Annotated in this window: 57 protein-coding genes and 3 pseudogenes (2 of these 60 cut by a window edge); 36 read left to right on the forward strand and 24 right to left on the reverse strand. The window is 72.4% G+C overall.

Features of this window, described 5'->3' with window-relative positions; all coding sequences use genetic code 11:
* The 4 genes in view from ACIQAK_RS19005 to ACIQAK_RS19020 are tightly spaced (at most 22 nt apart) and all read left to right on the forward strand, a layout consistent with a single transcriptional unit that may run on beyond the window.
* Positions 1-215, forward strand: partial view of a DUF6084 family protein gene (locus tag ACIQAK_RS19005; protein WP_366389118.1) — the 3' portion only. Its footprint begins 445 nt before the window's first position; only the last 215 of its 660 coding nucleotides appear in the window; the start codon falls outside the window, past its left edge; it ends in the stop codon at positions 213-215.
* A gap of 1 nt (position 216) precedes the next feature.
* On the forward strand, positions 217-1668 hold the full coding sequence (locus tag ACIQAK_RS19010; RefSeq protein ID WP_366389117.1) for a hypothetical protein: 1452 nt from the start codon (positions 217-219) through the stop codon (positions 1666-1668).
* Positions 1665-2219: a hydrogenase maturation protease gene (locus ACIQAK_RS19015; protein ID WP_366389116.1), complete on the forward strand. Its 555-nt coding sequence runs from the start codon at positions 1665-1667 to the stop codon at positions 2217-2219. Before ACIQAK_RS19010 ends, ACIQAK_RS19015 begins: the two co-directional genes overlap by 4 nt.
* Positions 2220-2241: 22 nt before the next feature.
* Entirely contained in the window at positions 2242-2346 is a 105-nt protein-coding gene (locus tag ACIQAK_RS19020; RefSeq protein WP_401366534.1) for a DUF6893 family small protein, read from the forward strand.
* On the opposite strand, the gene ACIQAK_RS19025 is transcribed toward ACIQAK_RS19020, so the two are convergent.
* On the reverse strand, positions 2322-2726 hold the full coding sequence (locus ACIQAK_RS19025) for a helix-turn-helix transcriptional regulator (protein WP_366389115.1): 405 nt from the start codon (positions 2724-2726) through the stop codon (positions 2322-2324). The genes ACIQAK_RS19020 and ACIQAK_RS19025 overlap by 25 nt on opposite strands.
* Before the next feature lie 73 nt (positions 2727-2799).
* Between ACIQAK_RS19025 and ACIQAK_RS19030 the strand changes: the two genes are divergently transcribed.
* The 13 genes from ACIQAK_RS19030 (at position 2800) to ACIQAK_RS19090 (ending at position 15445) form a co-directional block, all read left to right on the forward strand.
* Positions 2800-3222, forward strand: coding sequence for a hydrogenase maturation nickel metallochaperone HypA (locus tag ACIQAK_RS19030; protein WP_366389114.1), 423 nt, complete (start codon positions 2800-2802; stop codon positions 3220-3222).
* Positions 3206-3979 (forward strand): hydrogenase nickel incorporation protein HypB, encoded by a 774-nt coding sequence (hypB, locus tag ACIQAK_RS19035; RefSeq protein ID WP_366389113.1) that lies wholly within the window; start codon positions 3206-3208, stop codon positions 3977-3979. Before ACIQAK_RS19030 ends, hypB begins: the two co-directional genes overlap by 17 nt.
* On the forward strand, positions 3976-6363 hold the full coding sequence (gene hypF, locus ACIQAK_RS19040) for a carbamoyltransferase HypF (protein WP_366389112.1): 2388 nt from the start codon (positions 3976-3978) through the stop codon (positions 6361-6363). The genes hypB and hypF overlap by 4 nt, the downstream gene beginning before the upstream one ends.
* A gap of 14 nt (positions 6364-6377) precedes the next feature.
* On the forward strand, positions 6378-6707 hold the full coding sequence (locus tag ACIQAK_RS19045; RefSeq protein WP_366389111.1) for a HypC/HybG/HupF family hydrogenase formation chaperone: 330 nt from the start codon (positions 6378-6380) through the stop codon (positions 6705-6707).
* Entirely contained in the window at positions 6704-7900 is a 1197-nt protein-coding gene (hypD, locus tag ACIQAK_RS19050) for a hydrogenase formation protein HypD (protein WP_366389110.1), read from the forward strand. Before ACIQAK_RS19045 ends, hypD begins: the two co-directional genes overlap by 4 nt.
* A 103-nt stretch (positions 7901-8003) precedes the next feature.
* Complete coding sequence (hypE, locus tag ACIQAK_RS19055) at positions 8004-8993, forward strand: hydrogenase expression/formation protein HypE (protein ID WP_366389350.1); 990 nt, start codon at positions 8004-8006, stop codon at positions 8991-8993.
* Between the two features lie 152 nt (positions 8994-9145).
* On the forward strand, positions 9146-10027 hold the full coding sequence (locus ACIQAK_RS19060) for a siderophore-interacting protein (protein ID WP_366389109.1): 882 nt from the start codon (positions 9146-9148) through the stop codon (positions 10025-10027).
* 112 nt (positions 10028-10139) lie between these two features.
* Positions 10140-10358, forward strand: a complete 219-nt coding sequence (locus ACIQAK_RS19065; RefSeq protein ID WP_366389108.1) for an MbtH family protein — start codon at positions 10140-10142, stop codon at positions 10356-10358.
* A gap of 91 nt (positions 10359-10449) precedes the next feature.
* A complete protein-coding gene (locus ACIQAK_RS19070; RefSeq protein ID WP_366389107.1) occupies positions 10450-10875 on the forward strand; it encodes a DUF4190 domain-containing protein in 426 nt (141 codons plus the stop codon).
* Between the two features lie 140 nt (positions 10876-11015).
* Positions 11016-11093, forward strand: coding sequence for a 50S ribosomal protein bL37 (locus tag ACIQAK_RS19075; RefSeq protein WP_370454205.1), 78 nt, complete (start codon positions 11016-11018; stop codon positions 11091-11093).
* A gap of 138 nt (positions 11094-11231) precedes the next feature.
* Positions 11232-12380, forward strand: a complete 1149-nt coding sequence (locus tag ACIQAK_RS19080; protein ID WP_366389106.1) for an AI-2E family transporter — start codon at positions 11232-11234, stop codon at positions 12378-12380.
* A gap of 361 nt (positions 12381-12741) precedes the next feature.
* The gene (locus ACIQAK_RS19085) at positions 12742-13662 is read left to right on the forward strand and encodes a diiron oxygenase (RefSeq protein ID WP_366389105.1); all 921 of its coding nucleotides are present in this window, start codon (positions 12742-12744) and stop codon (positions 13660-13662) included.
* Between the two features lie 133 nt (positions 13663-13795).
* A complete protein-coding gene (locus tag ACIQAK_RS19090; RefSeq protein WP_366389104.1) occupies positions 13796-15445 on the forward strand; it encodes an FAD-dependent oxidoreductase in 1650 nt (549 codons plus the stop codon).
* Between the two features lie 174 nt (positions 15446-15619).
* Here the strand turns inward: ACIQAK_RS19090 and ACIQAK_RS19095 are convergent, their stop codons facing one another.
* A complete protein-coding gene (locus ACIQAK_RS19095) occupies positions 15620-16063 on the reverse strand; it encodes an SRPBCC family protein (RefSeq protein ID WP_366389103.1) in 444 nt (147 codons plus the stop codon).
* A 140-nt stretch (positions 16064-16203) separates the two neighbouring features.
* Here ACIQAK_RS19095 and ACIQAK_RS19100 point away from each other — a divergent pair, with 140 nt between their 5' ends.
* The 6 genes and pseudogenes from ACIQAK_RS19100 to ACIQAK_RS19125 all read left to right on the forward strand — a co-directional run bounded on the left by ACIQAK_RS19100 (position 16204) and on the right by ACIQAK_RS19125 (position 22332).
* Entirely contained in the window at positions 16204-16359 is a 156-nt protein-coding gene (locus ACIQAK_RS19100) for a DUF6131 family protein (protein WP_366389102.1), read from the forward strand.
* A gap of 153 nt (positions 16360-16512) precedes the next feature.
* Positions 16513-17970: a WGR domain-containing protein gene (locus tag ACIQAK_RS19105; protein ID WP_366389101.1), complete on the forward strand. Its 1458-nt coding sequence runs from the start codon at positions 16513-16515 to the stop codon at positions 17968-17970.
* A gap of 296 nt (positions 17971-18266) precedes the next feature.
* On the forward strand, positions 18267-20399 hold the full coding sequence (locus tag ACIQAK_RS19110; protein ID WP_366389100.1) for a glycoside hydrolase family 6 protein: 2133 nt from the start codon (positions 18267-18269) through the stop codon (positions 20397-20399).
* A gap of 147 nt (positions 20400-20546) precedes the next feature.
* A pseudogene (locus ACIQAK_RS19115) lies at positions 20547-21073 on the forward strand (LLM class F420-dependent oxidoreductase); the annotation flags it as partial.
* 133 nt (positions 21074-21206) lie between these two features.
* On the forward strand, positions 21207-21878 hold the full coding sequence (locus ACIQAK_RS19120; RefSeq protein ID WP_366389099.1) for a DUF5701 family protein: 672 nt from the start codon (positions 21207-21209) through the stop codon (positions 21876-21878).
* A 22-nt stretch (positions 21879-21900) separates the two neighbouring features.
* On the forward strand, positions 21901-22332 hold the full coding sequence (locus ACIQAK_RS19125; protein ID WP_401848460.1) for a hypothetical protein: 432 nt from the start codon (positions 21901-21903) through the stop codon (positions 22330-22332).
* A 53-nt stretch (positions 22333-22385) separates the two neighbouring features.
* Here ACIQAK_RS19125 and ACIQAK_RS19130 read toward each other — a convergent pair whose 3' ends face one another.
* From ACIQAK_RS19130 to ACIQAK_RS19155, 6 genes are all read right to left on the reverse strand, one after another.
* Positions 22386-23567 (reverse strand): acyl-CoA dehydrogenase family protein, encoded by a 1182-nt coding sequence (locus ACIQAK_RS19130; RefSeq protein WP_366389097.1) that lies wholly within the window; start codon positions 23565-23567, stop codon positions 22386-22388.
* Between the two features lie 98 nt (positions 23568-23665).
* Positions 23666-23824, reverse strand: coding sequence for a hypothetical protein (locus ACIQAK_RS19135; RefSeq protein WP_366389096.1), 159 nt, complete (start codon positions 23822-23824; stop codon positions 23666-23668).
* 607 nt (positions 23825-24431) lie between these two features.
* On the reverse strand, positions 24432-24722 hold the full coding sequence (locus ACIQAK_RS19140; RefSeq protein WP_366389095.1) for a hypothetical protein: 291 nt from the start codon (positions 24720-24722) through the stop codon (positions 24432-24434).
* A 171-nt stretch (positions 24723-24893) separates the two neighbouring features.
* Positions 24894-25496 (reverse strand): N-acetylmuramoyl-L-alanine amidase, encoded by a 603-nt coding sequence (locus tag ACIQAK_RS19145; protein ID WP_366389094.1) that lies wholly within the window; start codon positions 25494-25496, stop codon positions 24894-24896.
* Between the two features lie 126 nt (positions 25497-25622).
* Positions 25623-26963 (reverse strand): SWF or SNF family helicase, encoded by a 1341-nt coding sequence (locus ACIQAK_RS19150; RefSeq protein ID WP_366389093.1) that lies wholly within the window; start codon positions 26961-26963, stop codon positions 25623-25625.
* Complete coding sequence (locus ACIQAK_RS19155; protein ID WP_366389092.1) at positions 26960-29863, reverse strand: DEAD/DEAH box helicase; 2904 nt, start codon at positions 29861-29863, stop codon at positions 26960-26962. Before ACIQAK_RS19155 ends, ACIQAK_RS19150 begins: the two co-directional genes overlap by 4 nt.
* 257 nt (positions 29864-30120) lie before the next feature.
* On the opposite strand from ACIQAK_RS19155, the gene ACIQAK_RS19160 reads away from it, so the two are divergent.
* Both ACIQAK_RS19160 and ACIQAK_RS19165 read left to right on the forward strand, forming a co-directional pair.
* On the forward strand, positions 30121-31182 hold the full coding sequence (locus tag ACIQAK_RS19160; protein WP_366389091.1) for an acyl-CoA desaturase: 1062 nt from the start codon (positions 30121-30123) through the stop codon (positions 31180-31182).
* Positions 31183-31297: 115 nt separating this feature from the next.
* The gene (locus ACIQAK_RS19165; RefSeq protein WP_366389090.1) at positions 31298-31480 is read left to right on the forward strand and encodes a hypothetical protein; all 183 of its coding nucleotides are present in this window, start codon (positions 31298-31300) and stop codon (positions 31478-31480) included.
* A gap of 51 nt (positions 31481-31531) precedes the next feature.
* Here ACIQAK_RS19165 and ACIQAK_RS19170 read toward each other — a convergent pair whose 3' ends face one another.
* Positions 31532-32398, reverse strand: coding sequence for a hypothetical protein (locus ACIQAK_RS19170; protein WP_366389089.1), 867 nt, complete (start codon positions 32396-32398; stop codon positions 31532-31534).
* A gap of 232 nt (positions 32399-32630) precedes the next feature.
* Between ACIQAK_RS19170 and ACIQAK_RS19175 the strand changes: the two genes are divergently transcribed.
* On the forward strand, positions 32631-33542 hold the full coding sequence (locus ACIQAK_RS19175) for an oxygenase MpaB family protein (RefSeq protein WP_366389088.1): 912 nt from the start codon (positions 32631-32633) through the stop codon (positions 33540-33542).
* 42 nt (positions 33543-33584) lie between these two features.
* Here ACIQAK_RS19175 and ACIQAK_RS19180 read toward each other — a convergent pair whose 3' ends face one another.
* Complete coding sequence (locus ACIQAK_RS19180) at positions 33585-34184, reverse strand: methyltransferase domain-containing protein (RefSeq protein ID WP_366389087.1); 600 nt, start codon at positions 34182-34184, stop codon at positions 33585-33587.
* 88 nt (positions 34185-34272) lie between these two features.
* On the opposite strand from ACIQAK_RS19180, the pseudogene ACIQAK_RS19185 reads away from it, so the two are divergent.
* Positions 34273-34792 (forward strand): annotated as a pseudogene (locus tag ACIQAK_RS19185) (GTP-binding protein); the annotation flags it as partial.
* Positions 34793-34820: 28 nt separating this feature from the next.
* Here ACIQAK_RS19185 and ACIQAK_RS19190 read toward each other — a convergent pair.
* The gene (locus tag ACIQAK_RS19190; protein WP_366389086.1) at positions 34821-35249 is read right to left on the reverse strand and encodes a PPOX class F420-dependent oxidoreductase; all 429 of its coding nucleotides are present in this window, start codon (positions 35247-35249) and stop codon (positions 34821-34823) included.
* Positions 35250-35390: 141 nt separating this feature from the next.
* Here ACIQAK_RS19190 and ACIQAK_RS19195 point away from each other — a divergent pair, with 141 nt between their 5' ends.
* The 3 genes from ACIQAK_RS19195 to ACIQAK_RS19205 all read left to right on the forward strand — a co-directional run bounded on the left by ACIQAK_RS19195 (position 35391) and on the right by ACIQAK_RS19205 (position 37559).
* On the forward strand, positions 35391-35804 hold the full coding sequence (locus ACIQAK_RS19195) for a roadblock/LC7 domain-containing protein (protein WP_366389085.1): 414 nt from the start codon (positions 35391-35393) through the stop codon (positions 35802-35804).
* A 179-nt stretch (positions 35805-35983) separates the two neighbouring features.
* Positions 35984-37030, forward strand: a complete 1047-nt coding sequence (locus ACIQAK_RS19200; protein WP_366389084.1) for a DUF6397 family protein — start codon at positions 35984-35986, stop codon at positions 37028-37030.
* Between the two features lie 40 nt (positions 37031-37070).
* Entirely contained in the window at positions 37071-37559 is a 489-nt protein-coding gene (locus ACIQAK_RS19205) for a GNAT family N-acetyltransferase (protein WP_366389083.1), read from the forward strand.
* 103 nt (positions 37560-37662) lie between these two features.
* On the opposite strand, the gene ACIQAK_RS19210 is transcribed toward ACIQAK_RS19205, so the two are convergent.
* On the reverse strand, positions 37663-39816 hold the full coding sequence (locus tag ACIQAK_RS19210; protein ID WP_366389082.1) for a SpoIIE family protein phosphatase: 2154 nt from the start codon (positions 39814-39816) through the stop codon (positions 37663-37665).
* Positions 39817-40101: 285 nt separating this feature from the next.
* Here ACIQAK_RS19210 and ACIQAK_RS19215 point away from each other — a divergent pair, with 285 nt between their 5' ends.
* The gene (locus tag ACIQAK_RS19215; RefSeq protein ID WP_366389081.1) at positions 40102-41181 is read left to right on the forward strand and encodes an enoyl-CoA hydratase/isomerase family protein; all 1080 of its coding nucleotides are present in this window, start codon (positions 40102-40104) and stop codon (positions 41179-41181) included.
* A gap of 23 nt (positions 41182-41204) precedes the next feature.
* On the opposite strand, the gene ACIQAK_RS19220 is transcribed toward ACIQAK_RS19215, so the two are convergent.
* The 7 genes from ACIQAK_RS19220 to ACIQAK_RS19250 all read right to left on the reverse strand — a co-directional run bounded on the left by ACIQAK_RS19220 (position 41205) and on the right by ACIQAK_RS19250 (position 45116).
* Complete coding sequence (locus ACIQAK_RS19220; protein ID WP_366389080.1) at positions 41205-41432, reverse strand: hypothetical protein; 228 nt, start codon at positions 41430-41432, stop codon at positions 41205-41207.
* A 74-nt stretch (positions 41433-41506) separates the two neighbouring features.
* Positions 41507-41992 (reverse strand): hypothetical protein, encoded by a 486-nt coding sequence (locus tag ACIQAK_RS19225; RefSeq protein ID WP_366389079.1) that lies wholly within the window; start codon positions 41990-41992, stop codon positions 41507-41509.
* Positions 41993-42090: 98 nt separating this feature from the next.
* On the reverse strand, positions 42091-42606 hold the full coding sequence (locus ACIQAK_RS19230; RefSeq protein ID WP_366389078.1) for an SRPBCC family protein: 516 nt from the start codon (positions 42604-42606) through the stop codon (positions 42091-42093).
* A gap of 156 nt (positions 42607-42762) precedes the next feature.
* Positions 42763-43356 (reverse strand): hypothetical protein, encoded by a 594-nt coding sequence (locus ACIQAK_RS19235; RefSeq protein WP_366389077.1) that lies wholly within the window; start codon positions 43354-43356, stop codon positions 42763-42765.
* Entirely contained in the window at positions 43347-44363 is a 1017-nt protein-coding gene (locus tag ACIQAK_RS19240; RefSeq protein WP_366389076.1) for a DUF6286 domain-containing protein, read from the reverse strand. Before ACIQAK_RS19240 ends, ACIQAK_RS19235 begins: the two co-directional genes overlap by 10 nt.
* Entirely contained in the window at positions 44360-44587 is a 228-nt protein-coding gene (locus ACIQAK_RS19245) for a hypothetical protein (RefSeq protein ID WP_366389075.1), read from the reverse strand. The genes ACIQAK_RS19240 and ACIQAK_RS19245 overlap by 4 nt, the downstream gene beginning before the upstream one ends.
* 4 nt (positions 44588-44591) lie before the next feature.
* On the reverse strand, positions 44592-45116 hold the full coding sequence (locus tag ACIQAK_RS19250) for an Asp23/Gls24 family envelope stress response protein (RefSeq protein WP_366389074.1): 525 nt from the start codon (positions 45114-45116) through the stop codon (positions 44592-44594).
* Between the two features lie 272 nt (positions 45117-45388).
* On the opposite strand from ACIQAK_RS19250, the gene ACIQAK_RS19255 reads away from it, so the two are divergent.
* From ACIQAK_RS19255 to ACIQAK_RS19265, 3 genes are read left to right on the forward strand one after another with little or no spacing between them, the layout of a single operon-like run.
* Complete coding sequence (locus ACIQAK_RS19255) at positions 45389-45955, forward strand: sigma-70 family RNA polymerase sigma factor (RefSeq protein ID WP_366389349.1); 567 nt, start codon at positions 45389-45391, stop codon at positions 45953-45955.
* Positions 45952-46770: a hypothetical protein gene (locus ACIQAK_RS19260; protein ID WP_401848473.1), complete on the forward strand. Its 819-nt coding sequence runs from the start codon at positions 45952-45954 to the stop codon at positions 46768-46770. Before ACIQAK_RS19255 ends, ACIQAK_RS19260 begins: the two co-directional genes overlap by 4 nt.
* A complete protein-coding gene (locus ACIQAK_RS19265; protein WP_366389073.1) occupies positions 46767-47108 on the forward strand; it encodes an Asp23/Gls24 family envelope stress response protein in 342 nt (113 codons plus the stop codon). The genes ACIQAK_RS19260 and ACIQAK_RS19265 overlap by 4 nt, the downstream gene beginning before the upstream one ends.
* Positions 47109-47350: 242 nt before the next feature.
* Here the strand turns inward: ACIQAK_RS19265 and ACIQAK_RS19270 are convergent.
* Positions 47351-48022 (reverse strand): annotated as a pseudogene (locus tag ACIQAK_RS19270) (NADPH-dependent F420 reductase); the annotation flags it as partial.
* Positions 48023-48227: 205 nt separating this feature from the next.
* Here ACIQAK_RS19270 and ctaD point away from each other — a divergent pair.
* Positions 48228-49958, forward strand: a complete 1731-nt coding sequence (gene ctaD / locus ACIQAK_RS19275) for a cytochrome c oxidase subunit I (protein ID WP_366389072.1) — start codon at positions 48228-48230, stop codon at positions 49956-49958.
* Positions 49959-50002: 44 nt separating this feature from the next.
* Entirely contained in the window at positions 50003-50344 is a 342-nt protein-coding gene (locus ACIQAK_RS19280) for a hypothetical protein (RefSeq protein ID WP_366389071.1), read from the forward strand.
* Between the two features lie 58 nt (positions 50345-50402).
* Here ACIQAK_RS19280 and ACIQAK_RS19285 read toward each other — a convergent pair whose 3' ends face one another.
* From ACIQAK_RS19285 to ACIQAK_RS19300, 4 genes are all read right to left on the reverse strand, one after another.
* On the reverse strand, positions 50403-50777 hold the full coding sequence (locus tag ACIQAK_RS19285) for a VOC family protein (protein ID WP_366389070.1): 375 nt from the start codon (positions 50775-50777) through the stop codon (positions 50403-50405).
* Between the two features lie 122 nt (positions 50778-50899).
* A complete protein-coding gene (locus tag ACIQAK_RS19290; RefSeq protein WP_366389069.1) occupies positions 50900-52501 on the reverse strand; it encodes a sigma-70 family RNA polymerase sigma factor in 1602 nt (533 codons plus the stop codon).
* 230 nt (positions 52502-52731) lie between these two features.
* Positions 52732-52926 carry an antitoxin gene (locus tag ACIQAK_RS19295; protein ID WP_366389068.1) on the reverse strand — a complete coding sequence of 65 codons (195 nt, stop codon included), beginning with the start codon at positions 52924-52926 and terminating at the stop codon, positions 52732-52734.
* Positions 52927-53209: 283 nt separating this feature from the next.
* A protein-coding gene (locus tag ACIQAK_RS19300) for an MASE1 domain-containing protein (protein ID WP_366389348.1) crosses the window boundary here: on the reverse strand, positions 53210-54179 show its 3' portion. 26 nt of this gene lie beyond the right edge of the window; only the last 970 of its 996 coding nucleotides appear in the window; its start codon lies off the right edge, out of view — the gene reads right to left on this strand; the stop codon is at positions 53210-53212.

Below are 54179 nucleotides of genomic sequence, written 5' to 3' on the forward strand. Positions count from 1 at the left end.
AGGAGACGTCCTGCCTGATGCCCGTGGACGTCTGGCGGGCGCTGATCGAGTCCTACTTCCCCAACACGGGCTGGCTGCGCCTGCGCAAGGACTGCCTGGAGTCCCTGCGCCGCTACCGCTCGGCGCGCGCCCTGCCCTCGTGGGAGCAGGTCCTGGAGGAACTGCTCGCCACCGCCGGAGCGAGTGAGGCCACCGAAGCGAAGGGGGCGGAGTGAGATGACGACCCAGGCCCGCCGTGGTTCACCGGCCCCGCCGGCCCCGCCGGAGAGCTACGACGACGTTCTCGGCCGGGCCCGCGCGGTCGCCGACGCCGTGCTGTTCGAGGGGTACGTCCTCTACCCGTACCGCGCCTCGTCCGCGAAGAACCGGATGCGCTGGCAGTTCGGCGTCCTCGTGCCGCCCGCCTGCACGGCCCACGGAGGCGAGTACGCGGAGCAGCGCACCGACACCCTCCTCGAACCCCGCACCGCCGACCGGCTCCACGCCGAGCTGCGCTTCCTGCACGTACGGCGGCGGACCGTCGAACGGCTCGACGCCGACGGCACGTACACCGAGGTGCCCGAACTGGAGCTGCCCGACCGGGTCCTGGTCCCGTGGGACGAGGGCCACGAGGAGCGCGTCCTGCTCCACGTGCCCCTCGCCGAACTGGCGGGGGAGCAGGCCCACGCCCGTACCGTCACCTTCGACCTGCCGCCGGCCGTCGAGTACGAACCCGTGCTGGACGACCGGGGCAGGCCCCTGGGACGGCTCGTACGGCGGCGGGCGCGGCTGACCGGCGAAGTCCACCCGAGGGCCCGACAGCTCCCCGGCCCCTACCGGGTGACACGCCTCTCCGTCACCGTGCGGAACACCACCGACGCCCCGGCCGGCGACCGGACGGCGGCCCTCCCGCACAGCATGGTCGGCGCCCACCTGCTGCTGGCCGTCCAGGGAGGCAGGTTCCTCTCCATGACGGACCCGCCCGAGTGGGCCCGCCCCGCCGTCGCCGAGCTGCGCAACGAGCACACCTGGCCCGTCCTCGCAGGACCGGCGGACCGCGAGGACCTGGTGCTCTCCTCGCCGATCATCCTGGAGGACCACCCCGCCCTCGCGGACGAGAGCCCCGGCCCGCTCTACGACGCCACCGAGATCGACGAGATCCTCTCGCTGCGCACCGCCGCGCTCACCGAGCGGGAGAAGCGCGAGGCGCGCGGCACCGACGACCGCGCCGCCGAGGTCATCGACCTGGTGGACGCCATGCCGGAGGCGGTACGGGAGCGGCTGCACGGGGCGATCCGCGGGCTGCGCGAGGCCACGGGGGAGGAGCAGGCCCCCGGCCGGCCGACTGCCGGACCGACCCTTCCCGAAGGCCCCGGGCACCCCTGGTGGGACCCGCAGCAGGACCCCGAGGCGGCCGACGCCCCCTCCACCGTCTCCATCGACGGCGAGGCCGTGGGCGAGGGCAGCCGGGTCCTCCTCTCCCCGGGCGCCCGCCGCACGGACGCCCAGGACACGTTCCTGCGGGGCTGCCGGGCCACGGTCGAAGCGGTCGTCGCGGACCTGGACGGGGAACTGCACCTGGCCGTCGTCCTGGACGACGACCCGGGCACCGACATCCGCCGCCAGCAGGGCCGCTTCCTCTACTTCAAACCGGACGAGGTGGCGCCGCTGCGGGAGGAGGAGCCATGACCGGTACGGGAACAGCCGGGCGCACCCTCGTCGCCGGGGTCGGCAACATCTTCCTCCAGGACGACGGCTTCGGGGTGGAGACGGTCCGCAAGCTCGGCGGCCTCGACCCGTCCCGCCTGCCGCCCGGGACCGAGCTGATGGACGCCGGCATCCGCGGGGTGCACCTCGCCTACCGGCTCCTGGAGGGCTACCGCACCCTCGTCCTCGTCGACCTGGTGAGCCGGGGCGGTCCGCCCGGCACGCTGTACACCGTCGACGTGGGGCCCCGGCCCCCGGACGCCCACCACCGGCCCGGCCCGCTGGACACCCATGCCATGGACCCCGCCACCGTGCTCGGCCTGCTGCACGACCTGCACGCCGGCGCGGGCGGCACGCTCCCCGGCGAGGTGTACGTCGTCGGCTGCGAACCCCGGGACACGGGGGAGGGGATCGGGCTCAGCCCGCCCGTCGGCCGGGCGGTGGACGCGGCGGTGGGCGTGGTGCTCGACCTGCTGGACCGGCACGCCGCCCCCGTACCGCCGAGAACCACCCCCGTACCGCAGAAGAACTGAGAACACGACATGGGAGGCCAGGATGCACTGGATGTGGATCGGCGTCGCCGCGGGCCTCGCGGCCCTCTACGGAGTCGCCAGGAGCGTGCCCGACGTCCGGCGCTACCTGCGCATGCGCCGGATGTAGTCCCCGTGCCCCACGTGGTGCGGCGGCTCGTCCCCGCCCCCGATGTCCTCCAGCTGCACATAGCGCTTGAGGAAGAGATGGAGGGTGCTGTGCAGTTCTCCCAGCCGGACGAACCACAGGGCCAGGTTCATGGCGCCCTGCGGAGTGATGGCGTACACGCGGCGGGCGGGTCCGGAGGCGGAGGTGCACCACTGCGAGGTGACCTCGCCGCACTTCTCCATGGACCGCAGCAGCCGGTAGACATGGGCCGACTCGGCTTCCTCCCAGCCGAACGCGCCCAGGCGCTGCACCAGCTCGTAGCCGTGGCCCCGGCGTTCCGCCAGGAGCAGGAGCAGGACCGGGGTGAGCAGCGCTCGCCGTTCGACCTCGTGACCGGGCATGGTCCTCCCAGGGTAGCCAGGCCGGCCCCGCCCGCCCACTCGGACGGGTACGGCCACCGGGCGGGCGAGAGCCATGCATGAGCTGTCCATCGCCGTGGCCGTCGTCGACCAGGTGGAGAGCGCCGTCCGCGAGCACGGCGCCGGGACCGCCCGGGTCCGGTCGCTGACCCTGCGGGTCGGGGAGCTGTCCGGGGTGGTGCCGCGGGCGCTGGACTTCTCCTTCGGCGTGGCGGCCGAGGGCACTGTGCTGGCGGACGCCCGGCTGCTGATCGAGACTGTTGAGGGAAGGGCCCACTGCGAGGGCTGCGGCCGGGCCACCGCGACCGGGATGCCCCCGGACCTGTGGTGCGGCGCCTGCTCACGGGCGATGAGTCTGACCGGCGGGCGCGAACTGGAGATCGCCCGGGTGGTCCTGGACGACGTCCTCCAGGAACAGGGCGACGGGGACCGGCGGGAAGAAGACGTACCGGAGGCGAGCCATGTGCCGCACCGTTGACCTGCATCAGGCCGTGCTGGCCAAGAACGACACCAACGCGGTGGAGCTGCGCCGCACCCTGGACGATCGCGGCGTCACGGCCGTCAACCTCATGTCGAGCCCCGGCAGTGGCAAGACGGCGCTGCTGGAGGCGCTGCTGACCCGGGCCGTCGCCGGCGGCACCCCGGCCGCCGCCGTCACCGCCGACCTCGCCACCGAGAACGACGCGCTGCGGCTGGCCCGCTCGGGAGCGCCCGTGCGGCAGATCCTCACCGACGGGCTCTGCCACCTGGAGGCCGGCATGCTCGGCACCGAGCTGGCGGGGTGGCTCCCGGACGGCACCCGGCTGCTGTTCGTCGAGAACGTGGGCAATCTCGTCTGCCCCGCCTCCTACGACCTCGGCGAGACCCTGCGCATCGCGCTCGCGTCGGTGACCGAGGGCGAGGACAAGCCGGTGAAATACCCGGCGGCCTTCGGCCTCGCGCACCTGGTGGTGATCACCAAGACGGACCTCGCGGAGGCGGTGGAGTTCCGGCGGGAGGCATTCCTCGGCGGGGTCCAGCAGGTCAACCCGGGCGTTCCCGTGATCGGGACGTCCGCCAGGACCGGCGAGGGCGTCGACGACATCCTCGCCCACGTCCTGCGCGCGGCGGACGGCCAGGAGGCGCATACGCCGGTCCTCGCGCAGCAGCACGCCAAGCACCTGCACCATCACCACGACGACACTCCGTCCGCCGAGCGCCCCCACACCCCGACTCCGACCGGAACCCCGCGATGACCAGGGCGGACCCGCCGCCCCCGCCCACGGCGACGCCTCAGGACCGGGTCCGCCGCCACCTCACCGTGCGCGGCGCGGTCCAGGGCGTCGGGTTCCGCCCGTTCGTCTACACCCTGGCCGACGAGTACGGCCTCACCGGCTGGGTCACCAACGACGCCGACGGCGTCCGTACCGAGGTCGAGGGCCCGGTGGGCGCGGTCGACGCCTTCACCGGTGCGATCGGGACCCGCGCCCCGCCGCTCGCCGTCGTCGAATCGGTCGAGCCGCGCACGGTCCCCGTCCTCAACGACGGTCCCGGCTTCACCATCCGCCCCTCGGCCTCCGGCACCGGCCGCACCCTGATCCCGCCGGACACCGCGACCTGCGACGCCTGCCTCGCCGAACTCGCGGACCCGGCCGACCGGCGCCACCGGCACCCGTTCATCACATGCACCCACTGCGGCCCCCGGTTCACCGTGGTCACCGGCCTGCCCTACGACCGGCCCCGCACCACCATGGCCGGCTTCCCGATGTGCCCCGACTGCGCCCGGGAGTACGCCGACCCCGCCGACCGCCGCTTCCACGCCCAGCCGATCGCCTGCCCCTCCTGCGGCCCCGGCCTCACCCTCCGGCAGGGCCCCGAGGACCCGGGGGCGCTGCACGGGAGCCGGGCGCTCGCGGAGGCCCGCCGACTGCTGGCGGAGGGCGCGGTGGTCGCGGTGAAGGGGATCGGCGGCTACCACCTGGCGTGCGACGCGGGCGACCCCGCCGCCGTACGCACCCTGCGCAAGCGCAAGAACCGGGGCGGCAAGCCCTTCGCCGTCCTCGCGGACTCCCTGGCGACCGTCCACCGCCTGGCCAGGGTGGACGAGGCCGAACGCGAACTCCTCACCGGCCCCCGTAAACCGGTCGTCCTGCTGCGCCGCCACGCCTCGCCGTCCGCCGAGGTGGCGCCCGGTGTCGCGCCCGGCAGCCCCGATCTCGGCGTGATGCTCCCGTACACCCCGCTGCACCGCCTCCTCCTCGGCCTGCCCGGTGACCCGCCCGGACCGCCCGTCCTCGTCATGACCAGCGGGAACCGCTCCGGCGAACCGATCGTCACCGACGACGCCGAGGCGCTGGCCCGGCTCGAAGGCCTGGCCGACGCCTGGCTCCAGCACGACCGGCCCATCCATGTGCCCTGCGACGACTCGGTGGTCCGGATCTGCGCCGGGGCCGAGCTCCCGGTCCGCCGCTCGCGCGGCTACGCCCCACTGCCGCTGGCCCTGCCGCTGCCCGTCCTGCCAGCCCTCGCGGTGGGCGGCGACCTGAAGAACACCTTCTGCGCCGCCGACGACCGCTACGCCTGGCTCTCCGCCCACGTCGGGGACATGGACGACCTCTCCACCCTGACCGCCTTCGAGAAGGCCACCGGACATCTCACCGCCCTCACCACCGTCACCCCGCGCCTGCTGATCGCCGACCGCCACCCCGGCTACCGCTCCACCCGGTGGGCCCGCCGCACCGCCGAGGCGCGCGGCCTCCCGCTGCGCCAGGTCCAGCACCACCACGCCCATGTCGCCTCCACGATGGCCGAACACGGGCTCGACGGCACCGCTCCCGTCATCGGTGTCGCCTTCGACGGCACCGGGTACGGCGATGACGGGGCCGTCTGGGGCGGCGAGGTGCTCATCGCGGACTACGACGGTTTCCAGCGATTCGCCCACCTCCGGTACGTACCCCTGCCCGGCGGTGACGCGGCCGTCCGCAACCCGTACCGGATGGCGCTGTCCCACCTGCGCGCCGCGGGACTGCCGTGGTCGGACGAGCTGCCGTGCACCGCCATCGCCCCGCCCGGCGAACGACGGCTCCTTCAGCGCCAGTTGGAGCGCGGCCTGAACTGCGTCCCCACCTCCAGCATGGGCCGCCTCTTCGACGCGGTGTCCTCGCTCGCGGGCGTCTGCCACCGGGTGGAGTACGAGGCGGAGGCCGCCATGCGCCTGGAGAACGCGGCGCTGGGCGCCCGGGACGACTGCGGCGACGACGGGCGCGGTGGCGCGTACGGGTTCATCCTGGGAGCAGAGCCGGGCGGGCCGGAGCTGCCCCTGATCGCCGACCCGTCACCGGTCCTGGCCGCCGCCGCTGCGGACGTCCTGGCCGGTGCGCCGGCCCCGGCCGTGGCCCGCCGCTTCCACCGGGCGGTGACCGGCCTCGTCCGTGACGTGTGCGCGGCGGCCCGGCAGCGTACGGGCATCGCCACCGTGGCCCTGACCGGAGGTGTCTTCTGCAACGCCCTGCTGACGGAGGGCTGTTCGGCCGGCCTCGCCGAGGACGGCTTCACCGTACTGCGACACCGCAAGGTGCCCCCCAACGACGGCGGGCTCGCCCTGGGACAGCTGATGGTCGCCGCCCGGACGAAGGAGTGAGGGAGGAGAGCGCCATGTGTCTGGCCGTACCCGGCCGAGTGCTGGAGATCGAGGAACGCGACGCCACGCGAATGGCCAAGGTCGACTTCGGCGGCGTCGTCAAGGACGTCTGCCTGGAGTACGTCCCCGACATGCGGGTGGGGGACTACGCCATCGTCCATGTCGGATTCGCCCTGCAACGGCTCGACGAGGAGTCGGCGCGCCAGACCCTGGAACTCTTCGAGAACCTCGGCGTCCTGGAGGAGGAGTTCGGCGACCACTGGGGCAAGGCGGCCAAGGACGCGGGCGCCCGGCGCCCGGCCGGAACCGAACTCGACGCAGGAGAGAAGGAGGCGCGGTCATGAGATACCTCGACGAGTTCAGCGACCCGGTCCTCGCCCAGCGGCTCTTCGACGAGATCCGGGCGCTCACCACCAGGCCCTGGTCCCTCATGGAGGTCTGCGGCGGACAGACGCACTCCATCATCCGCCACGGCATCGACCAGCTGCTGCCCGACGAGATCCGGCTGATCCACGGCCCCGGCTGCCCGGTCTGCGTGACCCCGCTGGAGATCATCGACAAGGCCCTGGAGATCGCCTCCCGCCCCGATGTGGTCTTCTGCTCGTTCGGCGACATGCTCCGTGTCCCGGGCAGCGGCCGCGACCTGTTCCAGGTCAAGAGCGAGGGCGCCGACGTGCGGGTGGTCTACTCGCCGCTGGACGCCCTGCGCGTCGCCCAGGAGAACCCGGAGAAACAGGTCGTCTTCTTCGGCATCGGCTTCGAGACCACCGCCCCGCCCAACGCGATGACGGTCTACCAGGCGAAGAAGCTCGCCATCCCCAACTTCAGCCTGCTGGTCTCCCACGTACGGGTACCTCCGGCGATCGACGCGATCATGAACTCACCGGACTGCCAGGTCCAGGCGTTCCTCGCCGCCGGGCACGTCTGTACGGTCATGGGCACCACGGAGTACCCGGAACTCGCTGCTCGGCACAGGGTCCCCATCGTGGTCACCGGCTTCGAGCCGCTGGACATCCTCGAAGGCATCCGGCGGGCGGTACGGCAGTTGGAGGCGGGCCGGCACACCGTCGAGAACGCCTACCCGCGCGCCGTCAACGAGCAGGGCAGCCCGGCCGCCCAGGCGATGCTGGCCGACGTCTTCGAGGTCACCGACCGCTCCTGGCGCGGCATCGGGATGATCCCGCGGAGCGGCTGGCGGCTGTCGCCGAAGTACCGGGAGTACGACGCCGAGCACCGCTTCTCCGTCACCGGCATCAAGACCGAGGAGTCCACGGTCTGCCGCAGCGGTGAAGTCCTCCAGGGCCTCATCAAACCGCACGAGTGCGCCGCGTTCGGCAAGGAGTGCACCCCACGCAACCCGCTGGGCGCCACCATGGTCTCCAGTGAGGGCGCGTGCGCCGCGTACTACCTGTACCGGCGGCTGGAGGCGCCGAAGGAGACCCCCGAGGCCGCGACGAACGGGGCCCGGAAGAACGCCCCGACGAAGAACGCTCCGACCAAGACCGCCCCGGCCAAGGAGGCGAGCTCCGTTGGCTGACATCGCCCCCGCCCCCGCCTCCTCCTCGGCGCCCGCCCCCGCCCCCGCCGACTTCTCCGGCTGGACCTGCCCCGCGCCCCTGCGCGACCACGAACGCATCGTCATGGGCCACGGCGGCGGCGGAACGCTCTCCGCCGAACTGGTGGAACACCTCTTCGCCCCCGCCTTCGGCAGCGACGTCCTCGCCGAACTGGGCGACTCCGCCCACCTGACGATGGGCGGCGCCCGGCTGGCCTTCTCCACCGACTCCTTCGTCGTCCGGCCGCTGTTCTTCCCCGGCGGGTCCATCGGCGACCTCGCCGTCAACGGGACGGTCAACGACCTGGCCATGGCCGGAGCGGTCCCCGCCTACCTCTCCTGCGGCTTCATCCTGGAGGAGGGCATCGAGATCTCCGTCGTCGGCCGGGTCGCCCAGGCGCTGGGCGACGCCGCGCGCACCGCCGGCGTGACCGTGGCGACCGGCGACACGAAGGTCGTCGACGCCGGGCACGGAGACGGGATCTTCATCAACACCGCCGGGATCGGGCTGGTCCCCGACGGCGTCGACATCCGCCCGCAGCGGGCCGCCCCCGGGGACGCGGTCCTGGTCAGCGGTGAGATCGGCGTCCACGGCGTCGCCATCATGAGCGTGCGCGAGGGGCTGGAGTTCGGCGTCGAGATCCAGAGCGACACCGTCTCCCTGGCCGGTATGGTCGCCGACATGCTGGCCGTCTGCCAGGACCTCCACGTCCTGCGCGACCCCACCCGCGGTGGCCTGGCCACCTCGCTGAACGAGATCGCCGGAGCCGCCGGTGTGGGCATCACGCTCGACGAGCGCTCCCTCCCGGTGCCCGACACCGTCGCCAACGCCTGCTCCTTCCTCGGCCTGGACCCCCTGTACGTCGCCAACGAGGGCAAGCTCGCCGCGTTCGTCCCGCCGGACCACGCCGACACCGTTCTGGAGGCGATGCGCGCCCACCCGCTCGGCAAGCAGTCGGTGCGCATCGGGACCTGCGTGGCGGACCACCCCGGCATGGTCGTGGCGGCCACCGGCCTCGGCGGCACCCGGGTGGTGGACATGCCCCTGGGCGAGCAACTGCCGCGGATCTGCTGACAACTGCCGTCCGGGCGAGGAGGCGGCGCGTCCCCTCGCCCGGACGGCTGCGATCCCTGGGCGGTATCGAACACAGCGCCACTGAAGGTTAGGCTGTCCTAAGTCGAATCGGAGCCGTTCGGGCCGATCACGCGTACGAAGGGGCAGTGTCCATGACGATCCACCGAGCCGTCGTCGCCCGAGTCCAGCCGCTCACCGCGACCATGACCCGGGTCACGCTGCACGGCGAAGGGCTCGCGGGCTTCGAGTCCACGGGGGTCGGCGACGAGTACATACGCCTCTTCTTCCCGCACGGCCCCGACCGCGGTGACATCTCCCTGCCCGTCACGACGGAGAAGGGCTGGGAGACTCCCGAGGGCCGGCCGGTCGCCCCGATGCGTACGTACACGGTGCGGGCGGTGCGCCCGGAGAGCCGCGAGATCGACATCGACTTCGTGCTGCACGACCACGGCGTGGCCTCGACCTGGGTGGCCGACGCGCGGCCCGGGGACGTGCTCGGCGTGAACGACCCGACCGGCCTCTACAGCCCCCCGGACGACCTCGCCTGGCAGGTGCTGATCGCCGACCAGACGGGCCTGCCCGCCGTGGCCCGTCTGCTGGAGAACACCCCGCACGGCGTCGCCACCCGCGTGGTCGTCGAACTGCCGGGGACCGAGGCCGTCCAGCCGCTGCCCGACACCAAGGTGACCTGGACCTACGGCGGCAACGGGCACGGAGCCAGTCGGCTGGCCGAGCTGGTGAGCGCCGCGATCCCGGCCGGAACCGACATGACCGGCGGCTACATCTGGGTCGCGGGCGAGACCAACGCCCTGCGCACCGTGCGCCGTTACCTCCGCAAGGAGCTGGGACTGCCCGCCACCCGGTTCAAGGTCGTCGGCTACTGGATCCCGAACGCCGACACCTGGAACGAGCGGTACGAGGCCCTGCCGGACGCCGTGCGCGCCGAACTGGTGGCCCTGTGGGACGAACCGGTCGACGACGAGGAGGATCTCACCATCCGGTACGAGGCGCGCCTGAGCGACCTGGGGCTGTGAACCAAGCTCCTGGGCAAGGAAGTTGCGGGATTCGATGAGTCTGCCGGGAACGAGGTGGGTAAGGTCGCCATCGCTTGACGAAGCGAGCCTTACCCGAGCTTGAGGAGAATCGGTGACCAACCCGTTCGAGGACGAGAACGGCACCTACCTGGTGCTTGTCAACGACGAGGGGCAGCACTCCCTGTGGCCCACCTTCGCGCAGCTGCCCGCCGGCTGGACCGTGGCGCACCCGGAGGACTCCCGCCAGGCCTGCCTCGACTACGTCGAACAGCACTGGACCGACCTGCGGCCCAAGAGCCTGCTGGGGGGCGCGGCGGCCGACCCGGCGTGAGGCCTCGGGGGTGGGCGCGGGCCGGGCTTGCATGCGGACGGTCTGTTGGGGCATATGGACAGGACAACTTTTGGTAAGGAGTTCCCATCCGATGTCCATACCCAGTTACCCTCAGCAGCCGAACGCGGACCAGCCGCAGTACGAGGCGCGCTACGGCGCTCCGGAACCCGCCCGGAGCAACGGGTTCGCGGTCACCGCTCTCGTCCTGGGTCTGCTCGCCTGCCTCTTCTTCTGGACGGTCGTCGGGGGACTCCTTCTGGGCCTCCTCGCCCCGGTGTTCGGCATCCTCGGCGCACTCCGCGCCCGGCAGGGGCGGGCCCCGCGCCGGGTCATGGCGATCGTCGGCGCCGTCCTCGGGGCGCTCGGGCTGATCGGCTCGGTCATCGTCCTCATCGTCGGCATATCCGTCTTCAACTCGGATTCCTTCAAGAACCTTGAGGACTGCATGCAGAGCGCGAACAGCCAGGCCGAGGAGGACCGCTGCGCGGACGAGTTCGGCAAGGACCTGTCCAATTGACCTCGAACGGCGGGACGGCGGTTTGCCACCGCGGCCCGAGTTTGTGACGGTAGGGGCGAGGAGTGGTCCTCCTCACCGCCCGGTCCGTCACTCCGGCGGATCGCGCGTGCCCAACCGAGCAGAGAAAAGAGGAGGGTTCGATGTCCTCGAAGCGACGTCGTAAGAAGAAGGCCCGCCGCAAGAACGGCGCCAACCACGGCAAGCGCCCGCAGAGCTGAGGCCGGGCCGGGGGCCGAAGGGGCAGCACCGCACGGTGCCGCCCCTTCGACCTGTTCCGGCCGGGCGACGCGTGGCCGCCGGGCCCACCACTTCCCGCGAATGCGGGAGACAGGCCGGAGCACTCGTAGGGTGTGCGCATGTCTGCCACGTTGAGTTCCGAAAAGACCGCCGCCGCGCTCCGTAGATCGGCGCGCGTCTCGGTCGAACTGCTGCTGGTCCTGTTGGCGGCCGCCGTCGCCCTGTGGCTTCTGGGCCGGACGTGGCCGGTGGTGTGGCCGCTCATAGTGGGTCTGCTGCTCACCACCCTGACCTGGCCGCCGGCCCGGTTCCTGCGTCGCCGGGGATGGCGTCCCGCCCCGGCCGCGGCCCTGGTGACCGTGCTGTTCCTCCTGGTCGGCGCCGGCATCATCGCGCTGATCGCGGTGCCGGTCGCCTCCCAGTCCGGCGAACTCGCCGACGGCGTCGTCGAAGGCATCGGCCGACTGCGCGACTGGGCCTCCGGGCCGCCGCTGAACATCAGCGACGCCCAGATCACCGGCGCCTTCGACGCCGCCGTCGACCGCATCGAGAACAGTGCGGGCAGTGTCGTCACCACGGCGGTCACCGGCGTGAGCACCGTCTTCAGCGGCCTGGTCACCGCCATCCTGGCCCTCTTCCTGATGTTCTTCTTCCTGAAGGACGGTCCGCGCTTCCTCCCGTGGCTCGCCCGTCAGCTGCCCGGCCGTCTCGCCACCGACGTCCCCGTCGTGACCGAACGCTGCTGGAACACGCTCGGCTCGTTCGTCCGGTCCCAGGCGTTCGTGGGTCTGCTGGACGCCGTCCTCATCGGCATCGGCCTGTGGATCCTGGACGTGCCTCTGGTGCTTCCGCTGGCGGTGCTGACGTTCATCTCCGCCTTCGTGCCGATCGTGGGCGCGGTCTTCGCCGGTTTCGTCGCGGTGCTCATCGCGCTGGTCTCGAACGGTCTGACGGACGCGCTGATCGTGCTGGCGATCATCATCGCGGTGCAGCAACTGGAGGGCAACGTCTTCCAGCCCATGATCCAGAGCCGCGGTCTGGGCCTGCACGCGGCGGTGGTGCTGGTGGCGGTGACGCTCGGCGGCAGCCTGGCCGGAGTCGTGGGCAGCCTGCTCGCGGTCCCGGCGGCGGCACTGATCGCCGTCATCTGGAACTACGTACGCGAGCAGCTCAGCGACCCGGGGGAGGGGCCGGAGCGGCAGGACCGGGGGCCGGAGCCGGGGCCCGCCCCGGGCACCCCGGATGCCGATGCCCCCGTTCCCGCGTAGCGCCCTACGGCCGTGCGTGGCGGCGTAACCGCCCGCCCGGCGAAGCCCCTTGGCCCCACCGCGCGATCTCCGCGCGGTTCGGACCCGGCCGGCCTGCCTCAGCGTCACCGAGGCAGGCCGGCTTTGTGTCGTCCCTCTCCGCCCTGCGGCACGCCGGTTCGTGGAGAGCTCGTACAGAATCCCGCACGGGGCTAGGCCCGCGCCCCCTCTTGCTATACCTTGCGTCTAATAAGCTTGCTAGACACGGCGTCTAACAAGCGAGGGCGGCGCTCGGCGGCCATCGATCTCATCGGGCGGGAACGCGATGGGGGACGGGGCGGGGGCGGCGCCGGGCCGATCTCTCGAGTCAAGGAGCCGCACCATGTCAAGCAGCACCGTTCGGCCGGAGGACCAGGACCAGGGCCGGCTCGCCGAGCAGGACGTCGCCCGACGCCTGCTCGACTCGGCCGCCAAACTGTCGTACGACCCGGCCACCCAGGTCGACTGGGAGACCCCGCTCGATCCGGACCACCACGGCGCGAGCCCCGAGTGGAGCACGCTCTACGGCACCGCGTACTGGGGCGAGTTGACGGACGCCCAACGCAAGGCACTCACCCGCCAGGAAGCTGCGTCGGTCGCCAGCACGGGCATATGGTTCGAGATGATCCTCCAGCAGATGGTGCTCCGCGACATGTACGCGAAGGACCCGACCGACCCCCGGTTCCAGTGGGCGCTCACCGAGGTCGCCGACGAGTGCCGCCACTCGATCATGTTCGCCCGGGGCGCCGCCAAGCTGGGCGCACCGGCCTACCGGCCGCGCCGCCCCGTGGTGGAGCTGGGACGCGCGTTCAAGACCCTGGCCTTCGGCGAGGCGGCCTACGCGGCGATACTCGTGGCCGAGGAAGTCCTCGACGTGATGCAGCGTGACTGGATGCGGGACGAGCGGGTCGCGCCCTTCGTCCGCACCATCAACAACATCCATGTCGTGGAGGAGTCGCGGCACATGAAGTTCGCCCGCGACGAGACCCGCAAACGGCTGCGGGACGCGGGCGCGGTGCGGCGGCAGCTCAACGCGATCGTCGTGGCGATCGCCTCGTACTACATCGTCACCAGCATGGTGAACCGGGACGTCTACGCGAACGCCGGCCTGGACCCCCGGCGCGCCCGCGCCGAGGCCAAGGTCAACGAGCACCACAAGTCGCTGATGAGGTCCAGCTGTTCGGGACTGATGGAGTTCCTGGCCTCGGCCCGGCTGCTGACCGGGCCGGCGCTGTTCTTCTACAAGCGCGCCTCGCTCATCTGATCCCGGGCCGTACGCGCCTCGGCCGATCCGCTGCGGACCGTACGCCCCACGGCCGGCGGTCCGAACACCCGACCGGAGGAACCGCGTCGATGATCCGCGCCGACGATCCCCGACCACGACCCGAGACGACGAGATGACCTACGCCATCACCCAGACCTGCTGCTCCGACGCCACCTGCGTCGCCGTCTGCCCCGTCAACTGCATCCACCCGACCCCCGAGGAGCGGGCGTTCGGCAGTACGGAGATGCTCTACGTCGACCCGGAGACCTGCATCGACTGCGGGGCCTGCGCCGACGCCTGCCCGGTCGACGCGATCTTCCCGGTGGACAGCCTCTTCGGGGCGCAGAAGGAGTACGCCGCCATCAACGCGGCCTACTTCGCGGACCGGGAGCCCGAACCCGCCCCGGACGGGCCGAACTTCCACACCTGGGGCGAGCCCACCTTCGTACGCAGCCTGCCCTCCGACTTCGCCCCGATCCGGGTGGCGGTCGTCGGCACCGGACCCGCCGGCATGTACGCCGCCGAGGACCTGCTCCTGCACACCGGCGCCGAGGTGACCCTGGTCGACCGGCTGCCGGTGGCAGGCGGCCTCGTCCGCTACGGCGTGGCGCCCGACCACCCCGCGACGAAGAAGGTCGGCGAGACCTTCGCCCGCTTCCACTCCCACCCCCGGGTTCGGATGCATCTGGGCGTCGAGATCGGCAAGGACATCACGGTCCAGGAGCTCGCCGCCCACCACGACGCGGTGATCTACGCGGTCGGCGCGTCCACCGACCGCCGGCTCGGCATCCCGGGGGAGGACCTGCCCGGCAGCGGCTCGGCCACCTCGTTCGTCTCCTGGTACAACGCCCACCCGGAGGTGGCACCCGGGTCCGTACGCCTGGCCGCGGAACGCGTGGTCGTCGTCGGCAACGGCAACGTCGCCCTCGACGTCGCCCGCATCCTCGTCACGGACCCGGACACGCTGGCCGCCACCGACATCGCCGACCACGCGCTCGCGGCACTGCGGGGATCGAAGGTCCGCGAGGTGGTCCTGCTGGGGCGGCGCGGCCCCGAGGACGCGGCCTGCACCGCCTCCGAGCTGCTCGCCCTGAAGCACCTGCCGGGCGTCGCACTCGTCGTGGACGACCACGACCCCAGGACCGGCGCCGAGATCGACGCGGCGGCCCCGGGCGGGAGGGCGGCCCTCCTGCGGGACGTGGAGCGCCGGGTGGTGGACTGGTCGCAGCCGCCCGCACCCGGGCGGCGCATCGTCTTCCGCTTCCACTCCGCACCGATGGAGGTGCTGGGCGAGGATCGCGTCACGGCCGTGCGCGTCACGGCGGGCCCGCGCGAGCAGGACATCGCGGCCGGCCTGATGCTGCGGGCGATCGGCTACCGGGGCGTGGCCGTGCCGGGCCTGCCCTTCGACGAGGCGTCCGGGACCGTACCGCACGAGGGGGGCCGGGTGAGCGGCATGACCGGGGCGTACGTCGTCGGCTGGATCAAGCGCGGCCCATCGGGCGGCATCGGCGCCAACCGCACCTGCGCGGCCGAGACCGTCAAAACGCTGCTGGCCGACGCGGTGGCGGGCACGCTGACCCCGCCGGCCCACCCGTCCTCGGCGTTCCGCCGCTTGGCCCGCCGCCGCGGCCGTGATGTCGTCGACGCCCGGGGGCTGGCCGCCATCGACCGGGCGGAGGTGGCCCGCGGCCGCGAACACGGCCGCCCGCGCGTCAAGCTCGGCACGGTGCCCGCACTGGTCGCGGCGGCGAAAGGCCGCCGTCGGAAGATGCCGAGCTGATCTGCCCTGTACAGAGCTGAGCCCCTGTACAGAGCTGATGCCCAGGACAGAGCTGAGGCCCCACCGGTGGGAAACCGGTGGGGCCCCAGCCGTTCGTGCAGGCGGGAGGGGGGTGCCCGCATGAACTCGGGTCAGAGGGTCTCGTACCCGCTGAACGCCGGATCGCACCTGCGGTCAGCGGATTTCGGGACTGCCCCCGGACGCCGTCAGCTCGGCCAGCTTCTGGAATTCACCCAGGTCGTAGTTGGCCAGCGCCGAATCCAGATTGGTCAGCGCGCCGAGGTGTTCGATGAACCCCTCGGGGTCGTATTCGATCTGGAGCGCGACCCGGCTGGAATGGTCGTCGAGCCGGTGGAACGTGACCACCCCGGCGTGATGGACCCCTTCGGTCGTCTTCCACGCGATGCGGTCCTCCGTGACGACCTCGGTCAGCTCCGCGACGAACCCCTTCTCCGCCCCGGGCAGCGACAGCTGCCAGGCGAAACGCCGCTCGTCCAGCGGGTCGACCCGCTGCACGTGGCTCAGGAACTTCGGCCACTGGGTGACATCGCTCCACAGCGCCCAGGTGACGGCGACCGGGGCCTTGATGTCGACGGTCTCGACGATGGAGGAGGACATGCACAACCACCTTGCTTTTCCTCGGATGCGGCTTGCGCTGCCTACTACCCGCATCCATTCCGCCCACGCGCGGAGCCGACCGACAGAAATCCTTTATGAGGCGCATACTCGGAGGTAGTCGGCATTGTTTGGAGGGCTCCATGATTGTCCTCGGTGTCATTCTGTTGGTGATCGGCCTGGTGGCCGGCATCTCCGTCCTCTGGACCATCGGCATCATTCTCGTGGCCATCGGTCTGGTGCTCTGGCTCCTGGGGGCGACGGGCCGCGCGGTGGGTGGAAGGCGCCACTACTGGTAGCCCGCCGGGTGAGGAGCCCGCATCCCGCACAACCGTCGCCGCCGCTCCCGTACCGGGACGGCGGCGACGGCCGGTTGTCAGTGCCTCCTTCTACGGTGTGAGCAGTGAGACCCGCCGGAACGGCCGCGGGTCCGCCCTGGGGAGGGGTCTGCCATGTCCGCCGCGTCCACGGTCTCGACGACGACGTATCTGGAGCTGTCACAGGAAGGCGCCGGTGCGCACAAGTTCTACGAGGTGACGGTGGAGGGCTTGGTGGTGACCGTGCGCTACGGGCGAATCGGTGCCGCCGGGCAGACCCAGACGTCGACGTTCGCCACGCTCGCCAAGGCGCAGGCCGCAGCGGCGAAGAAGGTGGGGGAGAAGGTCCGCAAGGGGTATGCCCCCGCCGTCCCCGGTCAGCGCGCGCCCCGGTCGGTGACCCGCCGCCAGGTCACCTCGGCCCCCTCCACCGCGCGCGCCGTGGCCCCTGTGCTGTGGCGCTTCCGCACCGGCTCCTCGGCGTTCGGCATCCATGTGGACGACGAGCAGTGCTGGGTCGGCAACCAGGCGGGCGATGTGTTCACCCTGGACCACGACGGCGCGGTCCTCGCCCGCTTCAGCCTGCCTGACGGCGTGAAGTGCCTGGTCGCCGACGACTTCTGGATCTACGCGGGCTGCGACGACGGCCGGGTCTACGACCTCTCCTCCAAGCTGCCGTTCGCGGCGTACGACATCGCGGCCGATGTCGACATCTTCTGGCTCGACATCCACGAGGGCCTGCTGAACGTCTCGGACCGCGACGGCCGGCTGACCGTCATCGACCACGAGGACGAGCACCAGTGGGCGCGCCGCAGCCAGGGCGAACACGCCTGGATGGTCCGGGCCGACGACCGGGCGGTCTACCACGGCCACCACCGCGGCGTCACCGCCTACGCCCCGGACGGTGGCGGCGAGTTGTGGCACACGCCCACCCGTGGCGGTGTCCTGTTCGGCTGGCAGGAGGAGGACGCGGTGTACGCGGGTACGGCGCACCGGGCGGTCCAGCGGCTGTCGAAGGCCACCGGCGCGATCGAGGCCACATACGCCTGCGACAGCGCGGTGTACTCATGCGCCACCTCGCCCGGCGGCCGGTTCGTCTTCGCGGGCGACGCCTCGTCGTCCGTGTACTGCTTCGACCAGGACGGCACGCGCCTGTGGAAGCTCGGCACGGGCGGCGGGTCGGCGCTGTCGATGCAGTACCGCGACGGCCGGCTGTACCTGGTGACCACCGATGGCTCGCTGGTCTGCGTGGACGCGAGCGAGGCGGCCATCTCCGCGGCTCAGCAGGGCACGGTACCGGCGCCCCGGGACGTCAAGCTGGCAGCCGCACTGCCGACCTACGCGCCCGCCACGGCCGCCACCGCGGTCACCACCGTGACCCACGCCCCCGCCGGTTCGGTCGTCGTCGAGTGCGTCCAGGACACCGGCGGCCGCCTCCGGGTGCACGTGGTCTCCGGGGGCTACGACACCTCCTGGAACGTCCAGTTCCCGCGCGCGATACGGCAGCCCGGCGCGCGGTACGTGGTCGACGCCCTGCACGCTGCGGCAGGCGGCTTCTACCGGGTCCGGGGCGATATCCGACGGCTGGGGTGAGCGGCGTCGGAGGGCGGGCCGACGGTCGGCCCGCCCTCCGCGGCGCCGGCCCGGGGTGCGGCTCATCGGATAACTCCCGCCCGGCTGATGGGAGCGCTTCCATCAGCTCAACGGCCGCATGAAACAAGGTGATCGAGTCGCACCGCTTGACATGCACCGGCGGCGGCGCCACCTTGGGAGCGCTCCCACAGTCATGTCCGCCCCACTTCGCACGCCTCATCTCCTGAGCACCACGTACCCCTGAGCCCGTCCGCCGGATTCCCGTGGCGGACGTACGAGAGGAGCACGGAGCCGCAATGAGCAGCAGAGGCACCACCCCGCACGCACCGCGCGGCAGGGCGCGCGCCAGAGCGGTCGCCGCTCTGTCCGCCCTGGTCATGGGCGCATCCCTCGCCATCGCCTCACCCGGCCCGGCGGCGGCCGCCGCCCGCGTCGACAACCCCTACGCAGGCGCGACCCCGTACGTGAACCCCGACTGGTCCGCCAGGGCCGCCGCCGAACCGGGCGGCGACGCGATCGCCGACGAGCCGTCGTTCGTCTGGATGGACCGCATCGCCGCGATCGACGGCACACCCGGCGCGCGAGGCCTGCGCCGGCACCTCGACACGGCGGTGAGCCAGGGAGCCGACCTCTTCCAGGTCGTCATCTACAACCTCCCCGGCCGGGACTGCGCCGCGCTCGCCTCCAACGGCGAACTCGGCCCCACCGAGCTCGGCCGCTACAAGAGCGACTACATCGACCCGATCGCCGACATCCTCGGCGACCCCGCCTACGCGAGCCTGCGCATCGTCACCCTCATCGAACCCGACTCGCTGCCCAACCTGGTCACCAACGCGGGAGGCACCGCCGGCTCGACCCCGGAGTGCGCCACGATGAAGGCGAACGGGAACTACGAGAAGGGCATCGGGTACGCCCTGCACACACTCGGTGCCCTCCCCAACGTCTACAACTACGTCGACGCGGCCCACCACGGCTGGCTCGGCTGGGACTCCAACTTCGTCCCGGCGGCGCAGCAGTTCAAGAAGGCCGCCACGGTGGAGGGCGCGTCGGTCTCCGACGTCCACGGTTTCATCGTGAACACGGCCAACTACTCGGCCCTCGAGGAACCGCACTTCAAGGTGACGGACTCGGTGAACGGCGCCACGGTGCGCCAGTCCTCCTGGGTCGACTGGAACCACTACGTGGACGAGCTCTCGTTCGCTCAGGCCCTGCGCGCCGAGTTGGTCCGCCAAGGCTTCGCCACCGGCATCGGCATGCTCGTCGACACCGCCCGCAACGGCTGGGGCGGCCCCGCCCGGCCCACCGGCCCCGGGCCCTTGACCAGCGTCGAAGCCTACGTCGAAGGCAGCCGCACCGACCGCCGCATCCACACGGGCAACTGGTGCAACCAGAGCGGCGCGGGCGTCGGCGAGCGCCCGACGACCGCTCCCGAGCCCGGGATCGACGCCTACGTCTGGGCCAAGCCGCCGGGCGAGTCCGACGGCAGCAGCAAGCCCGTCGACAACGACGAGGGCAAGGGTTTCGACCGGATGTGCGACCCCACGTACACCGGCAACGGCCGCAACGGCTTCAACCTCACGGGCGCCCTGCCCGACTCCCCGGTCGCCGGGCACTGGTTCTCCCGCCAGTTCCAGGAGCTCCTCCGCAACGCCAACCCACCGCTCGACGGCGGAAGCGGCGGCGGGCAGGACACACAGGCGCCGACCGCGCCCACGGCGCTGCGGGTGACGGCCAAGTCCAGCACCAACGTCACCCTGGCCTGGACCGCGTCCACGGACGACCGGGCCGTCACCGGGTACGACATCCTCCGCAGCGGCACACGCGTGGGCTCGACCGCTTCGACGACCTTCACCGACACCGGGCTCGCGCCGTCGGCCACCTACAGCTACACGGTCAGGGCCAAGGACGCGGCGGGCAACCTTTCGGCGGCGTCGCCGGACCTGCCCGTCACCACCGAGGCGGGCGGGGGCACGGGAACGGGCGCTCTCAAGGTCCAGTACCGGAACACCGACTCCGCCCCGACCGACAACCAGATCCGGATGGCCCTCCAGGTGGTCAACACCGGTGCGTCCGCGGTCGATCTGTCCGCGGTGAAGGCCCGCTACTGGTTCTCCCCCGAGTCCGGAGCGAGTACGTTCGGCACGGCCTGCGACTACGCGGTGCTGGGCTGCGGCAACGTCACCCACGCCGTCCGTCCGGCGAGTGCGACGGCCCCCGGGGCCAGCCACCACCTGGAGGTGGGTTTCGGCGGTGGCACCCTGGCGGCGGGCGCCTCGACCGGAGAGATCCAGCTGCGGTTCAACAAGAGCGACTGGTCGGCCTACCAGGAGGCCGACGACTACAGCCGCGCCACCGGCACCACCTACGCCGACGCTCCGAGGATCGGCCTCTACGTCGGCTCCACCCTCGCCTGGGGCACCGCCCCCTGACCTGACCTGACCTGACCTGACCTGACCTGACCTGACCTGACCTGACCTGACCTGGCACTTCGCGGTGGACGACTACGGCTACGGCGCCCGCGTCCACCGCGAAGTGATCGGCTTGGAGCGCCCGCACACCGGAGCCGCCTGCTCCTGACGGTGGCGGTGGCCACCGACATCCTGAACATCTGGAGCCACCCCGCCGAGGAGGTGGCGGCCCGTATCGCCGCCGTCGAAGAGGCCGCGCGCGGACGCTTCGTCCTCGGCCCGGGCGTCAGCCACGGCCCGATCGTGCCGCAGTACGCGAAGCCGTACAGCGCGATGGTCGCCTACTCGACGCGCTCGACGCGGCCACCCCGTCCGTGCAGCCCGGAGAGCGGGTCTGGGCGGTGCTCGGCCCGAAGACGCTGAAGCTCGCGGCCGACCGGTCGCTGGGCGCACATCCGTATCCCGTCACCACCGAGCACACGGCCGAGGCCCGTTAGGCGCTCGGCCCTGACGTCCTGTTGGCCCCCGAGCTGACGGTCGTCCTGGACACCGACCTCGACCGGGCCCGCGCCACCGCGCGGACCACGCTGGGGATGTACCTCCAACTGCCCAACTGCCTAACTGCTCAACTGGTCCGCCTGCTCGACGCCCTCTTCGCGCTGGGCGACGCGGGGCACACCGGCCGACGCGTTCGGCGACGAGTTGTAGGGCGGCCCGGGGTAAGGCGCTTTGCGGGGCGGCCCAGGGGAAAGGGTGGGAGCGGGAATATTCTCGTGGGCGGTGTTGTCAACGCTGGGCCCCTGCACACCACCCACCTCTTGGAGCAACGTGCCCGAGACCGTTCCCGTCACCTCCAGCGTTCGTCCGCAGCTCCGGGCCCTGCCCGCGCAGGCCGAGCGGCTGATCGAACTGGGAGTCCACCAGCTCGCCGGACTCACCGAGGCGGAGCTGCGCTCCTTCGCCGACACCGCCGAGGTCCCTGAGGACGGCGACCGCACGCTGCTCGCCGTCCACCCCGACCGGGCTCCCGCCTCCGCCATCGCACCGCTGCTCCGGCGCGACGGCAAGCCGGGCTTCGTCGTCACCGACATGCCCGATGTCGACCTCTTCGCCCCGCTCGACGACCTCGTCCTGCCGGACGCACCCCTCTACCTCGTCACCGGCCTCGACCGTGGCGATCAGATGGCCAACTGGAGCCCGAACGAGGCGCTGCCCGCCCTCGGCGCCGAGGCGCGCACCCCGCTGGTGCTCACCGAGGGCATCCACTGGGTGCTGCAACAGCCGGACGTCCTGGAGCGCAACCACTGCTTCATGACCATCGGCTCCCGGCTCCGCAAGGCCAAAGGTGCCCTGGACGCCCGTACCCCGGCACTCTGGATCAGCAACGGCACCGGGCGGGACGGCCGGGAGCGGCGCAACGCCCCCAAGGTCGGCTGGTGCTGGGCGGGTAACCGGCACACCTGGCTGGGCTTCGCCTCCTCGACGGGCCGCCGCGTCTAGACCCTCCTGGCGGTACGGCGACATGAGCGGCACCGGCGCCCCGGTGCCAGGCTCCCGGGGCCCGAAAGGCTCGCTGCGTGCCGGGGCGGACCGTGCCGTACGCACCCGCGCGGTACGCGGCGCGGGCGACGGCCTGGACGTCGTGGTCGTGGTGGCGACGGACCGCGACCTCCCCGCGGTCCCGTCCGGACCGGCGGACACCGCCGACGCGGTCCCGTCCGGACCGGCGGACACCGCCGACGCGGTCCCGTCCGGACCGGTGGACACCGCCGACGCGGTCCCGTCCGGACCGGTGGACACCGCCGACGCGGTCCCGTCCGGACCGGCGGACACCCCCGACGCGGCCCCGTCCGGACCGGCGGACACCCCCGACGCGGCCCCGTCCGGACCGGCGGACACCGCCCGACGCGGCCACGACCGCCGCCGCACGGGACGGGCGCGGGCAGCCGGCTGATCGAGCAAGGCCGCCCGCGCCGTCGCCCCGTACGGCCGACAGCGGTTGTCGGCTCAGACGAAGGCGCCGAAGCCGGTCACCGCCCGCCCCGTGATGAGCGTGTTGATCTCCCGGGTCCCCTCGTAGGAGTACAGGGCCTCCGCGTCGGCGACGAACCGGCCGATGCTGTAGTCGAGCACGATCCCGTTGCCGCCGAGAAGCTCGCGGCCCCAGCCGACTACCTCCCGCATACGGGTGGTGCAGTGCGCCTTCGCCATCGCCGAGTGCTCGTCGCGGAAGGTCCCCGCATCCTCCAGCTGGGCGAGCCTGACGACCATGCCGAGGCAGGAGGTGGCATCGCTCAGCATGCGGACCAGCAGATCCTGGACCAGTTGGAAGCGGGCCACGGGGCCCCCGAACTGCTCACGCTCACGGGTGTAGTCCAGGGCGATCCGGTACGCCGCCAGCATCACGCCCACGGCCTCCCACGCCACCCCGCTACGGGTGTGCCGCAGAACGTCCGCGGTGTCCCGGAACCCGTGGGCCTCCTGGAGCCGGTTCTCCTCCGGCACCCGGCAGTCCTGGAGGACGATGTCGGCGTTCTCGACCGTCCGCAACGCGATCTTGTTCTCGATGAGGCGCGCCGAGAAGCCGGGCGTCGAGCTCTCGACCACGAACCCCCGGACCTTGCCCTCGTCCCCCTCCTCCCGGGCCCAGACGACCACCAGGTCGGCGAAGGTGGCGTTGCCGATCCAGCGCTTCGCGCCGTTCAGCACCCAGGTGTCGCCCTCCCGCCGCGCGGTGGTCCGCAGGCCGGCCGCGACATCCGACCCGCCCTGCGGCTCGGTCAGCGCGAACGCCCCGATCTTCTCCATCCGCCCCATGACGGGCAGCCACCGCCGCCGCTGCTCCGCGGACCCGCAACGGGCGATACTGCCCATGGCGAGCCCCGCGTGGACCCCGTAGAACGTGGCCATCGACGCGTCGACGCGCGCCATCTCCAGCGCGATGAAGCCGCTGAGCAGGCTGCTCGCCGCGGTGCCGCCGCACTCCTCGTACGGCAGGCCCGCGATGCCGAGCTCACCGTACCGGGGGATGAGGTGGTGGGGGAACGACGCCTTCCCCCACCACGTGTCCGCGTGCGGAGCCACCTCTTCCCGCAGGAACGCCCGGACGCGGTGGAGCGTCTCGCGCTCCTGGTCGTCCAGCAGCTCCTCGAAGCGGTACAGGTCCTCGTTCAGAATGTTGTCAGCCATCGGTCCGCCCTCACGCAGCATGATCAGGGTCGCGCTCGTTCACTGCGGGGGCACCTACCCGGTGATCGACAGGGGATACCAGGACGGTCGCCGCCCGGCTACTCCTTCGGGGAGTCGACCGCCACGACGCAGGCCGAGGCGGAAAGGCCGCCGGCTTCGGCGACGACCTGGTAGTACCCCGGGGCGGCCAGGACGACGTGCGCGGTCCACGTATCAGGACGCCCCGCCACCTCGCGCAGCCGATGACGCCCGACCACCTCACCGGTCTCGGCATCGACGACAGATGGGCCGGAGCCGCCTTCGTCAGCAGCCGGGCGGAATGGTTCACCGACAGGCGCCAGTCGTACGGGAACTCCAGCGCGGCGTCGGGGTGCGCTACCACCGATCGGACTTCCTCGACGAGCCGGCCGTAAGGCGACAGGGCGCCGATCCGAGGAAGCCACGCGGGGCCACGGAGCAGGCCGGTGGGACGCAGTCGTTGACGCCGACCGTCTTCTTCGTCCTCCGTGACGGCCGGGGAAAGTCCCGCGCGGGAGGACAGCACGGTCTCCCAGAGGCGCTGGACTCCCCGGACCGTCTTCCCGCTCTCGATATCCGTAAGGACGCTTCCGGCGAATCCCGGCAGGATGACGACGGCATCCCCCGAGGAGGGCTTGTCCACTTCACGCCGGTAGGACTCGACCAGCCTCGCGGTCCACCGTGCGGCCTCAGCGGGGTGGTCCACCAGATGGTCGCCGACATCGCGCCCCCGGGCGATGCCGCTCCTGGCCTCCGACCGGTCCGGCGGAGCAACCGCGTCCGACGCCGGCTCCCGGCGCGTCGCGTCCGGCTCGGACGCGATCTCGACGTCGTGCGAAGGACGAGTCATCCCGGCTCGTCCTTTCCGGGACCCGAGCGGGACCTCGACCGGGCCCCAGTGACCGCCACGCCCGTCGACCTGGCCGTGTACGACACCAGCTCCGGCATCTCGTCGCCGATCTCGGCGGCCGGCTCACGGATCAACGTCGGGTGGCGCCGGTAGGCCCGCGCGCCCAGGTCGCGTACGCGTACGAGGGTGTCGGCGCGCAGGGCCTGCGCCTCCGCCGTGTCCGACGTCCCCGAGCGCCGGTGAACCCGTAGCTGGGCGGCGGCGACGGTCAGCAGCAGGATCCGCATGCAGCTCCTTCACCCGGCTCTCGACGGAATGGGTGCGCGTGGAGAGCTGTGAGTAGTACCGCACGGCCTTGCGGTGGATGCGCTCCACGACGGCAGGCTGGTCGCGGCGCGGCAGCGGGAGCATGACCCGGCATCTTATGTGGTGTACGGGACGGAGAGGGGTGGTTCACGTCAGTCGGTGGCACCACTCGGCCCGGGGAGGGCGACCAGGCGCAGGTAGCGCTCCCAGTCCCAGAGGGCGCCGGGGTCGGTGTGGTCGCTGCCCGGCACCTCGTGGTGGCCGATGATGTGCGTCCGGTCCCTGGGTATGCCGTGCCGTGCGCAGATGTCCGCGGTGAGGAGTGCCGAGCGCCGGTACATCACGTCGGTGAAGTACTCCGGGCGGTCCACCCACCCCTCGTGCTCGATGCCGATGCTGCGGGTGTTGACGTCCCAGTTGCCCGCGTGCCACGCGATGTCCTGTTCCTTGACGCACTGGGCGACATGGCCATCCCCGGAGCGCACCACGTAGTGGGCGGAGACCCGCTTGGCCGGATCGCCGAAGATGCCGATCGTCGGGGTGAACATCTGCTGGGCGACGTGGATGACGACGCGGTCGATCCGGCGCTCGGACGGGTGCGAGGGAACGGTGTAGTTCGCCGTGTCGGCCGGTGCCCAGAGGGCCGTCGGGTAGTCCGCAATGGCGGCCGAAGCGGCCACCGGCCGGGCCGAGGCCGGAAGCAGCGCCGCCGCCGCGGTGACGGCGGCCCCCTGGAGGAGCCTTCTGCGGTGCATCGCACTCCTGCTGGGGGGGCCGTGGCCCCTGTATGGCGAACGCGTGAGGGAAAGAGGAGGCCGAAGCCGTCTCCCGCTGACGACGTAGGGGAGAGGGCTCCGGTTCCCCCTCCCGCCGACGAACCCTCAGCCCTCCGCCGAAGCCTCCGCATGTATCCCCGCCAGCGCGCCCGCCGGGTCGTCGTCCGCCGGCCCTGCGGGCACCCAGCGGCCGCGCTCCTTGCGGTACGGCCACCACCGGCCCTCCCGGTCGTACCGCACCTGCACATCGGCGCCCGCCACCGTCCAGCGCGCCCGCGCCGCCCGCAACTGCGGCCGCTCGCCCTCCTCCCAGGCCGAGGCGAGCCGCGCGCGAGCCCGGGCGAGGGAGTCCGGGTCCGGGTCCCACTCCTCGTCCAGCACCGCCAGCGCCGCGACCCCTCCGTAGCGCCAGGCGCGCACCGCCGACTCCAGTTCCGCGCGCAGCCGGCCGGACCCCTTGGCCAGCCGCGCCGCGATCCACGGCTCCGGGCGGGCATCGGCGGCCAGCCGTACCGCGTCCTGCTCCGGCGTCAGCTCCGCCACGACCGGCTGCCGCGCGTGCCCCGGCGCCAGCGCCTCCAGCAGCATCCGGTGGGCCCGTACGGCGCTGTCGGCGGCCAGGATCTCCAGCGCCGCCGGTTCGACACCGGGCGGGGCGCCCGACTCCGTGTCCAGCGACGGCGGCAGCCCCGGCTCGTCGGGCACCGGCGGCCGGCCGGGCAGCGGCGGCAGGATGGAGCCCGCGGCGAACGCCTCGTCGGCCGGAACCCCGTACACCTCCCGCTCCACGCCCTCCGAGGCGCCGCCCCCGCCCTCCGCACCCCGCACCGCACGCGCGGTACTGCGGACCTGGAGCTCGTCCAGCAGCCTTCGCTCGTCACGTCCCCGCAGCAACAGCAGGACGAACGGATCCTCGTCCAGCAGCCGCGCCACCTGGTAGCACAGGGCGCCCGAGTGCGGGCAGTGGTCCCAGGTCCCGCAGGTGCACTCCGGCTCCAGGTCACCGATGCCGGGCAGCAGCTCCACCCCGGCACCCGCCGCGTCCTCCACCAGATGCGGCGGCATCTCACGGTCCAGCAGCGCCGCGATGTGCCCGGCCCGGTCCACCGCCATGTCCAGGAAGCGGTCCCACGCCTCGTCGCTGAGCTCCTGGAGCAGCACATCGCTCCGGTGACCCGTGCCGTCCCGGTCCCGGACGACGGCCGTGATCCGGCCGGGGCGTACGGAGACCGCTCCGACGCAGCCCTCCCGGGCGAGCCGCCGCCCCTTCTTGAGCTGCTGTCCGTCCAGTGCCGTGTCCTCAAGCGCCTTCAGCCACGCCTGACCCCACCAGGTCGAGGCGAAACCCCGGCCCGGTGCCGGAGGCAGCGGAGCGAACGTACGCTCGGGCCGCGACCCACCCCCGCCGCCGTCCACCGCGTCCGTCCCGTAGTCGTCGTCGCTCATCGCGCGCCCCCTCGTAGCTCGACCAGATCAGCCAGTTCCGCATCGGTCAGTTCGGTCAGTGCCGCCTCCCCGGAGCCCAGCACCGCGTCCGCGAGCCCCTGCTTGCGTGCCAGCATCTCGGCGATCCGGTCCTCGATCGTGCCCTCGGCGATCAACCGGTGCACCTGGACGGGCTGGGTCTGTCCGATCCGGTACGCCCGGTCCGTCGCCTGCGCCTCCACCGCCGGATTCCACCAGCGGTCGAAGTGCACGACATGACCGGCCCGGGTGAGGTTGAGCCCGGTCCCCGCCGCCTTCAGGGACAGCAGGAACACCGGGGCCCCGCCCGCCTGGAAGCGGTTCACCATCTCCTCGCGCCGCGCGACCGGCGTACCGCCGTGCAGGAACTGCGTACGCACCCCCCGAGCGGCCAGATGCTCCTCCAGGAGCCGCGCCATCCGTACGTACTGCGTGAACACCAGTACGGAGCCCTGCTCGGCCAGGATCGTGTCCAGGAGTTCGTCCAGCAGCTCGACCTTGCCCGAGCGGTCCGCGATCCGGGGCCGCTCCTCCTTCAGGTACTGCGCCGGGTGGTTGCAGATCTGCTTCAGCGCCGTGAGCAGCTTCATCACCAGCCCCCGCCGCTCGAATCCGTCCGCGCCGGAGATCTCGGCCAGGGTCTCGCGGACCACCGCCTCGTACAGCCCGGTCTGTTCCGCCGTCAGCGACACCGCCCGGTCGGTCTCCGTCTTCGGCGGCAGCTCCGGGGCGATGCCCGGATCGGACTTGCGGCGGCGCAGCAGAAAAGGGCTCACCAGGGCCGCGAGCCGCTCGGCCGCCCCCGGGTCGTTGCCACCCTCGACAGCGGCCGCGTACCGGGTACGGAAGGTGCCGAGCCGGCCCAGCAGTCCGGGCGTCGTCCAGTCCAGGATCGCCCACAGCTCGGACAGGTTGTTCTCCACCGGGGTGCCGGTGAGGGCGACGCGGGCCCGGGCGCCGATGGTGCGCAACTGCTGGGCCGTCGCCGCGTGCGGGTTCTTGACGTGCTGCGCCTCGTCGGTGACGACTATGCCCCAGGACGCGGCGGCCAGCCGGGGCGCGTCCAGACGCATCGTGCCGTACGTGGTCAGGACGAACTCGCCGTCCATCAGACCTTCCAGGGATCGTGACGTGCCGTGGAAGCGGCGTACGGGGGTGCCCGGCGCGAACTTCTCGATCTCCCGCTGCCAGTTGCCCATCAGCGACGTCGGGCACACCACCAGCGTCGGCCCGGCCGCCTCCTGGTCGCTCTGCCGGTGCAGGTGCAGAGCGATGAGGGTGATCGTCTTGCCAAGCCCCATGTCGTCGGCGAGGCAGGCGCCGAGGCCCAGCGACGTCAGGGTGTTCAGCCAGTTCAGGCCCCGCAGCTGGTAGTCGCGCAGCGTCGCGGCCAGCGCCTCGGGCTGCCCGATCGACTGCCCGGCCGCGGACTCCGGATCGGCCAGTCGCTTCCGCAACTCCTCCAGCCAACCCGTCGCCGCCACTTCCACGCGGCGCCCGTCCACCTCGGTGGAGCCGGTGAGCGCCGCCCCCAGGGCGTCGATGGGAGTGACCTTGCGGTCCTGGGTCTCCCGGGCCCGGCGCGCCTCCTGCGGGTCGATGAGGACCCACTGGTCGCGCAGCCGCACGATCGGCCTGCTCGACTCCGCGAGCCGGTCGAGCTCCGCGCGGCTCAGTTTCCGGTCACCCAGCGCGAAACGCCAGTCGAACGCCAACAGGGCATCGGCGGACAGGAACGAGGGAGTGTCCGCGACGGCCCGCCCCCGCCCCTCTCCCGCCGCACCGCTGTCGTCCCCGCCGGCCGGGCCGATCACCGCCCGTGCGGTCAGTTTCCTCGCCAGCTCCTTGGGCCAGTGCACCTGAACCCCCGTGGCGGCCAGAGCGCGGGATGCGGGTCCCAGCAGCTCGGCGATCTCCTCGTCGGCCGGCTCCACCGCTTCCGGCACCGCGGCGGACAGCAGCGGGGCCAGCGGCGGCCAGGCGCGCGCGGCGCGGCGCAGCGCGAGGAGAGCGTCCATGCGGGCCCGCGGTCCGAACGCCTCGGCGCTGCGGGTGCCGCCCGCCCAGACCTCGGCCGCGTCGGCGACCAGGGAGGGGTCGCTGACGCTGTGGACCTGCAGCACGGCCCGGAACGAAGGACCCGCGTCGTCATGAGGAGGGTCCCCGACGCTCGAAGAGGCCGCCCCGGTGACCTCGATGCGCAACGAGAGCCGTACGCCCGCGTCGTGACCGGCCGCCACATCGGCCGCCCAGACCCGCGCCTCGGGCAGGTGCTGCGGCTCCCGGGCGGCGAACGCGGGGCCCGCCGCGGCGAATCCGGCGGCGGGCGTCCGGGGCAGCCCGTCCGCCACCGCGTCCAGGAACGCCCGCAGCAGCCGTTCCGGTTCGGGCAGCAGCGGCGGTCCGTCCGCCGGTGCGCCGGTCTCCAGCGGGGTGGCGTGGGCGCTGGGCGGCATCGACGCCGCGAGCCCCCGGATCCGTTCCAGGTCCCCGGCGCCCAGCGGCCCGACCCGCCAGGCGTCCTGGTCGGTAGGACTCAGCCCCGGCAGCAGGAGACCGCGGGCGACGAACTGCAGCCCCAGCAGTGCGGCGGCGCCCCAGAAGGCGGTCGCGGGAGAGGCCTGCCCGTCGGCTCGCGCCCGGGTCAGTACGGGTAGGGCGTCGCGGACGGGAAGGTGCAGGGCGGGGACGGCACGTTGCCGGAGTTCGGCTCCGACCACGGTGAGCTCCGACAAGATCCCGGGCGCGTCGGGAGGGGCGCTGCCGTCCGGGTTCCAGAAAGCGATCATGCCGGTACGGGAGGGATCCGCGGGGATGAACACCGCGGAGCAGCGGGAGAGCTCGGAAATCTCGGAAGGCGTTGCCGCGGGGTGCCGGTGCACAGCGATGTCAGATTCCTCAAATTTGACTAGTGGGTCGGGGCCGCCGAGGGTAGTCCACTTGACATCACGATGGGCGGTCCGTGGCTGTGACCTGCCTCACTCACTCCTGACTCCCATGGGGTGGGTGCAGCTGGCACCACCACCGGGCACGGGGGTCTGCCCCAGGAAGAACGGGGAGGTGGCGCCATGGCTGCCGAAGGCCTCCGATCCGTACGTTCTATGAGGTCAGCGCATTTGTTCCAGAGACCGGAGACGTCATGCCCCAGGCGACAGCCACCGTTGCGGATCCCGCCGGTGACAGCAGTTCGGAACGGACCGGGCTCCCGGGTGCCGGCAGCGATTTCGCCCCGCTGCTGCGCGCGGTGAAGGGGCAGGGACTTCTTGAACGGCGCACCGGCCGGTACGCGATCGGCATCGCTGCCAATTTGATGGCCCTGGGCGGAGTGATCACCGCCTTCGCTCTGCTGGGCGACACCTGGTGGAGCCTGTTCCTCGCCCCTCCGCTGGCGGTCCTGTGGACCCGGACGGCCTTCGTCGCCCATGACGCGGGCCATTCCCAGATATCCGGTGACCGCAGGACGAGCAGGCTGCTCGGTCTGCTCCACGCCAACCTGCTCCTGGGAATGAACGAAGCATGGTGGAACGACAAGCACGTACGCCACCACGCCAACCCCAACCACGTCGACAAGGACCCCGATGTCGGCGTCGGCGCCCTGGTGTGGACCCAGAAGCAGGCAGCGCAGCGTGCGGGGTTCGCCCGCCGGCTCACCCGCAACCAGGCTCGGCTGTTCTTCCCGATGCTGCTGCTCGAAGGCATCGCGCTGAAGATCTACGGGTTCCAGTTCCTGCGCCGCCAGCCGGCCGGGGAACGGGCGGTGTCGGCTCTGCTGATGACCGGACATCTCGCCCTGTACGCGACCCTGCTGCTGACCACCCTGTCGCCCGGCAAGGCGGTCGTCTTCGCCCTGCTGCTGCACGCGCTGTTCGGTCTGCACCTGGGAATGGCCTTCGCCCCGAACCACAAGGGCATGGAGATGCCCGATCCGGACGGGGACCGCTGGAGCCACCTTCAGCGCCAGGTCCTGACCTCGCGCAATGTGCGCGGCGCGGTGCTCACCGACTGGTTCCTCGGCGGTCTGAACTACCAGATCGAGCACCACCTGTTCCCGAGCATGCCCCGGCCCCACCTGCGGCTGGCCCAGCCCTTGGTCAAGGCGCACTGCGAGAGCATCGGCATGCCCTACGCGGAAACCGGACTCGTCGAGTCCTACCGCCAGGCACTGGCCCATATGCATGAGGTCGGTGAACCGCTGCGATGACGGGCGCAACGGGGACAGGGATGACGGGCGCCACGGGCGCAGCGGGGGGAACGCAGGGACACCCGGACGCGTTGACAGGACAGGAGCGGCGCCGGCCGCGAAGGAGGCGTGGACCATGTCGAACGGTGCGAAGGTCGCTGTCGCGGGAGTGGTGGCCGCGGCCATCCTCTGGCCCCTGGTCGGATTCTGGTGGGCGCTGCTGGTGGTGATCGGCGTCCCCGTCGCGGGCTATCTGCTGCTGGACCCGTCCCAGCGGCGCAGGCTCCGCAGGATCAACCGCAAGGAGATCGGCCGCTGAGCCGGAAGCCCCGCACATGACGGAGGGCCCGCCGCCGGGTCAGGGTGACGCTCACGCCGGATGCGGAGCCAGCGCGTCCAGCGCCTCCAGCAGACCGGGCAGCGAAGGCCCGCGGCCGACGGGAAGGACCTCGCCCGGCTCCTCGTCCAGCAGGATCAGCGCTATGTCATCGGTCCTGGCGACCATCGACCACCCCGGGCCGTCGACGCGCAGGGTGCGGATGTCGGCGGAGGCGAAGACCGAGCGGATCCGGCCGGGCGGCGGCGGAGCCTTCGTATAGGCGAGCGCCTCCGACAGAGCCCGTCGTACGCCGGGGTGCTGACCGTCGGTCGCAGCGCCGGCCAGCTCCGTCCCCCCGGCGCGGACCGCGCCGTCGTCCCTCGGCCCGTCGTTCGCGCCTGCCTCCCCGGGCTGCTCCCCGCCCGGGCGGGCGAACTCCGTGTCGTCGATCTGCTCCCGCCACAGCGCCCACCGCTGCGCGATCTCGTCGGCCCCGAGCCGCCGTTGCGCGGGACCCCAGGATCCCGTGTCCGGAGGGGTCAGTGGGGCAGGGCCCACCCCGTCCGTCTCCGGGTCGTGCGGGGCGGGCACCCCGGGCGCGGCGACCGCCAGGGCCAGCGGCCAGCCAGGCAGCGCGCACACCACGGAGCGGTCATCGGGGGAGAGGTCGTACTCCATGCCGCAGTCCCACGCGGCGATGGCCACGGCCACCAGGGAGACGTCCTCCACGACCACGGTCCAGCGGGCCCCGTCGCCGTCCTGCCCGAGGACGAGACCGTAACCCTCCTCGTACGGTTCGAGGGCGAGCGCGGCGCACGCGGCCACGTAGTCGTCGCCCAGCACGCTCGGGAACCGGGCAGGGGTCAGCAGTACCGCGGTCAGCACAAGCAGCGCGTCGTCGGCGTCCGCACCGGCCACGGCGTCCTCCCCATCCCTGATCCCTGATCGCGCGGCCCACCCGTCACCCGGGCCCGCCCCACGTCGTCCGTCGGCGCACCCTACTACTGGGTAACCCTGGCGTCGAGGCCCCGAGAGGCACCGGAAGGCCGCACATCACCGCCACCTCGTCCGGTCACCGTGGCCGGGAAGGACCGGGGCGTACGGGACGATCCGCGTAGGGTTGGACCGTCGGACGAGCGAGGGGACGAGCATGGTTCAGCGGTACGACCGGCTGAAGGAGATCCAGCGGCTCGACCCGGAGCGGGACTTCCTGGAGATCTACCGCCTCACCGTCACCTACGAGTTCCCCTGGGACATCACCCGAGCCCTCGAACTGGCCCTCTACCGCACCTATGCCGTGCCCAGCATCGGCCGACTCCTGGCTGGGACGGCCGAGTTGACGGCGCGTTCACAACGGCGGTACGACGACACCGCCCTGCTCCTCGACACCGTGGTGGAGCACGGATTCGACACCGAGGAGGGCCGTACCGCCGTCCGCCGGATCAACCAGATGCACCGCAGCTACGACATCAGCGACGACGACATGCGCTACGTCCTGTGTACCTTCGTCGTCACGCCGAAGCGCTGGCTGGACGACTTCGGCTGGCGCCGGCTCTGCGACCACGAGCTGCGGGCCTTCGCCGCCTACTACCGCGCGCTGGGCGCCCGGATGGGGATCAAGGACCTGCCGCGGACCTACGAGGACTTCGAGCACGTCCTCGACACCTACGAGTACGAGCACTTCGGCTGGGACGAAGGGGCCCGCCAGGTCTCCGACGCCACCTTGGCGCTCATGGGCTCCTGGTATCCGGCACCGCTGGCCCCGCTCGTCCGGGGTGCCAGCCTGGCGCTCCTGGACGACCCGCTGCTGAGGGCGTTCCGCTACGACCGCCCCGGGCCCGTGGCCCGAGGGCTGACCCGGGGCGCCCTACGCCTGCGGGCCCACGCCGTCCGCCTCCTGCCGCCCCGGCGCAGTCCGCACTACGCGCGCCAGAACCCCGAGATCAAGGGCTATCCGGACGGCTACGAGATCGCCGCGCTCGGTACGTTCCCCACCCCGGGCGTCCGTGGCTGCCCGGTGCCCGGACATCGGCAGCAGCCGTCAGAGCCGCCCGCCGAGTGAGTCCAGGGTGGGGCCCGCAGCCGCTTCGGGCGGCGGGGTCCGTCAGGGGCGGCGTACGGCGAGGGCGAGAAAGCGGTCGTCCTCGTCGGTGTAGGAGTCCAGCCGCCATCCGGAGCCGGCCAGCAGCGCCCGCAGCCTGGGCTCGGCCCGCAGGTCGTCGTCGGTGAGGGTGCGTCCGTGCCGCGCGGCCAGGGCGGCCCGGCCGATCGGGTGGAACAGGGCCAGCACCCCGCCCGGCCGCACCACCCGGGCGAGCTCGGCCGTATCGGCCTCGGGGTGGGCCAGATGGGAGATCAGGCCGGCCCCGAACACCGCGTCCAGCGCCCCGTCGCGCAGCGGCAGTCGAGCGACATCGGCGCGGAGCAGCATGCCACCCGCCCCTCGCCCCGCCCGTGCCGCTTCCTCCAGCATCGCGGGGGTGAGGTCAACGCCCAGTACGGTCCCCCGCGGCCCGACCGCCGCGCGCAGCGCCGGGAGCGCGCGGCCGGTACCGCAGCCCGCGTCGAGCACGGCGTCCCCCGGCCGCAGCCCGAGCCGACCGATCGCGGCGCCATAGGCTGGGTCGTCGTCGGGGAACCGGCGGTCCCAGCCGGCCGCTCGCGGGGTGAAGAAGTCCAGGACAGGGGAGTGGTCATCGGCCATACGGACATCATCGCGCAGCCCTGGCCACACCGAACCGGTTCAGAGCCGCGCGGCTCACTCGGCGGGAGAAGTGGCCGATGTCCTTTGAGCCGGGAAGACGACCCCGGTCGACGCGGTCAGCGACATCCGGCCCCTGCGGACCGGGGCTGCTCAGCCAAACCGGACGAGGAGTGGACGACACGGCTGGGGTGGCAGGGAAGACCGCCTCAAGGGCAGCGATGGATTTCGGCCGTATTACCATCCATGCCGGTCTCTCGCTGTACCTGTTCGGCACGCCGGGGCGGAACCGCTTCCGGTTCCTGCGGGGCGAGCTGTCCGAAGGCGCCCTGGCAGCGGTCGTCCTCGCCGACACCCGGCGGCTCCAGGACCGCTTCGCGGCCGTCGACCACTCCGAGCGTCGGCGCATCCCGTTCGTCGTCGCCGTCAACTGCTTCCCGGGGCTCTGACCCTCTGCGCCGGACGACGTCTCGCACGCTCTTGACCTGGACCGGGGTACACCCGTCGTCCCGTGCGACGCCCGCGACCGGAACTCCGGGAAAGACGTCCTGATCCGTATGGTCGAGTACGCCGGGCATGTGCACACCGCCCGGCCCCTCGACTCCGTCGGCCGACCGCCCGGCGCCGGTGCGCGGTCGGTCAGTCGGCCATGTCGGCGAGGGCGGTCACCTTGTCGATCCGCACCCGCACCACCAGTTCACCGGGTACGCCGTTGCGCCGGCCGAACTCCTCGGCGGCCTCCGGCCCGACGTAGCGCCCGGCGATCCGCGTCGCCCACCGCAACAGCTCCTCGGGGTCCTCACTCAGCTCCGCCCGCCCCTGCACCACGGCGAACGCGTACGGTGGCCGGTCGTCGTCGACGCACAGGGAGACCCGTCCGTCGCGTTCCAGATTGCGGCCTTTCACACTCTTCCTGCCGGTGTTGAAGACCAGGGAGTCGCCGTCGAGCAGAAACCAGACGGGTGCGATGTGCGGACTGCCGTCCGCCCGCACGGTCGAAACCTTCGCGGTGCGGGTTCCCTCGGAGAGGAAGGCCCGCCATTCTTCGTCGGTCATGTGGTGCGCCATGGCCCCATCCTGTGCCGGAGGCCCGCGTGGCGCGAAGCGGCGCCCCGGACGGCGGGGGGCGCTTGCCCGTACGGAGGCGGTGCGCAAGGCTTACGCGCGGAGCGGGGGCACGGGGAACGAAGGCACGGGGAGGACGAGCAGATGGCGCTTGACCGGGGACTCGACTGGCTCCTGGACGATCTCACCAGCAGGGTGCGGTACATACGACACGCCCTGGTGCTGTCGAACGACGGCCTGGTCACCGGGGCCAGCACCGGACTGGCCCGCGAGGACGCCGAACACCTGGCCGCGGTCTCCTCCGGCCTGCACAGCCTGGCGCGCGGTTCGGGCCGGCACTTCCGGGCCGGCCGGGCCCGCCAGACCATGGTGGAATTCGATGAAGCCCTGCTCTTCGTGACCGCCGCGGGCGACGGCAGCTGCCTCTCCGTCCTGACCGCGGCCGAAGCCGATGTGGGGCAGGTGGCGTACGAGATGACCCTGCTCGTCAACCGGGTCGGCGAGCATCTCGGCGTCTGCGTCCGCCAGGCTGGTCCGGAGGGCACCAAACCTTTCTGACGCCGAGCGGAAACCCCTTCCGACGCCGAGCGGAAACCCTTTGTGACGTCTCACGGAACCCACTTCCGAACTGCGGCTTTCGTCGCCGAGACGGAGTTATCCACAGGCCCGACCACTGGTGACCCCGCCGAGCTACCGTGATCACGGAGAGTAGTTCAAGGCTCACGGGGAGGACGGCCATGACGGTCAAGGAAGCGATCCGCGCGCGGGTCGAGGGCGCCCAGGAGATCCGGGGCGCCGACGGGAGCAGGCATGAGGGTGCGCATCCCTCGCCCGACACGACGGCCGCCACGGTAGCGGCCGGTCGCGCGGCACAGGAACTGGGGCTGCGGCGCGGCGAATTCGAACTCGCCGTGCACCTCGGGTTGATCGCCGTCACCGCTGGGCCCGGCGGCGGCGGACGGCCGCGGGTGCGCGAGCGGGAGATCGCGCGCCTACGTGAAGACCCGGGATTTCCCGATGGGCTGGCGGAGCGGGTGCGCACCGTCGGCACCGCGGATGGCGCCGCTCTGCTCGGCATCGCCCCCGCGCGGTTCACCCGGCTGGCCCGAGCGGGCTGCGTCACGCCGGTCACGTTCTATCTGAACCGGTACCGAGCGGTGGTCTGGCTCTATCTCGCCGACGAGCTGGCCTCCTTCGCGGTGCGGGAGCCCGAACTGCTCGCCGGACGCACGCCGTTGGGGATGCGTACGATGCTGGAGGCGGGTGGCGACCGGAGGGCAAGGAACTGGCGGACCCAGCGCGTCGAACGGCTGCTGAACCGCACCGGCGACCCCTGGGCCCGGGCGGCGGTCGAGGCGTCCGCGTTGGACTCTGCCCACCTGGCGGAGGTGGTGGAGGACCCCTATGAACGCGCCTACCTGGCACGGGTCAGGCCGGAGCCCGTCTTCGGGCGACCGGGCTCCGTGGCGGCCAGGGAGACGATGGGGGAGCTGATGCTGGCGGACGATCCCGACGAGATCCTCTGGCGGCGAATCAACCTGACGCTCAGTCTGGACCATGCCCGCGAGGAACGGCCGGCCCCGCGACCGGGCGATGACCCCGGCGCGCGGATGGCGCCCGCCCCGGCATCGGCCCCGCCCGCGGCTCCGTTCCGGCCCCGGCTCGAACCGGTGCGGGCACCGTCCCCCTCGCCCCCTGCCGGGGACAAGTCCTCGTGCGTACGACAGCCCGGCGGGAAACGGATGCTCGCCAGGCTGGGATGGCGCCGCCGGGGCGACGGATAGGCGCTCGCGGAGGGGTGTTCGGGTCCGGCATCATGTCCGCATGTTGATCAGGGAAGCGACCACCGAGGACTGGCCTGCCATCTGGCCGTTCTTCCACTCCATCGTCGCCGCGGGCGAGACCCTCACCTACCCGCTCGACCTCGGGAAGGAGGACGCGCGGGGCTGGTGGTACGTCGCCGCGCCGAACCGGGTGGTCGTCGCCGTCGACGGCGACGGACGGGTCCTCGGCACGGCGAAGATGAACCGCAACCACATGGGAAATGGCTCGCACGTTGCCAGCGCCACGTACCTGGTCGACCCCGCCCACTCCGGCCAGGGGGTGGGGCGCGCCCTGTGCGAGTACTCGGTCGAGTGGGCCCGCACCGCCGGTTTCCGGGCCATGCAGTTCAACGCCGTGGTCGAGACGAACACGCATGCGGTCAAGTTGTACGAGTCCATCGGCTTCGAGGTGATCGGCACCTTCCCGGAGGGCTTCGACCACCCGACCGAGGGCTATGTGGGCCTGCACATCATGCACAAGGCCCTCTGAGCCTTCCGGACCGCGGCCTCAGCCCGCCGGTTGAGCCATCGTCGGCGGACAGCGCCGCCGGTCGAGGGGCGTTCCGCATCGCTCGGGTGATGCGGAACGCCCCTCATCGTGAACCGGCGGGCGGGACCTGCTCCGCGGCGGCCGGTGCGGACGCGGTGGCGGCCGGGGGAGCGGGACCGATCTCGCACCAGACGGCCTTGCCCTCGCCGCGGGGCTCGATCCCCCAGCGGGTGGCGACCGCGTCGAGCAGGAGCAGCCCGCGGCCCGACGTCGAGGTCTCGCCCGGGGTGCGCCGCCGGGGCCAGGCACTCGACCGGTCCTGGACCGACAGCCGGATCCGCCGCACCGGCTCCGGCAGCACTTCCAGCGTCAGGACCGCCCCGCCCTCCGTGTGCAGCAGCACGTTCACCAGCAGCTCACCCGTGACCAGTTCGGCGTCGTCGGCGAACTCGGCCATGCCCCAGTCGGCGAGTGCCTGGCGCACGATCGCGCGGGCGTCCGACAGCCCCTCCGGGTCCGCCTGATGGATGTACTGGTGCAGCCGGGGCGCGTGCGAGGACCCCACGTCCGGGCTGCGCCGCAGGACCAGGAGCGCCACGTCGTCCCCCGACCCCCACCGCTCCCAGAGCCGGTCCGAGAGATGGTCGGCCAGCGCCTCGGCCCCGGCCGGACCCGCGCTCACCTCGCTCCGCAGCGCCTCCACCCCGGTGTCCAGGTCGGCACCCGGCTCCTCCACCAGACCGTCCGTGTACAGGACGAACGTCTCCCCGGGCACCAGGTCGAGCCGGGTCTCCGGGTACTCCTCGTCCTCGAACTCCGTGGAGATGCCCAGCGGCAGACCGCCGCGCACCTGCGGACTGCCGACCCGCCCGTCGGCATGCCGGATCAGCGGCCCGAGGTGCCCGGCGCGGACCACCCGCGCCGCCCCCGTAGCCAGGTCCACCTGGGCGTAGGTACAGGTCGCGAAGCGTTCCGTGTCCAGTTCGGAGAGGAAACGGGAGGCCCGCGCCAGCACCGTCGCCGGGGGATGCCCCTCAGCGGCGTACGCACGCAGGGCGATGCGCAACTGGCCCATGATCGCGGCGGCGTGGGTGTCATGGCCCTGGACGTCCCCGACGACCAGCCCGTACCGGTTCTTGGGCAGGGCGATCACGTCGTACCAGTCGCCGCCGACCTGCCGGCCGGACCAGGCCGCGTGGTAGCGCACCGCGATCTCGCCGCCCTCGATGTCCTGTATGCGAGGCGGAAGCATCGCGGACTGGAGCTGGGTGGCGAACTCCCGCTCCTCGTCGAAGAGCATCGCCCGCTGGAGCGACTGCGCCACGATCGCGGCGAGGCCCAGACACAGGATCCGCTCGTCGGCGTTGAAGACCGTGCGCTCCCGGTAGAAGAGGGCGAGCCCGCCGAGCGACCGGGCCTGGGCCACCAACGGCAGATAGGCGGCGGCCCGGAACCTGAGCTTCCCCAGATGCGGCTCCAGCACCGGATACCGCCGTGCCAGCGCCGCGAGAGACGTGATGAAGCGCGGCCGCCCGCTGCGGATGGCGTCGGCCAGCGGAAGGTTGCGCTCCAGGTCCCCGGAGCCGAGCCCGTCGAGCGCTTCCAGGGACTCGCCGCTCAGTGCCACGATGTTCAGCGCGGAGTTCTCGACGAGCCCCAGGGCCAGCCCGTCCGCGCCCAGCCTCGCCAGGCCGCCGGGTCCCGTGAGCGCGGCCGTCACATCGTCGACGGTCACCGCACGTGACATCGCGCTGGTGGTCCGTTCGACGATGTTGGTCTGACGCTGCCTGCGCTTTTCCAGATCGAGCACGAAGGCCGAATGGGTGACTTCCGCCGTCGCGTCGCGGACGACCCCCACGATGCGGTGCGCCTTGCCGTCCTTCGACCGCAGGATGCGGGCCTGGACATGGGTCCACTGGGTCGTCCCGTCATCCAGCGGAACCCGGAAGTGGACGTTGCAGGAGTTGCCGCCACCGGTGATGGCCTCGTCGATCGTGACGTCCAGCCGGGCCCGCTCCGCCGGCTCCAGCCGCTCCACCAGCGCACTGGGACGCCCCTCGAACGTCGACGGGTCCACACCGAAGACCGCAAGACCCGCGTCGTCGATGTCCAGGGTCCGGGCGTCGAGGTCCCAGTCGAAGCTGCCGGTCCGGTTCATGGCGAGGCGTTCCGTCGGCCCGATCTCACCGTTGGTCCTCCGGTCGATCCGGCGGAGCGGAGCGGCGTCGACGTCCTGCCGCCGTTCGTGGTCGGTCATGCATGCTCCGGAGGTCGTCCGGCGGGGCGCGCGGCGACGCGCCCCGTAGGCCTCAATTGTCGAGCCGCTGCCACCGGAGTGCCACAGCGGAGCAGCTCCGACTTTCTCCCCGGACCACCGCGCCGGCCCTGTGACGCCGCCCCCGCGCACCCGCTCCCGGCCCCGCGCCGCGGCCCCCCTGTCCGCAGCCCGGGCGGGGAGTCGCAGAATGGCGGGGACGGACCGCCCGGTGACGACGGACGATCCGCCCAGGTCTCCACCGTGCCCACTGAGCGGAGCGTACATATGATCGACGACCGGCCCGTCCTGCTGGAGACCCGAGGGCACTCGCTGCACATCACCCTGAACCGGCCGCGTGCCATCAACGCCCTCGACCACACCATGGTGCGGCTGCTCGACGAGGCACTCGCCGACGCCGCGCAGGACGATGCGGTCGTCTCGGTGGTCCTGACCGGAGCGGGTGACCGCGGCCTGTGCGCGGGCGGTGACATCCGCGCCCTCCACGACGACACCCGTGCCGGAGGCCGTGCGTCGCTGGAGTTCTGGCGCGACGAGTACCGCCTCAACGCCCGCATCGCCCGCTTTCCCAAACCGTACGTCGCTCTGATGGACGGCATCGTGATGGGCGGGGGAGTCGGGGTCTCGGCCCACGGCTCCCTCCGCGTCGTCACGGAAAGATCACGCGTGGCCATGCCCGAGACCGCCATCGGATTCGTGCCCGACGTCGGCGGCACCCACCTGCTGGCCGGCGCCCCCGGCGAGCTGGGCACCCACCTGGCACTCACCGGCCGCTCCGTCAAGGCGGCCGACGCCCTGCTGTGCGGCCTCGCCGACCACTACGTCCCCACGCGGCGCCTGCCGGAGCTCACCGAGGCCGTGGCAGCGTCGGCGAGCGCGGAGGAGGTGGCGCGCACGGTACGGGGCTTCGCCGAGGAGCCGCCTGCCGGTGAGCTCGCCGCGCAGCGCGACTGGATCGACGCCTGCTACGCCGCGGACACCGTCGAGGAGATCGTGCGACGGCTCCAGGACGGCTCAGCCCCCACAGCGGCGGCGGAAGTGGCCGCGGAACTGGCGGGCCGGTCGCCCCTGGCGCTCAAGGTCACGCTCGCCGCCGTACGGCGGGCCGCCCGGCTCGGCAGCCTCGAAGCCGTCCTCGACCAGGAGTTCCGTGTCTCCAGCCGGGTCCGTGACGAGCCCGACTTCGTGGAGGGCGTACGCGCCCGGATCATCGACAAGGACGGCAGCCCGCAGTGGAAACCCGCCACCCTGGCCGAGGTGGACGACAGCGCGGTCACCCGCTGCTTCGCCCCCCTCGGGCCGGGTGAGCGGGAACTCGCTCTCGCCCCCGCCGACGGCGCGACCTGAGACCGAGCGCGCGAACCCCCCTCCTACCTGTCGCTGCCGGACAGGCTCGGCTGCAACTCCCGTACCAGAGCGAAGAGCCGGTCCTCGTTCCCCGTCAGCCCCGCCCCGCGCAGGGCGCGGTCGGCCTCCCGCATCGGTGAGGTGAGCAGCGGCAGATACAGCGGGGCGTCTTCCGGGTCCGAGAGCGCGGCCCGGGCGGCCTCCAGCAGGCGGACATACGCCTGCGCCGCGGCGAGCTCGTCTTTGTCCATCTCAGCGTCTCCTGGTCAGAGGTGTCGGACCGTCAAGCATCTCCCATGGGTCTGACAACGCCCCTCCGAGCCCGCTACCGCACCCCGGCGACTCCCGCCGGCGGCTCGACCTCCAGATACCGCCGTCTGCGAGGACCCCGGTAGAGCAGCACGGTCCAGCCGAGCCGACGCAGCACATCGGCGCACTCGGCCAGCGCCTCCTCCTCGTGGTGCGCGGCGCCACTGCCCGGCGGCCCGGCCCAGTCGACCCGCACCGACCCCGCCGACTCACCCGTCCGCACCCGGTACCCGGCCGACAGCCGGTGCCCCGACGCGTCGACGGCGGACGGAGTGGCTCCGCAGCTCTCCAGGGCCAACGCCACGGCCCGCACCGGCCGGTGAAGTTCCCAGGGGGCCGGCGAGGCCTCAGGATCGGCCTGACCGCCACCGGTCAGGCGGCGGATCTGCATCAGACCGTCGAAAGCGGTCCGCACCGAAGCGGCGCGCGCCTCGGCGCTCTCACCATGCGGCGGTCCGTCCCCGGTCGCGGGCTCGAACCCCGCGCCCTCGTCGCTGCCCATACATCCCCCCGCACTCGGCCCACGCGTACGCCCCAGTCTGCACCGGGGGAGTGACACGCTCCGTCCGCCGCCGCGGGGGTGTCCGGCGACGGCACGGCTCACGCAGCTCCCCGGCGGTCCTCCTCCACGGCGGCCTTGAGCCGCTTGAGGGTGGTGCGGATGTTGCCGCGCTGGAACTGCGCGAAGGTCTTCCCGCCCGTCGCAACGCGATCGAAACCGTTGGCCAGGAAGTCCGGCCAAGAACGCCGGTCATCGGTCCACGTCTCGGTCACCCGGGTCCCGCCGTCCACCTCTTCGAAGCGGTACTCCCAGGTGGCGATGGGTCCGGGAAGGCGCGGCCGCCGGGCGCCGATGGCATGGACCCGGAAGGCGAAGCGCTCGCCCGGATCGGCCGCCGTCACGGTGCACCGGGTCGTCCAGCTCACGGCGCCGCGCTTGTTCCTGCCCTCGAACACCATGCCGACGTAGGCGTCACGGCGCTCTCCCCGGACGGTCGCTCCGCGGTTCTCGGGGCTCCAACGGCCCATCGAGGTCGGGTCGCTGAGTTGTTCGTACACATGCGACGGCGGGGCGTCGATGACGATGCTGTCCGCTACGGACATGGTGCGAGGCATGGCGTAACTCCTTCTCCACGGTCGCCGTCGGGCCGTATCCGGGACCGGCCGGACCGTGGCGCCGCATCCCAGGCCCACACCTTACTCACGAGTAGGCAGGGCGTGGCGATGGGGAGCGGCCGGCAGCACCGGCGCCATGGCCGCGTCCGCCGCCGCTCACCGCGCCCGACGTTCCCGCCGGTTCGCCACCCGCACCCGTACGTCGGTCGGCAGCTCGCGCACGCCCGCGCAGTGGCGCGCGTCCGCGACCACCCCGGCGGCGACCCGGCGCACCACCTCCGCGGGCCGGGCCTCCGGCTCGACGACCAGGGTCACCGACGCCCGCAGCGGCCGGCCCACCAAACGCACCCGGGCACGCGCCACCCCGTCGACCGCGGCGGCCTGCGAGGTCATCGCCCGCTCCCACGCCCGCCGCCGCAGCGTCAGACCGGCGCCCCGCAGGCTCACCCAGCGGGGCCCGGACGTCGACACCTGAGCGGTGAACCACCGGACGAGCAGCGCCAGTACGAGGGTGAGGGCCACGATCACGGCAGGCGTCCACCAGCCGTTCTCCCGCAGCCGGGCCAGTCCACCGCGATCCACGAGCACTCCTTCGGCCGCTCGGCCGGACCACCCGCCGGGCACCTCGCGGCCCACCCGGCCCAGTCCCGTACCGTCCCCGACGGCCAGCAGCGTCCCGCCGGCCAGCAGGGCGAGGCCGACCGTCCCGAGCAGCACCCGGTTCACCGCGCCACGCCCGATCACCGACACCCTCCCCACACCCGCACGCCGCTGTCCGCCGCGCCGTTGTCCGCCGCGCCGTTGTCCGCCGCGCCGCTGTGCGCCGCGCCGCTGACCTCCGACGGCACCGGCTCCAGGGACCGCCGGCCCGGTGCGCGCCGCGTCCGGACCCGCAGGGCGGGCGTGGGGCGCAGGCCCAGCTCCGGCAGGCTCGCGCCCAGCACCCGGACCGTCTCGGCGCGCACCTCCTCCAGGCCGCCGTATCCCACACCGGCCCATACCCTCACCCGCCGGCGCCGCACGCTCACCCGAGCCCGGACCACCCCGGGAACGCCGAGCGCCCGCTCCCGCAGGATCCGGGCCGCCGCCGCACGGTCCAGCGCGGCCCGCACCTCCGGGGCGGGCGCCACCATCCGCAGCCGTCGCCGCAGCCCCGGCAGGAGCGCGCACCCCAGCAGCCAGGCGCCGGCGAGCGCGGCGAGCGCACCGCCGAGCCGTACCGCGGTGTCCGCCGGGCCATGGGCCGCAGCCCAGTCGAGCACCGCCGTACGCCACCCGGCGGGAGCCCCGCCGAACCGGACCGCGGCCACATCCACCAGCAGCAGCCCGCATGCCCCGGCCCCCACGGCAGCCAGGACCGCTGCGGGAACGCGGCGCTGCGCCCTGATCCGGGAGCCGGAGCGGCTGTGCGGACCGGGCCCCACCTCCGAAACCCCGGAAGTCTCCGGGACCGCCGGAGAAGCGCCGACCGACAGCGCGTCGACGCGGACCTCGGCGCGCGGCACGGACAGACCCGTCAGGGCCGCCGTCCGCGTCTCCGCCCGCTCCCGGACCCGCTGCGCGGCCTCGTCGGCCCGCACCGGATAGGGCAGCCGCACCTCGACGGCGATCCTCGCGGAGGCCCCGCGCACGGCGGCCGAACCCCGGATCACCGATCCGCCGTCGGGCAGCGCCTCGGCGGCCGCCCGTTCGGCGATCCGCCGGACCGCTCGCGGGGCCACCGTCGTCGTACCGCGCCCGGCGGCGGGAACCGTCACTGCCGCCTCCCCGCCAGCGCGTCCAGGAACTCCCGCAGTCCGGTGCCCCGGTCCACGAGGTGACCGGCGATCCAGCCCAGCGCGCCGAGCGCGGCGACCACCAGGAACGCCCCGAACCCGCCGAACCAGCCCGCGAACCCCAGCGCCATGCCCGCCGCCGCCCCGAGCACGCCCCGGCCCGGCGCGCCGTCCGCCGGGCCGGGGCCGTCCACCCTCCGTGTCACGCCGTCACGCCACGCGGGTCTCGGCCGGAGCGGCCTCGTCGTCGTCCTCGGGCAGGTGCACGTCGTTGACGGTCACGTTGACCTCGACGACCTCCAGACCGGTCGTACGCTCCACCGCCGCGATGACGTTCTCGCGCACGTCGTGCGCCACGTCGGTGATGGCGACGCCGTACTCGACGACGAGGTCCAGGTCGATGGCCGTCTGGCGCTCGCCCACCTCGACCTTGACGCCTCGTCCGACGTTCGGCCGCCCGCCCGGCACACGGTCGCGCACCGCGCCGATCGTGCGGGAGAGACCGCCGCCCATGGCGTGCACGCCCGGGATCTCCCGGGCCGCCATCCCCGCGATCTTGACGACGACGGTGTCGGCGATCGACGTACGGCCCCGCGTCGCGGCGGGCTCCGACGCGCCGGTGGCTCCACGCCCCAGGGTCGTCGTACCGCTGACCCCACCGCTCTGCTTCTGTCCGCCCGCGCCCGGCCCCGTGCCCGCCGCGGGAACGGCTGCGGCTGTCTGGGTGGTGGTCATGAAAACTCCTCGCCTGTCGCTCGGCTCGTTCTGCCTGACGTCTCGTTGGACACGCTGTCCGTCGATTCATCACGCGGGTTCTTGGAAACCTTTCGCCGATCCGTGATCGGGCAGCGCCGTTCGGGGCACATCGGTGCGTGACATTCCGCCGCGCCGGGTGTCCAACGTGCGGACGGGTGCCCGATGGAGGAACCGACAAGTCCGGGAGTCCGAGCAGGTGTCGTGGAACCGACCGAGGGAGGGGCTGGTCCGTGCCCGGCGACGGGAATGAGATGACGGGACGGATGACGGAGGGCGTCCGGACCGACGAGGCGCTGCTGGTCGTACGGGCCGGGGAGGGCGACGAGGAGGCGTTCGAGGTGCTCGTACGGCGGCACAGCGCCGCCCTGCTGCAACTCGCCACGCGGCTCCTGGGGGACCGCGCGGACGCGGAGGACGCCGTTCAGGACGCCTTCGTCAGCGCCTGGCGCAAGCTTCCCGAGTTCCGCCGGGACGCCTCCTTCCACACGTGGCTCTACCGCATCGTCACCAACCGCTGTCTCAACCGGCTCAGATCACGCAGACCGGCGGCGGACCTCGACTCGGTACCCGAACAGGCCGCCCCGGAGCACCAGGCGTCGCCCGCCCGAGCCGTCGAGTCGCGGGCCGCGGCCGACGCGCTGGCCGAGGCGATGGCGGGTCTGTCGCCGGAACAACGTGTCTGCTGGGTGCTCCGCGAGATGCAGGGGCTGCCGTACGAGAGCATCGCGGACACGGTCGGAATCAGTCTGCAGGCGGTCCGCGGCCGGGTCTTCCGGGCCCGCCGCTACCTGACGGAGGCGATGAGCGCATGGCGATGAGCGCCAACCCCGGCCGGCCGGAAGAGAGCCGGTACGCAGAGGAGGAGCGGCTCGCCTGCGGGCGCCTGCTGAGCGATGTCTGGGACGTCTGGGACACCGGCCGGACGGCCGGCGCCCCGCACTTCTCGGTCTGCCCGCACTGCTCGGCGGCCCTGGCCGAACTCACCGGCCTGAGCGATGCCGTACGCCGCACCTGCGCCGAGGAGCCCGGCGTGCCGGAGGCGACCACGGCCGCGATCACCGCCCGCGTGATGGACCTCGTCCGGCTCGAACTGCGCCCCGGACGCCCGCTCCCCCTCGGGGAACCGGAGGAGGACCACTGGATCGTCGAGGCAGCGGCCGCACGGCTGCTGCGGACCGCGGTCGACGCGCTGCCCGGGGTACGGGCCGGTAGCTGCCGGATCACGCCGCTCGACCCGGCCGACCCGACGGGCCCCGTGCACGTACGCGTCGAGGTCACGGCGAGCCTGGACCGCTCGCTGCCGGAGGTGGCCGACGCGGTCCGCGCACGGATCGCCGCGGTCGCCGACCGGGACATCGGGATCCGCCTCGGCGCGGCTGACGTCCTGGTCGTGGACATCCTCGACGACGAGGGCGATCACGACGACACGTACGACGGTCCCAGCGACACGTACGACGGTCCCAGCGACACGTACGACGGTCCCAGCGACACGTACGACGGTCCCAGCGACACGTACGACGGTCCCGGTGGCGCGCATGACGGTCCCGACGTCACGTACGACGGTCCCGGTGGTGCGTACGACGGTCCCGGCGGCGCATTCGACGGTTTCGGCACGGGAGGAGCTGCGCGATGACGGCGGACACACTGCGGGACCGGCTGGCCGAAGCGGTGGCCGGGGCGGCTCGGTCCGTGCCCGGCGTCGCCTTTCTGCGCCCCGGCGTCGTGGACCTGCTGCGGACGCGGGTCGCGGACCGGGCCCCGCGTCGCACCACGGGGCCCGGAGCGCGGGCGCAGGGGGTGCGGGTGAGCCGGGACGAGGCCACCGGTGTCTGGCACATCGATGTCCGCCTCGTCCTGCACCGCGGCCACCGTGCCCTCGACGTCACCCGTGCCGTACACGCCGCGACGCTGGCCGCGGTGCACGCCGAGCCGTCGGTCTCGGTGCGGGTGACGGTGACGGGGGTGGTCTGAGCGGTCGGCCCCCGGCCGGAGGCCGACCACCACGGGACGGCCGGCGGGCGAGCGCTACGGAAGCGGCCGGGAGGGGGCGAGCGCTACAGGGCAGCCGGGGGCGAGCGCTACAGGGCAGCCGCGGGCAAGCGTTACAGAGCAGCCGGGGGCGAGCGCTACAGGGCAGCCGGGGAGCCGACCGCTACGGGACCGGGCCACCGGGATACCCCCCCCCGGCGGCCCGGCGCCCTCCATGGCGCGGATCAGGCGCGCCACTCCGCGGTGCGCTCCGGCGAAGCCTCCGCCAGCGCCTTCACGATGGCGTCGGCATCACCCTGGTTGCCGTAGACCGGCGTCCCGGGCTGCTGACGCCACGACTCGTCCAGGCCACCGGCGTCGACCGTGTCGAAGCCGAGTTCGTCGATGAGGTCGCGGACGGCCTGCTTGGCCGCCGGGTCGTCCCCGGCCACCGGCAGCGCCTGCCGGCCGGGGGTGCCCTGGGGCCGTCCCCGGTCCAGGATGTCCTGCGCGTACGTCCCGTTGAACGCCTTGATCACGGGGCGGCCGATCCGCTGCTCGGTCCACCGGCTCTCCGGCAGCCCGTCCTCGATGGCCTCGATCCTGCCGTCGCGCTGCTGCGGGTAGTAGTTCCCGGTGTCGATGATCGTGGCGCCCTCCGCCGCCTCGTCCAGGAAGCCCTCGGGCAGATCCGGTACGGCCTTGAGCGGGACGGTCACGACGACGATACGGGCGCCTCGCGCCGCCTCGGACGCGGTCACCGGAGTGGCTCCCGTCTCTGCGGCCAGGGCCGTGAGAGTCTCCGGACCGCGGGAGTTGGCGACCGACACCTCATGTCCGAGTGCGGTCAGGCGCCTGGTGAGATTGCCGCCGATGTTGCCCGCGCCGATAATGCCGATCTTCATGGATCCGACCTTCCGATACCTGCTGGGTGGGGAAGAAGTGGTTCTGTCGGTTCACCAACTCCGCTGCTCGGGGGACTATTCCGTTCCGGTGTAGGCCATCTGAGTGTCCTTGCCGGGCTCCGGCGCCGGACGGGGAAGGATGTCCCACCGGACCGATCTCCGTGGGTCCATCCTGGTCACAAAGTCCATACGGGCCGTTGACCGAAGGAGCGTCGCAGTGACGACGAGGGGCATCTCGCAATCGGTGGAGACCGATGCCGCGGAAGGGGACGAACTGCCGGTACGGCTGAAGGAGCCGGGCAACGTCGTCATCAAGTGGATGACCACCACGGACCACAAGACGATCGGCACGCTCTATCTGGTCACCTCCTTCGCCTTCTTCTGCGTGGGAGGGCTGCTGGCCCTGGTGATGCGTGCCGAACTGGCCCGCCCCGGGACTCAGTTGCTGTCGAACGAGCAGTTCAACCAGGCGTTCACGATGCACGGCACGATCATGCTGCTGATGTTCGCGACGCCGCTGTTCGCCGGGTTCGCCAACTGGATCATGCCGTTGCAGATCGGCGCGCCCGACGTGGCGTTCCCGCGGCTGAACATGTTCGCGTACTGGCTGTACCTCTTCGGCTCGCTCATCGCGGTGGCCGGCTTCCTCACCCCGCAGGGCGCAGCCGACTTCGGCTGGTTCGCCTACGCGCCGCTGAACGACGCGGTCCGCTCGCCGGGCATCGGCGCCGACATGTGGATCATGGGCCTGGCCTTCTCCGGCTTCGGCACGATCCTCGGCTCGGTCAACTTCATCACCACGATCATCTGCATGCGCGCCCCCGGCATGACGATGTTCCGCATGCCGATCTTCACCTGGAACGTCCTGCTGACCGGTGTGCTCGTCCTGCTCGCGTTCCCGGTCCTGGCCGCCGCTCTGCTGGCCCTGGAGGCGGACCGCAAGTTCGGCGCCCACATCTTCGACGCGGCCAACGGCGGCGCGCTGCTGTGGCAGCACCTCTTCTGGTTCTTCGGCCACCCCGAGGTCTACATCATCGCCCTGCCGTTCTTCGGCATCGTCACCGAGATCTTCCCGGTCTTCAGCCGTAAACCGGTGTTCGGCTACATCGGCCTGGTCGCCGCCACCATCGCCATCGCGGGACTCTCCGCGATGGTCTGGGCGCACCACATGTATGTGACGGGCGGGGTGCTGTTGCCGTTCTTCTCGTTCATGACGTTCCTCATCGCGGTGCCGACAGGGGTGAAGTTCTTCAACTGGATCGGCACGATGTGGAAGGGCTCCATCTCTTTGGAGACCCCGATGCTCTGGGCGGTGGGATTCCTGGTCACCTTCCTGTTCGGCGGTCTCACCGGCATCGTTCTCGCCTCGCCGCCGATGGACTTCCACGTCTCCGACTCGTACTTCGTCGTCGCGCACTTCCACTACGTGGTCTTCGGTACCGTCGTCTTCGCCATGTTCGCCGGATTCCACTTCTGGTGGCCGAAGTTCACCGGCAAGATGCTGGACGAGCGGCTCGGCAAGGTCACGTTCTGGACGCTCTTCATCGGTTTCCACGGCACGTTCCTGGTGCAGCACTGGCTCGGTGCCGAAGGAATGCCCCGCCGTTACGCGGACTATCTCGCGGCGGACGGGTTCACCGCGCTGAACACCGTGTCGACCATCGCCTCCTTCGTGCTCGGCCTCTCCATCCTGCCGTTCTTCTACAACGTCTGGAAGACCGCCAAGTACGGCAGGAAGATCGAGGTCGACGACCCGTGGGGGTACGGCCGTTCGCTGGAGTGGGCGACCTCCTGCCCGCCGCCGCGGCACAACTTCGTCACCCTGCCGCGGATCCGCTCCGAATCCCCGGCGTTCGACCTGCACCACCCCTCGCTGCGGGCGCTCGAAGAGGCCGCCAACCGGCCCGACACCTCCGTCACCGTGGCCCCGGGGGACAAGCAGGAGTGAGTACGGCCCGCCCCGACCCGCAGCGCCCGACGAGAGGAGGACACGTGAAACCCGACAAGGACAGCGCCCGCGGCCTGGCCCAGCTGGAGGGCTACCTGCTGTGGAACGCCGAGGTGGAGAGGGCGCGAGCGCACGCGCGCCGGTTCACCGACGAACTGCCCTGGCTCACCACCGCCCAGCGCGAGGACGTCGAGCGCGTCTACCTCACCGACCGCGTCGCTCTCTCCCGTGAGTCGCTCACCCGCGTCCGCGACCGGGCGGCCGAACTGCGCGAGGAGTACACCGAGCGCTACGAGCGGCTCCGGGCCCGCTGCGTCGCCCTGTCGGTCACGGCGGTGGGCGCGGTCGTCTGCGCCGGTACGGTGTCGACGCTGCTCCTGCGCTGAACCGGCCGTGATCCGGTGCGGCCCGGCCGCGGCCGCACCGGATCGCCCCCGCGGGCAGTCAGTGCCGTACGAGACAGAACGGGTGCCCGGCGGGATCGGCGTAGACATGCCAGCCGCGCTGCCCCTCACCCCCGTCGAGCAGGGAAGCCCCCAGCGCGATCACCTGTTCGTGGGCGCCGTCCAGATCGGTCACGGCGAGGTCCAGGTGTATCTGCTGGGGCGGATCCTGCCCCGGCCACCGGGGCGCCCGGTAGTCCGCGACCCGCTGGAAGGCCAGCACCAGCCCGGCCGCGTGCACGGTGGACCACTCGTCGTCGAGCGCCCACCGCCGGTCGGGCCGGTCGACCTCGCCGCCCAGCAGCGACGCGTAGAAGCCGGCGAGTTCCCTCGGGTCCCGGCAGTCGAGCACCACACATTGCAGCTCAGCGATCATGACCGCATCGTAGGGCCCGCCGGACGGGCCGTCGGCCCGGCACGGAACACGCGAACACCCGGACGCGCGCCGCGTCGCTGCCACCACCGCGCTGCCGCACGGTGATGATCACCCCGCGCCGCTCAGCGGGCCCCGAACTTCTGCGTCCACACCGGACCGCCGCCGGAGTCCTGCTTCCCGATGCCCATCTCCTTGAAGGAGCAGTTCAGGATGTTCGCGCGGTGCCCCGGGCTGTTCATCCACGATTGCATCACGTCGGCCGGCGTCCGCTGCCCCTTGGCGATGTTCTCGCCGTAGGTGCTCCACCGGTATCCGGCCGCGGAGATCCGGTCACCCGGGTCGGTGCCGTCCGGGGAGGTGTGCGAGAAGTAGTCCCGGGATGCCATGTCGGCGGAGTGCCGCTGCGCGGCCGTCGCCAGCTGGTCGTTGGAGGTCACCGGCCCGCAGCCCTCCTTCGCCCGCTCGGCGTTGACGATCTGGAGGACCTGGCCGCCCACCGACGCCGGAGGGGCGGGCGCGGGCGGCGGGGGTTTCGGGGCCGGGGCGGCCGTGCTCGGTGCGGGGGGCCGGGTGCTCTTCGTCGGCGAGGGCTTGGGCTTGCGCGAAGGGCTCTTCTTCGGCGAGGCGCCGGCCGAGGGCGAAGCGGACGAGGCCGAGGCCGACGGCGACGCCACCGTCGGCGTGGGGGAGGGGCCGGTCGTCGTGGGGAGGGTCGCGCTCGCGGTGGACCCCCCGGCGCTCAGCGTCGTCGCGTCCCGGTCCTTCTCGTCGGAGTAGAGGTGCACGGCCGCGCCACCGGTCCCCAGAGCCGCGACGGCGACCACGGCGGCGATGGCCGAGTTGCGGCGCCGCCGCCGTACCTGGCCACGCCTGCGACCGGCCCGGCCCGCCCCGGCGGCGGAGTCCGCGGTGAGCTGGGCGGCCGTCGGCAGCAGATCCGGTGCCATCGCCCCGCCGGCGGTCGCGGCCACCGGGACCAGCCCCAGACCCACCAGCAGGCCCTCCGCGGGCACCAGCCCCGAGCCGTGGCCCGAGCAGACGGTGCACTCACGGGCGTGGCGGGCAAGCCGCTTGCGCCACAGGGCGGACGGGACCCCGTCCCAGCCGGCGAGGAGGTCCTCCAGCAACACGCACGGCGGATCGGCCGCCAGCGCGCCCACCACGACCCTGGCCGCCTCCAGCTGCGCCTTCATCCGCTGGACGCGTACGGCGGTGTGCTGCGGGGAGAGCTCCAGGGCCGCCGCGACCTCGGCCCGCGACAGCTGGCCCGCCGTCTCCAGCCACCACAGCGACAGCAGCGCGCGGTCGTCCTCGTCCAGCCACCGCGTCGCCTCCGCCACCTGGCGCCGCTGCCCGGTCAGTCCGAGCCGCAGAATGGTCAGCTCGACGAAGTCGGCGCGCGGGTCGGCCAGGTCGAACGCGTCGTCCAGCCGGTCGGCGGACAGGGTCCCCGACCGGCCCTCGCGCCAGTGCCGGCGTATCTCGTTCATGGCTATCGCCACGAGCCAGGAGCGGAAACTCTCCGGATCACGCAGCTCGGGCAGGCTGCGCAGCATCCGCAGCGCCGTCTCCTGCACCACGTCGTCCACATCCGCGTGCCCGTTCAACGCCCGGCCGACGACGTTGTACAGCAGCGGCAGGTACGCGGCGACGAGCCGGTCCTTGGCCTCCTGGTCGCCGTTCCGCGCCGCCGCGATCAAGGCCGTCCCGTGATCCTTGCCCATGCTGTGCTCACTCTTCCGGGGTCCGGTGCTGTCACTTCCCACACTCGGGAGATGCGGTGCGGGCCGGACAATAACAAGAATCCGATGAGCATCCCGGATTTCTCCCGGCGCCCCGTCACCCGGGCGGTCGGGGACAGGTCCGGACGCACCCGGTCCGTGCCACGGGATGTGAGCCATGGCACGGACCGGGTACGAGCGGACGGGGGCCGGCCGTTCGCCGGCGGCGGCGGTCAGGTGCGCGGCGGTCCGTCCTGGCCGCGCTCCCCGCCGAACTGCTGCCTGAGCTTGTCCTGGCCGGTGTCGACCTGACCGCTGTACTTGCCCTTGGTCCTGTCGTCGACCATGTCGCCGGCTTTGTCGACGCCCTTGTCGGCCTTGTCCTCGTGACCCTTGAGCATCTTCTTGATCTTGTCCATGGCGGACATGCCTGATCCTCCTCGCCTCTGCGCCCCCACCCATCAAGGGTCACCGCACCCGGCCTGGTCCGCATCCCCGCGGCGTCCGTACGCGTCCCTGGCGCCCGGCACGCGTACGGACGGAGAAGCCGCGCGCGGGAGCGGAAGTGTGAAGCCGCGCCCACTGGGCAGATACCGGTCACCTGGAGGAGGTGGTGGCCATGGGCCGCATCCGCATCGTTGTCCGTCGACCCCCGCCGCCGTCCGGGCCGCCCCCGCTGGACCTGCGCACCCCCTCCGGCCGGCCGCTGCCCTACTGACCGGAGCGCGGCGGCTCGTCGTCGTACCGGGCCGACCGCCGTCCCGGCAGCGGAGCGAGCTGCTCCACGAGCGCCTCCAGCTCCACGACCGCGTGCTCCGTCTCCCGGCGGATGTTCTGGTGCTCGGCCACGATCGCCCCCAGCAGCAGCGCCGTGAGCGCCACGCAGCCGTTGAACACGGTGAGGTTGGCCATGACCTCCATCAGCGTGTGGCCCGCGAATGGGCCCAGGGCATCCGTCCCGGCGGTGATCGCCAGCACCGACACCACCAGGGCGCACGGCGCGCTCCCGGGCAGCTGGAAGCGGAGCGCCGCCCAGACGATCACCGGGAACACCAGATAGATCATCGAGAGCGGGCTTCTCGTGGAGAAGTACCCCGCCACGACCACGACGACCGCCAGGAGGCAGGCCTCCGGCCACCGGTCGGACAGCCGTGGCCACCGCACCCGGCTCAGCACCAGCAGTACGGGAGTGACCACGAGAACGCCCATGGCGTCCCCGGCCCACCAGGACGACCACACCAGCCAGAAGAGTCCCGAGGGAACCTTGTCGTCGAGCATCAGCGTCACGCTGCCGACGGTGGCGCTGATCAGCATCCCGGCGAACGCGCCCAGGAAGACCAGGCAGATCCCGTCCCGCAACCGGGCCAGTTCGCCGCGGAAGTCCACCTGGCGCAGCAGCGCGTAGGCGGCGAGGGGCGCGAGGGTGTTGCCCAGGACGATGCCCAGCCGCGACAGGGTGAACGCGTCACCGATGGCGGAGACCGTGAAGAGCGCGCCCAGGGCGATGCCCGGCCAGACCCGGGCGCCGAAATACAGCAGGGCGGCGAGAGAGATCCCGGTGGGCGGCCAGAGCGGGGTGACCACCGCGCCGTCCACCACCACCTGGCGCGTCAGTCCGAGCCGTCCCGACAGGTAGTAGGCGCCGGTCACGCCCAGGATCTGCGCCACGTACAGGGCCCGA

Source organism: Streptomyces sp. NPDC088706 (assembly GCF_044752765.1).
GTDB lineage: Bacteria > Actinomycetota > Actinomycetes > Streptomycetales > Streptomycetaceae > Streptomyces.

Excerpts from the sequence above, each read along its gene's own strand:
- ACIQAK_RS19010 (WP_366389117.1), top strand. The coding sequence starts at position 217 with ATGACGACCCAGGCCCGCCGTGGTTCACCGGCCCCGCCGGCCCCGCCG.
- ACIQAK_RS19015 (WP_366389116.1), top strand. The coding sequence starts at position 1,665 with ATGACCGGTACGGGAACAGCCGGGCGCACCCTCGTCGCCGGGGTCGGC.
- ACIQAK_RS19020 (WP_401366534.1), top strand. The coding sequence starts at position 2,242 with ATGCACTGGATGTGGATCGGCGTCGCCGCGGGCCTCGCGGCCCTCTAC.
- ACIQAK_RS19025 (WP_366389115.1), bottom strand. The coding sequence starts at position 2,726 with ATGCCCGGTCACGAGGTCGAACGGCGAGCGCTGCTCACCCCGGTCCTG.
- ACIQAK_RS19030 (WP_366389114.1), top strand. The coding sequence starts at position 2,800 with ATGCATGAGCTGTCCATCGCCGTGGCCGTCGTCGACCAGGTGGAGAGC.
- hypB (WP_366389113.1), top strand. The coding sequence starts at position 3,206 with ATGTGCCGCACCGTTGACCTGCATCAGGCCGTGCTGGCCAAGAACGAC.
- hypF (WP_366389112.1), top strand. The coding sequence starts at position 3,976 with ATGACCAGGGCGGACCCGCCGCCCCCGCCCACGGCGACGCCTCAGGAC.
- ACIQAK_RS19045 (WP_366389111.1), top strand. The coding sequence starts at position 6,378 with ATGTGTCTGGCCGTACCCGGCCGAGTGCTGGAGATCGAGGAACGCGAC.
- hypD (WP_366389110.1), top strand. The coding sequence starts at position 6,704 with ATGAGATACCTCGACGAGTTCAGCGACCCGGTCCTCGCCCAGCGGCTC.
- hypE (WP_366389350.1), top strand. The coding sequence starts at position 8,004 with ATGGGCCACGGCGGCGGCGGAACGCTCTCCGCCGAACTGGTGGAACAC.
- ACIQAK_RS19060 (WP_366389109.1), top strand. The coding sequence starts at position 9,146 with ATGACGATCCACCGAGCCGTCGTCGCCCGAGTCCAGCCGCTCACCGCG.
- ACIQAK_RS19070 (WP_366389107.1), top strand. The coding sequence starts at position 10,450 with ATGTCCATACCCAGTTACCCTCAGCAGCCGAACGCGGACCAGCCGCAG.
- ACIQAK_RS19075 (WP_370454205.1), top strand. The coding sequence starts at position 11,016 with ATGTCCTCGAAGCGACGTCGTAAGAAGAAGGCCCGCCGCAAGAACGGC.
- ACIQAK_RS19080 (WP_366389106.1), top strand. The coding sequence starts at position 11,232 with ATGTCTGCCACGTTGAGTTCCGAAAAGACCGCCGCCGCGCTCCGTAGA.
- ACIQAK_RS19085 (WP_366389105.1), top strand. The coding sequence starts at position 12,742 with ATGTCAAGCAGCACCGTTCGGCCGGAGGACCAGGACCAGGGCCGGCTC.
- ACIQAK_RS19090 (WP_366389104.1), top strand. The coding sequence starts at position 13,796 with ATGACCTACGCCATCACCCAGACCTGCTGCTCCGACGCCACCTGCGTC.
- ACIQAK_RS19095 (WP_366389103.1), bottom strand. The coding sequence starts at position 16,063 with ATGTCCTCCTCCATCGTCGAGACCGTCGACATCAAGGCCCCGGTCGCC.
- ACIQAK_RS19100 (WP_366389102.1), top strand. The coding sequence starts at position 16,204 with ATGATTGTCCTCGGTGTCATTCTGTTGGTGATCGGCCTGGTGGCCGGC.
- ACIQAK_RS19105 (WP_366389101.1), top strand. The coding sequence starts at position 16,513 with ATGTCCGCCGCGTCCACGGTCTCGACGACGACGTATCTGGAGCTGTCA.
- ACIQAK_RS19110 (WP_366389100.1), top strand. The coding sequence starts at position 18,267 with ATGAGCAGCAGAGGCACCACCCCGCACGCACCGCGCGGCAGGGCGCGC.
- ACIQAK_RS19125 (WP_401848460.1), top strand. The coding sequence starts at position 21,901 with ATGAGCGGCACCGGCGCCCCGGTGCCAGGCTCCCGGGGCCCGAAAGGC.
- ACIQAK_RS19130 (WP_366389097.1), bottom strand. The coding sequence starts at position 23,567 with ATGGCTGACAACATTCTGAACGAGGACCTGTACCGCTTCGAGGAGCTG.
- ACIQAK_RS19140 (WP_366389095.1), bottom strand. The coding sequence starts at position 24,722 with ATGCGGATCCTGCTGCTGACCGTCGCCGCCGCCCAGCTACGGGTTCAC.
- ACIQAK_RS19145 (WP_366389094.1), bottom strand. The coding sequence starts at position 25,496 with ATGCACCGCAGAAGGCTCCTCCAGGGGGCCGCCGTCACCGCGGCGGCG.
- ACIQAK_RS19150 (WP_366389093.1), bottom strand. The coding sequence starts at position 26,963 with ATGAGCGACGACGACTACGGGACGGACGCGGTGGACGGCGGCGGGGGT.
- ACIQAK_RS19160 (WP_366389091.1), top strand. The coding sequence starts at position 30,121 with ATGCCCCAGGCGACAGCCACCGTTGCGGATCCCGCCGGTGACAGCAGT.
- ACIQAK_RS19165 (WP_366389090.1), top strand. The coding sequence starts at position 31,298 with ATGTCGAACGGTGCGAAGGTCGCTGTCGCGGGAGTGGTGGCCGCGGCC.
- ACIQAK_RS19175 (WP_366389088.1), top strand. The coding sequence starts at position 32,631 with ATGGTTCAGCGGTACGACCGGCTGAAGGAGATCCAGCGGCTCGACCCG.
- ACIQAK_RS19180 (WP_366389087.1), bottom strand. The coding sequence starts at position 34,184 with ATGGCCGATGACCACTCCCCTGTCCTGGACTTCTTCACCCCGCGAGCG.
- ACIQAK_RS19190 (WP_366389086.1), bottom strand. The coding sequence starts at position 35,249 with ATGGCGCACCACATGACCGACGAAGAATGGCGGGCCTTCCTCTCCGAG.
- ACIQAK_RS19195 (WP_366389085.1), top strand. The coding sequence starts at position 35,391 with ATGGCGCTTGACCGGGGACTCGACTGGCTCCTGGACGATCTCACCAGC.
- ACIQAK_RS19200 (WP_366389084.1), top strand. The coding sequence starts at position 35,984 with ATGACGGTCAAGGAAGCGATCCGCGCGCGGGTCGAGGGCGCCCAGGAG.
- ACIQAK_RS19205 (WP_366389083.1), top strand. The coding sequence starts at position 37,071 with ATGTTGATCAGGGAAGCGACCACCGAGGACTGGCCTGCCATCTGGCCG.
- ACIQAK_RS19210 (WP_366389082.1), bottom strand. The coding sequence starts at position 39,816 with ATGACCGACCACGAACGGCGGCAGGACGTCGACGCCGCTCCGCTCCGC.
- ACIQAK_RS19215 (WP_366389081.1), top strand. The coding sequence starts at position 40,102 with ATGATCGACGACCGGCCCGTCCTGCTGGAGACCCGAGGGCACTCGCTG.
- ACIQAK_RS19220 (WP_366389080.1), bottom strand. The coding sequence starts at position 41,432 with ATGGACAAAGACGAGCTCGCCGCGGCGCAGGCGTATGTCCGCCTGCTG.
- ACIQAK_RS19225 (WP_366389079.1), bottom strand. The coding sequence starts at position 41,992 with ATGGGCAGCGACGAGGGCGCGGGGTTCGAGCCCGCGACCGGGGACGGA.
- ACIQAK_RS19230 (WP_366389078.1), bottom strand. The coding sequence starts at position 42,606 with ATGCCTCGCACCATGTCCGTAGCGGACAGCATCGTCATCGACGCCCCG.
- ACIQAK_RS19250 (WP_366389074.1), bottom strand. The coding sequence starts at position 45,116 with ATGACCACCACCCAGACAGCCGCAGCCGTTCCCGCGGCGGGCACGGGG.
- ACIQAK_RS19255 (WP_366389349.1), top strand. The coding sequence starts at position 45,389 with ATGACGGGACGGATGACGGAGGGCGTCCGGACCGACGAGGCGCTGCTG.
- ACIQAK_RS19260 (WP_401848473.1), top strand. The coding sequence starts at position 45,952 with ATGAGCGCCAACCCCGGCCGGCCGGAAGAGAGCCGGTACGCAGAGGAG.
- ACIQAK_RS19265 (WP_366389073.1), top strand. The coding sequence starts at position 46,767 with ATGACGGCGGACACACTGCGGGACCGGCTGGCCGAAGCGGTGGCCGGG.
- ACIQAK_RS19285 (WP_366389070.1), bottom strand. The coding sequence starts at position 50,777 with ATGATCGCTGAGCTGCAATGTGTGGTGCTCGACTGCCGGGACCCGAGG.
- ACIQAK_RS19290 (WP_366389069.1), bottom strand. The coding sequence starts at position 52,501 with ATGGGCAAGGATCACGGGACGGCCTTGATCGCGGCGGCGCGGAACGGC.
- ACIQAK_RS19295 (WP_366389068.1), bottom strand. The coding sequence starts at position 52,926 with ATGTCCGCCATGGACAAGATCAAGAAGATGCTCAAGGGTCACGAGGAC.